53 protein-coding genes and 5 pseudogenes (1 of these 58 cut by a window edge) are annotated in these 55,349 nt (G+C 72.0%); 29 read left to right on the forward strand and 29 right to left on the reverse strand.

Translation table 11 applies throughout. The features are described from left to right. The first annotated feature begins 48 nt into the window (after positions 1-48). Positions 49-1,929 (forward strand): glycoside hydrolase family 15 protein, encoded by a 1,881-nt coding sequence (locus AB0D29_RS24885; protein WP_362857161.1) that lies wholly within the window; start codon positions 49-51, stop codon positions 1,927-1,929. A gap of 11 nt (positions 1,930-1,940) precedes the next feature. Here the strand turns inward: AB0D29_RS24885 and AB0D29_RS24890 are convergent. Both AB0D29_RS24890 and AB0D29_RS24895 read right to left on the reverse strand, forming a co-directional pair. Beyond that, positions 1,941-3,185 (reverse strand): annotated as a pseudogene (locus AB0D29_RS24890) (S1 RNA-binding domain-containing protein); the annotation flags it as partial. 111 nt (positions 3,186-3,296) lie between these two features. Then, on the reverse strand, positions 3,297-4,280 hold the full coding sequence (locus AB0D29_RS24895; RefSeq protein WP_362857244.1) for an aldo/keto reductase: 984 nt from the start codon (positions 4,278-4,280) through the stop codon (positions 3,297-3,299). A 111-nt stretch (positions 4,281-4,391) separates the two neighbouring features. Between AB0D29_RS24895 and AB0D29_RS24900 the strand changes: the two genes are divergently transcribed. The 5 genes and pseudogenes from AB0D29_RS24900 to AB0D29_RS24920 all read left to right on the forward strand — a co-directional run bounded on the left by AB0D29_RS24900 (position 4,392) and on the right by AB0D29_RS24920 (position 10,141). Continuing rightward, positions 4,392-5,039 (forward strand): TetR family transcriptional regulator, encoded by a 648-nt coding sequence (locus AB0D29_RS24900; protein ID WP_362857163.1) that lies wholly within the window; start codon positions 4,392-4,394, stop codon positions 5,037-5,039. A gap of 146 nt (positions 5,040-5,185) precedes the next feature. Further along, positions 5,186-5,677: a hypothetical protein gene (locus tag AB0D29_RS24905; RefSeq protein WP_362857164.1), complete on the forward strand. Its 492-nt coding sequence runs from the start codon at positions 5,186-5,188 to the stop codon at positions 5,675-5,677. After that, positions 5,664-8,360: a caspase family protein gene (locus AB0D29_RS24910; protein WP_362857165.1), complete on the forward strand. Its 2,697-nt coding sequence runs from the start codon at positions 5,664-5,666 to the stop codon at positions 8,358-8,360. Before AB0D29_RS24905 ends, AB0D29_RS24910 begins: the two co-directional genes overlap by 14 nt. Before the next feature lie 80 nt (positions 8,361-8,440). After that, entirely contained in the window at positions 8,441-8,674 is a 234-nt protein-coding gene (locus AB0D29_RS24915) for a hypothetical protein (protein WP_356799846.1), read from the forward strand. A 128-nt stretch (positions 8,675-8,802) separates the two neighbouring features. Further along, a pseudogene (locus tag AB0D29_RS24920) lies at positions 8,803-10,141 on the forward strand (transposase). Between the two features lie 196 nt (positions 10,142-10,337). Here the strand turns inward: AB0D29_RS24920 and AB0D29_RS24925 are convergent. From AB0D29_RS24925 to AB0D29_RS24935, 3 genes and pseudogenes are all read right to left on the reverse strand, one after another. Next, a pseudogene (locus tag AB0D29_RS24925) lies at positions 10,338-10,445 on the reverse strand (IS5/IS1182 family transposase); the annotation flags it as partial. A gap of 272 nt (positions 10,446-10,717) precedes the next feature. Next, positions 10,718-10,945, reverse strand: a complete 228-nt coding sequence (locus AB0D29_RS24930; protein ID WP_362857167.1) for a hypothetical protein — start codon at positions 10,943-10,945, stop codon at positions 10,718-10,720. Between the two features lie 522 nt (positions 10,946-11,467). After that, positions 11,468-12,265, reverse strand: a pseudogene (locus tag AB0D29_RS24935) (IS5 family transposase). A gap of 274 nt (positions 12,266-12,539) precedes the next feature. Between AB0D29_RS24935 and AB0D29_RS24940 the strand changes: the two are divergent. The 3 genes and pseudogenes from AB0D29_RS24940 to AB0D29_RS24950 all read left to right on the forward strand — a co-directional run bounded on the left by AB0D29_RS24940 (position 12,540) and on the right by AB0D29_RS24950 (position 15,328). After that, complete coding sequence (locus AB0D29_RS24940; protein WP_362857168.1) at positions 12,540-13,604, forward strand: hypothetical protein; 1,065 nt, start codon at positions 12,540-12,542, stop codon at positions 13,602-13,604. 398 nt (positions 13,605-14,002) lie between these two features. Then, positions 14,003-14,368 carry a hypothetical protein gene (locus tag AB0D29_RS24945; RefSeq protein WP_362857169.1) on the forward strand — a complete coding sequence of 122 codons (366 nt, stop codon included), beginning with the start codon at positions 14,003-14,005 and terminating at the stop codon, positions 14,366-14,368. Positions 14,369-14,576: 208 nt separating this feature from the next. Next, positions 14,577-15,328 (forward strand): annotated as a pseudogene (locus AB0D29_RS24950) (IS5 family transposase). Positions 15,329-15,349: 21 nt separating this feature from the next. Here the strand turns inward: AB0D29_RS24950 and AB0D29_RS24955 are convergent. Further along, a complete protein-coding gene (locus tag AB0D29_RS24955; protein WP_362857170.1) occupies positions 15,350-16,309 on the reverse strand; it encodes a helix-turn-helix domain-containing protein in 960 nt (319 codons plus the stop codon). Between the two features lie 96 nt (positions 16,310-16,405). Between AB0D29_RS24955 and AB0D29_RS24960 the strand changes: the two genes are divergently transcribed. Further along, complete coding sequence (locus AB0D29_RS24960) at positions 16,406-17,437, forward strand: saccharopine dehydrogenase NADP-binding domain-containing protein (RefSeq protein ID WP_362857171.1); 1,032 nt, start codon at positions 16,406-16,408, stop codon at positions 17,435-17,437. Between the two features lie 88 nt (positions 17,438-17,525). On the opposite strand, the gene AB0D29_RS24965 is transcribed toward AB0D29_RS24960, so the two are convergent. The 4 genes from AB0D29_RS24965 to AB0D29_RS24980 form a co-directional block, all read right to left on the reverse strand. After that, the gene (locus AB0D29_RS24965; RefSeq protein WP_362857173.1) at positions 17,526-18,788 is read right to left on the reverse strand and encodes a SpoIIE family protein phosphatase; all 1,263 of its coding nucleotides are present in this window, start codon (positions 18,786-18,788) and stop codon (positions 17,526-17,528) included. Positions 18,789-18,831: 43 nt separating this feature from the next. Then, positions 18,832-19,368, reverse strand: coding sequence for a DUF3291 domain-containing protein (locus AB0D29_RS24970; RefSeq protein WP_362857174.1), 537 nt, complete (start codon positions 19,366-19,368; stop codon positions 18,832-18,834). 32 nt (positions 19,369-19,400) lie between these two features. Beyond that, positions 19,401-20,114, reverse strand: a complete 714-nt coding sequence (locus AB0D29_RS24975) for a helix-turn-helix domain-containing protein (RefSeq protein ID WP_362857176.1) — start codon at positions 20,112-20,114, stop codon at positions 19,401-19,403. A gap of 84 nt (positions 20,115-20,198) precedes the next feature. Next, on the reverse strand, positions 20,199-20,597 hold the full coding sequence (locus AB0D29_RS24980) for a VOC family protein (protein WP_362857246.1): 399 nt from the start codon (positions 20,595-20,597) through the stop codon (positions 20,199-20,201). A 207-nt stretch (positions 20,598-20,804) separates the two neighbouring features. On the opposite strand from AB0D29_RS24980, the gene AB0D29_RS24985 reads away from it, so the two are divergent. Further along, positions 20,805-21,320 carry a pyridoxamine 5'-phosphate oxidase family protein gene (locus AB0D29_RS24985; RefSeq protein WP_362857177.1) on the forward strand — a complete coding sequence of 172 codons (516 nt, stop codon included), beginning with the start codon at positions 20,805-20,807 and terminating at the stop codon, positions 21,318-21,320. 58 nt (positions 21,321-21,378) lie between these two features. Here AB0D29_RS24985 and AB0D29_RS24990 read toward each other — a convergent pair whose 3' ends face one another. Both AB0D29_RS24990 and AB0D29_RS24995 read right to left on the reverse strand, forming a co-directional pair. Continuing rightward, positions 21,379-22,032 (reverse strand): DUF4232 domain-containing protein, encoded by a 654-nt coding sequence (locus tag AB0D29_RS24990; RefSeq protein WP_362857178.1) that lies wholly within the window; start codon positions 22,030-22,032, stop codon positions 21,379-21,381. A gap of 171 nt (positions 22,033-22,203) precedes the next feature. Then, on the reverse strand, positions 22,204-22,848 hold the full coding sequence (locus AB0D29_RS24995) for a CatB-related O-acetyltransferase (protein WP_362857180.1): 645 nt from the start codon (positions 22,846-22,848) through the stop codon (positions 22,204-22,206). 204 nt (positions 22,849-23,052) lie between these two features. On the opposite strand from AB0D29_RS24995, the gene AB0D29_RS25000 reads away from it, so the two are divergent. Further along, positions 23,053-23,925 carry a hypothetical protein gene (locus tag AB0D29_RS25000; protein ID WP_362857181.1) on the forward strand — a complete coding sequence of 291 codons (873 nt, stop codon included), beginning with the start codon at positions 23,053-23,055 and terminating at the stop codon, positions 23,923-23,925. A 5-nt stretch (positions 23,926-23,930) separates the two neighbouring features. Here AB0D29_RS25000 and AB0D29_RS25005 read toward each other — a convergent pair whose 3' ends face one another. The 4 genes from AB0D29_RS25005 to AB0D29_RS25020 form a co-directional block, all read right to left on the reverse strand. Further along, positions 23,931-25,001, reverse strand: a complete 1,071-nt coding sequence (locus AB0D29_RS25005) for a serine hydrolase domain-containing protein (protein WP_362857182.1) — start codon at positions 24,999-25,001, stop codon at positions 23,931-23,933. A gap of 280 nt (positions 25,002-25,281) precedes the next feature. Then, positions 25,282-25,683, reverse strand: a complete 402-nt coding sequence (locus AB0D29_RS25010) for a hypothetical protein (RefSeq protein WP_362857184.1) — start codon at positions 25,681-25,683, stop codon at positions 25,282-25,284. 214 nt (positions 25,684-25,897) lie between these two features. Continuing rightward, the gene (locus AB0D29_RS25015; protein ID WP_362857185.1) at positions 25,898-26,296 is read right to left on the reverse strand and encodes a hypothetical protein; all 399 of its coding nucleotides are present in this window, start codon (positions 26,294-26,296) and stop codon (positions 25,898-25,900) included. A 204-nt stretch (positions 26,297-26,500) separates the two neighbouring features. Further along, positions 26,501-27,274, reverse strand: a complete 774-nt coding sequence (locus AB0D29_RS25020) for a GNAT family N-acetyltransferase (protein ID WP_362857187.1) — start codon at positions 27,272-27,274, stop codon at positions 26,501-26,503. A 302-nt stretch (positions 27,275-27,576) separates the two neighbouring features. Between AB0D29_RS25020 and AB0D29_RS25025 the strand changes: the two genes are divergently transcribed. Together AB0D29_RS25025 and AB0D29_RS25030 are read left to right on the forward strand one after the other, a co-directional pair. Then, positions 27,577-27,915, forward strand: coding sequence for a hypothetical protein (locus AB0D29_RS25025; protein WP_362857188.1), 339 nt, complete (start codon positions 27,577-27,579; stop codon positions 27,913-27,915). A 437-nt stretch (positions 27,916-28,352) separates the two neighbouring features. Then, on the forward strand, positions 28,353-28,628 hold the full coding sequence (locus AB0D29_RS25030) for a hypothetical protein (protein ID WP_362857189.1): 276 nt from the start codon (positions 28,353-28,355) through the stop codon (positions 28,626-28,628). Between the two features lie 16 nt (positions 28,629-28,644). On the opposite strand, the gene AB0D29_RS25035 is transcribed toward AB0D29_RS25030, so the two are convergent. Both AB0D29_RS25035 and AB0D29_RS25040 read right to left on the reverse strand, forming a co-directional pair. Next, positions 28,645-29,880 (reverse strand): glycosyltransferase, encoded by a 1,236-nt coding sequence (locus AB0D29_RS25035; RefSeq protein ID WP_362857190.1) that lies wholly within the window; start codon positions 29,878-29,880, stop codon positions 28,645-28,647. Positions 29,881-30,035: 155 nt separating this feature from the next. Then, positions 30,036-30,428 (reverse strand): hypothetical protein, encoded by a 393-nt coding sequence (locus AB0D29_RS25040; RefSeq protein WP_362857192.1) that lies wholly within the window; start codon positions 30,426-30,428, stop codon positions 30,036-30,038. 111 nt (positions 30,429-30,539) lie between these two features. On the opposite strand from AB0D29_RS25040, the gene AB0D29_RS25045 reads away from it, so the two are divergent. Further along, complete coding sequence (locus AB0D29_RS25045) at positions 30,540-31,283, forward strand: hypothetical protein (protein WP_362857193.1); 744 nt, start codon at positions 30,540-30,542, stop codon at positions 31,281-31,283. 4 nt (positions 31,284-31,287) lie between these two features. On the opposite strand, the gene AB0D29_RS25050 is transcribed toward AB0D29_RS25045, so the two are convergent. Beyond that, positions 31,288-32,229: an EamA family transporter gene (locus AB0D29_RS25050; RefSeq protein ID WP_362857194.1), complete on the reverse strand. Its 942-nt coding sequence runs from the start codon at positions 32,227-32,229 to the stop codon at positions 31,288-31,290. A gap of 78 nt (positions 32,230-32,307) precedes the next feature. Here AB0D29_RS25050 and AB0D29_RS25055 point away from each other — a divergent pair, with 78 nt between their 5' ends. From AB0D29_RS25055 to AB0D29_RS25070, 4 genes are all read left to right on the forward strand, one after another. Continuing rightward, the gene (locus tag AB0D29_RS25055; protein WP_362857195.1) at positions 32,308-33,198 is read left to right on the forward strand and encodes a LysR family transcriptional regulator; all 891 of its coding nucleotides are present in this window, start codon (positions 32,308-32,310) and stop codon (positions 33,196-33,198) included. Positions 33,199-33,267: 69 nt separating this feature from the next. After that, the gene (locus AB0D29_RS25060) at positions 33,268-33,606 is read left to right on the forward strand and encodes a PadR family transcriptional regulator (protein ID WP_362857196.1); all 339 of its coding nucleotides are present in this window, start codon (positions 33,268-33,270) and stop codon (positions 33,604-33,606) included. Then, positions 33,603-33,782 (forward strand): hypothetical protein, encoded by a 180-nt coding sequence (locus AB0D29_RS25065; protein ID WP_362857197.1) that lies wholly within the window; start codon positions 33,603-33,605, stop codon positions 33,780-33,782. The genes AB0D29_RS25060 and AB0D29_RS25065 overlap by 4 nt, the downstream gene beginning before the upstream one ends. 81 nt (positions 33,783-33,863) lie before the next feature. Then, positions 33,864-34,145: a hypothetical protein gene (locus AB0D29_RS25070; protein WP_362857199.1), complete on the forward strand. Its 282-nt coding sequence runs from the start codon at positions 33,864-33,866 to the stop codon at positions 34,143-34,145. Positions 34,146-34,166: 21 nt separating this feature from the next. On the opposite strand, the gene AB0D29_RS25075 is transcribed toward AB0D29_RS25070, so the two are convergent. The 3 genes from AB0D29_RS25075 to AB0D29_RS25085 form a co-directional block, all read right to left on the reverse strand. Next, positions 34,167-34,955: a class I SAM-dependent methyltransferase gene (locus AB0D29_RS25075; RefSeq protein ID WP_362857200.1), complete on the reverse strand. Its 789-nt coding sequence runs from the start codon at positions 34,953-34,955 to the stop codon at positions 34,167-34,169. 137 nt (positions 34,956-35,092) lie between these two features. Next, the gene (locus AB0D29_RS25080) at positions 35,093-35,512 is read right to left on the reverse strand and encodes a hypothetical protein (RefSeq protein ID WP_362857202.1); all 420 of its coding nucleotides are present in this window, start codon (positions 35,510-35,512) and stop codon (positions 35,093-35,095) included. 192 nt (positions 35,513-35,704) lie between these two features. After that, a complete protein-coding gene (locus AB0D29_RS25085) occupies positions 35,705-36,544 on the reverse strand; it encodes a dienelactone hydrolase family protein (protein ID WP_362857203.1) in 840 nt (279 codons plus the stop codon). A gap of 72 nt (positions 36,545-36,616) precedes the next feature. Here AB0D29_RS25085 and AB0D29_RS25090 point away from each other — a divergent pair, with 72 nt between their 5' ends. From AB0D29_RS25090 to AB0D29_RS25100, 3 genes are all read left to right on the forward strand, one after another. Next, positions 36,617-37,078: a hypothetical protein gene (locus AB0D29_RS25090; RefSeq protein ID WP_362857204.1), complete on the forward strand. Its 462-nt coding sequence runs from the start codon at positions 36,617-36,619 to the stop codon at positions 37,076-37,078. A 465-nt stretch (positions 37,079-37,543) separates the two neighbouring features. After that, complete coding sequence (locus tag AB0D29_RS25095; RefSeq protein WP_362857205.1) at positions 37,544-37,783, forward strand: hypothetical protein; 240 nt, start codon at positions 37,544-37,546, stop codon at positions 37,781-37,783. Positions 37,784-37,787: 4 nt separating this feature from the next. Further along, a complete protein-coding gene (locus AB0D29_RS25100; protein WP_362857207.1) occupies positions 37,788-39,992 on the forward strand; it encodes a helix-turn-helix domain-containing protein in 2,205 nt (734 codons plus the stop codon). 45 nt (positions 39,993-40,037) lie between these two features. Here AB0D29_RS25100 and AB0D29_RS25105 read toward each other — a convergent pair whose 3' ends face one another. Beyond that, positions 40,038-40,817: an IclR family transcriptional regulator C-terminal domain-containing protein gene (locus tag AB0D29_RS25105; RefSeq protein ID WP_362857247.1), complete on the reverse strand. Its 780-nt coding sequence runs from the start codon at positions 40,815-40,817 to the stop codon at positions 40,038-40,040. Positions 40,818-41,737: 920 nt separating this feature from the next. Continuing rightward, complete coding sequence (locus tag AB0D29_RS25110; RefSeq protein ID WP_319732568.1) at positions 41,738-42,316, reverse strand: sigma-70 family RNA polymerase sigma factor; 579 nt, start codon at positions 42,314-42,316, stop codon at positions 41,738-41,740. Between the two features lie 560 nt (positions 42,317-42,876). Between AB0D29_RS25110 and AB0D29_RS25115 the strand changes: the two genes are divergently transcribed. Further along, on the forward strand, positions 42,877-44,790 hold the full coding sequence (locus tag AB0D29_RS25115; protein ID WP_362857208.1) for a hypothetical protein: 1,914 nt from the start codon (positions 42,877-42,879) through the stop codon (positions 44,788-44,790). A 107-nt stretch (positions 44,791-44,897) separates the two neighbouring features. Continuing rightward, positions 44,898-46,118, forward strand: a complete 1,221-nt coding sequence (locus AB0D29_RS25120; RefSeq protein ID WP_362857209.1) for an FAD-dependent monooxygenase — start codon at positions 44,898-44,900, stop codon at positions 46,116-46,118. 42 nt (positions 46,119-46,160) lie between these two features. Here AB0D29_RS25120 and AB0D29_RS25125 read toward each other — a convergent pair whose 3' ends face one another. Then, entirely contained in the window at positions 46,161-46,787 is a 627-nt protein-coding gene (locus AB0D29_RS25125) for a hypothetical protein (protein WP_362857211.1), read from the reverse strand. 135 nt (positions 46,788-46,922) lie between these two features. Between AB0D29_RS25125 and AB0D29_RS25130 the strand changes: the two genes are divergently transcribed. Further along, the gene (locus AB0D29_RS25130) at positions 46,923-47,600 is read left to right on the forward strand and encodes a response regulator transcription factor (protein WP_362857213.1); all 678 of its coding nucleotides are present in this window, start codon (positions 46,923-46,925) and stop codon (positions 47,598-47,600) included. A gap of 118 nt (positions 47,601-47,718) precedes the next feature. Beyond that, on the forward strand, positions 47,719-49,074 hold the full coding sequence (locus tag AB0D29_RS25135; RefSeq protein WP_362857249.1) for an ATP-binding protein: 1,356 nt from the start codon (positions 47,719-47,721) through the stop codon (positions 49,072-49,074). A gap of 92 nt (positions 49,075-49,166) precedes the next feature. Here AB0D29_RS25135 and AB0D29_RS25140 read toward each other — a convergent pair whose 3' ends face one another. After that, a complete protein-coding gene (locus AB0D29_RS25140; RefSeq protein WP_362857214.1) occupies positions 49,167-50,315 on the reverse strand; it encodes a DUF475 domain-containing protein in 1,149 nt (382 codons plus the stop codon). 391 nt (positions 50,316-50,706) lie between these two features. Here AB0D29_RS25140 and AB0D29_RS25145 point away from each other — a divergent pair, with 391 nt between their 5' ends. Continuing rightward, the gene (locus AB0D29_RS25145; RefSeq protein ID WP_362857215.1) at positions 50,707-51,144 is read left to right on the forward strand and encodes a DUF3592 domain-containing protein; all 438 of its coding nucleotides are present in this window, start codon (positions 50,707-50,709) and stop codon (positions 51,142-51,144) included. A gap of 60 nt (positions 51,145-51,204) precedes the next feature. On the opposite strand, the gene AB0D29_RS25150 is transcribed toward AB0D29_RS25145, so the two are convergent. Both AB0D29_RS25150 and AB0D29_RS25155 read right to left on the reverse strand, forming a co-directional pair. Then, positions 51,205-51,663, reverse strand: a complete 459-nt coding sequence (locus AB0D29_RS25150) for a hypothetical protein (RefSeq protein ID WP_362857217.1) — start codon at positions 51,661-51,663, stop codon at positions 51,205-51,207. Between the two features lie 53 nt (positions 51,664-51,716). Further along, positions 51,717-52,586: an MBL fold metallo-hydrolase gene (locus tag AB0D29_RS25155; RefSeq protein ID WP_362857218.1), complete on the reverse strand. Its 870-nt coding sequence runs from the start codon at positions 52,584-52,586 to the stop codon at positions 51,717-51,719. A 335-nt stretch (positions 52,587-52,921) separates the two neighbouring features. Between AB0D29_RS25155 and AB0D29_RS25160 the strand changes: the two genes are divergently transcribed. Together AB0D29_RS25160 and AB0D29_RS25165 are read left to right on the forward strand one after the other, a co-directional pair. Beyond that, complete coding sequence (locus AB0D29_RS25160; protein WP_362857220.1) at positions 52,922-53,083, forward strand: MerR family DNA-binding transcriptional regulator; 162 nt, start codon at positions 52,922-52,924, stop codon at positions 53,081-53,083. Positions 53,084-53,707: 624 nt separating this feature from the next. Continuing rightward, entirely contained in the window at positions 53,708-54,310 is a 603-nt protein-coding gene (locus AB0D29_RS25165; RefSeq protein WP_362857221.1) for a TIGR03086 family metal-binding protein, read from the forward strand. Between the two features lie 537 nt (positions 54,311-54,847). Here AB0D29_RS25165 and AB0D29_RS25170 read toward each other — a convergent pair. Next, a protein-coding gene (locus tag AB0D29_RS25170; RefSeq protein WP_362857222.1) for a hypothetical protein crosses the window boundary here: on the reverse strand, positions 54,848-55,349 show its 3' portion. The gene runs 506 nt beyond the window's last position; only the last 502 of its 1,008 coding nucleotides appear in the window; its start codon lies off the right edge, out of view; it ends in the stop codon at positions 54,848-54,850.

A 55,349-nucleotide genomic window follows, 5' to 3' on the forward strand; every position in this document is an offset into this window, starting at 1 on the left:
GCACCCGCCGCTGCCCGCCGGGCAGCTGCCGCACGACGTGGAGGGCTGATGCGTCCCTATCCGCCGATCGCCGAGCACGGGCTCATCGGAGACCTCCAGACGTGTGCGCTCGTCTCCTCCGAAGGCGTGCTGGACTGGTTCTGTTCGCCCCGCTTCGATTCGCCGAGCGTCTTCGCGGGACTGCTCGACCACGAGCACGGCGGCTACTTCGCCATTACCGCCGAGGCTGCTTCCGGTGTCGCGGGCGGCGAGCCCGCGGACGGGACGGGCGTCGTCACCCGGCAGCTCTACCTCGCCGACACGGCCGTACTCGTCACCCGCTTCCTCACGCGCGAGGGCGTCGGCGAGGTGGTCGACTTCATGCCCGTCCACGATCCGCACACCGTCACCGACCGCCACCAGGTGGTACGGGTGCTGCGGGCGGTACGGGGCTCCGTGCGCTTCGCCCTGGAGTGCCGGCCGCGCTTCGACTACGGCCGCGCGCCCCACGAACTCCACCTGGGCGGCGCCATCGCGCGCTTCGAGGGGCCGGGCATCACCGCACATCTACAGGCCCTCGGCCCCCTTCCGCTGGAGGCCGACGGGGACGACGTACGCGCCACGGCGACCTTGACGGCTGGTGAGCGCGCGGCCGTCGTCCTGACCGTGTGCGACGCCCGGAGCGCTCCCCCACCGCTCCTGAACGCGGACGACCTGGCCGAGGCCTTCAGCGCCGTACACCACTTCTGGCACGGCTGGACCTCGCGCTGCACCTACCGCGGCCGCTGGCAGCAGATGGTCAACCGCTCCGCCATCACCATCAAGCTCATGACGTACGCGCCGACCGGCGCACCGATCGCCGCCGCCACCATGGGCCTGCCCGAGCAGGAGGGCGGCGAGCGCAACTGGGACTACCGCTACACCTGGATCCGCGACGCCTCCCTCTCGGTCCGCGCCATGCGCGACCTCGGATTCACCGAAGAAGCCAACGCCTTCCGCAACTGGCTCCAGCAGCGGCTGCAGGACGGCGGAGCCCCCAACGGCGAGCCGCTGCAGATCATGTACCGCGTCGACGGGGACCCGTACCTGACCGAGGAGGTGCTCGGCCACCTGACGGGCTGGCGGGGCTCCGCCCCGGTGCGCGCGGGCAACGGCGCCGCCGGACAACTGCAGTTGGACATCTACGGGGAAGCCGTCTACGCCCTCGCCCAGACCGGCCAGGTCGGCAACTTCATGGGCTACGACGGCTGGCAGCGTTCCGCCGCCCTGCTGGACTGGCTGTGCGACAACTGGGACCGCCCCGACGAGGGCATCTGGGAAACCCGGGGCGGCCAGAAGGACTTCACCTACAGCCGCCTCATGTGCTGGGTCGCCCTCGACCACGGCATCCGCCAGGCCACCGCCATGGCCCGCGCGGCCGGCGTACCCCGGTGGACCGCCGCGCGCGACGCCATCCTGGAACAGATCATGACGCGCGGGTGGAGCGAAGAGCGCCGGGCGTTCGTCCAGCACTACGGCAGCAACGTACTGGACGCCTCCCTGCTGCTCATGCCGCTGGTCGACTTCATCACGCCGCAGGATCCGCGCTGGCTGTCCACCCTGGAGGCGATGGACACCGAACTCGTCTCGGACAGCCTCGTCTACCGATACGACCCCGCCGCCTCTCCCGACGGCCTGCGGGGCTCCGAGGGCACGTTCTCGCTGTGCTCCTTCCTCTACGTGTACGCCCTCGCGCGTGCCGGCCGGGTCGGGCAAGCCCGTTACGCCTTCGACAAGATGCTCACGTACGCGAACCACGTCGGGCTGTTCGCGGAGGAGATCGGACCGACGGGCGAGCAACTGGCCAACTTCCCCCAGGCCTTCACGCACCTGGCCCTCGTCGCAGCGGCTCTCGCCCTCGACACGGAACTCGACCGGGCCACGGGCCACACGGCCGACCCTCCCGGCTAGGCCGTCTCTTTCGGATCCGCCTGGAGGGCCTTGAGGGAGAGGGACACGCGTTCTCGGACCGGGTCGACGTCGAGGATCTTCGCGGTGATCTCCTGGCCGACGGAGACGACCTCGGAGGGGTAGTCGAAGGGGGCCCAAGACAGCTCGGGGATGTTGATCATCGCGATGAAGCCGCCGATGTCCACGAACGTGACGCCGAAGTCGGCGATGTGGGTCACGGTGCCGGTGACGACCTGGCCCCGCTGGAGGGCTCGGGTCGTGAGGAAGGCCCAGTTCCGGTCGCTCGGGGTGGGGTCGGTCCCCCAGCGGGCCCGTACCACTCCGTCGGCGTCCGGCATGACGGCGGTGATGAAGGGCACGCGTTCGTCGGCGTACATGGGCAGGAGCGCCGCCGCACCGGCACGGGACATCCGGGCGGCCAGCTCCGCGTAGTCGTCCTCGTCGACGATGGCGCTGTGGATGCGGCCGTCCTCGTCCTGCCAGACGCCCTCGACGAGGCCGTCGGCGGGGAACGAGCCGAGGACGGCGTCGACGTCCGAGGACAGGTCCGGCCACACGGCCAACCGGGCACGGGGAGCCAAGCCGGCGCGAACCGTGTCGAGGGTCTCGGCGGTGAGGCGGTACCAACGGGAGGCGCCTTCGATGGGCGTCTCCTCCAGGAGCCCCGCCAGGCCATGGGCGACGCCATACCCCAGGCGGGCCCAGAACGCGTCGTCGCCCGGCCGCTGGACCTGATCCTCGTCGGTCTCCATGTCGTACGGGGACGCGTCCACGCGTTCCGGGAACAGCCCGAGCGCGCGGGCCCGGGCCTGCGCCTCCTCGCAGGGAGAGCTGCTGCCGACGAAGAGGTACTGGTCCCAGCCCACGTGCACGGCGAACGCACCCTCCGCCTCCAGCCGGCACCAGGCGCCGCCGTCGCGCAGCATGACCCGCACCAGTGCGAGCGCGGTGTCGAGCGGAACCTCCGCACCGTCGTGAAAGCCCGTCGGGACGTCGCTGTCGCGCGGGAAGAGCCCGTCCAGCCCGAAACCGTCCATGGGCGGCTCGGCGCCGAAGTGCACGAAGGACGCGATCGCCGGCTCGCGTACACAGAGGCGGTCGACCCCGGACTCGACGGCGAACGCCTCGACCGCCCGGAGGTAAGCCTCCTCGACCACACCGTGATCGCTGACGCTGTCCTCGGCGCCGACGTAGGAGCCGCGTTCGTCACGGTCGGCGGGGTCGTACTTGGTGACGCGGTAAACGTAGGGGAGCACACCCCCATCCTCCCTGGCCCCACGGCCCGGCCACCGCCGGGGCCGGTTGTACGAAGCCGGGCCGGCCGTCGCCGTCGGAGCCGATCAGTACGGCGGGTCACATCCCGCCCGTCAGCCGTTCAGCGACCCCATCAGCTCCGGGGCGTAGCGGTCGCCCGAGGCCACGCCGTGGGGGGCCACGGCGTCGATGGCCGCCAGGTCCGCGTCGGTGATCGTCACGGCGGTGGCGGCGATGTTCTCCTCCAGGTAGCGGCGGCGCTTGGTGCCCGGGATGGGTACCGCGCCCTGGCGCAGGGTCCAGGCCAGCGCGAGCTGCGAGGGCGTGACGCCCTTCTCGGCGGCGAGACGGCGCACCTGGTCGACGACGGCCAGGTTGCGGGCGAAGTTCTCGCCCTGGAAGCGGGGGTCGGTGCGGCGGAAGTCGTCGGCGGCGAAGTCGTCCGGGCTGGTGATCGCGCCGGAGAGGAATCCCCGGCCGAGCGGGGAGTACGCGACGAGTCCGATGCCGAGCTCGCGCATGGTGTCGAGGACTCCGTCGTGCTCGATGCCGCGCTCGAAGAGGCTGTACTCGGTCTGCACGGCGGCCAGCGGGTGGACGGCGTGCGCGCGGGCGATGGTGGAGGGCGCGGCCTCGCACAGGCCGATGTGACGGACCTTGCCGGCGGCGACGAGCTCGGCCAGGGCGCCCACGCTCTCCTCGACCGGCACGTTCGGGTCGATGCGGTGCAGGTAGTAGAGGTCGATGTGGTCGGTTCCAAGATGGCGCAGGGAGCGGTCGGCCGAGCGGCGGATGTACTCGGGGGTCGCGTTGTGGCCGACGAAGGCGCCCTCGTCGGTGAACTCGACGCCGGTCTTCGTGGCGATCACGGCGGCTTCGCGGCGGCCGGCGAGGGCCTTGCCGAGGAGCTGCTCGTTGAGGAAGGGGCCGTAGCCTTCCGCGGTGTCGAGCAGGGTGACGCCGAGCTCGAGGGCGCGGTCGATCGTGGCCAGCGACTCGGTCTCGTCCGTGGCTCCGTAGTGGGCGCTCATACCCATCAGGCCGAGCCCCTCGGCGCCGACCTCCAGCCCCTGGCCGCCCAGCGCGCGCATCTCCATCACGGTCTCCATCGTGCTCTCCTCGGTAAGTAACTAACTGGATAGATAGAGCGTGCACCACACGCGCGCCAGATGTCAATAACCAGATAGTTACTTGCTACGCTGCGGGGCATGGCACGGGATTCCAGCGCGACCAAGGCACGCCTGCTCGACGCGGCCTTCTCCGAGTTCGCGACGCACGGCATCGCCGGCGCGCGGATCGACCGCATCGCCGAGAGCGCACAGGCGAACAAACGGCTCATCTACGTCTACTACGGCAACAAGGAGCAGCTCTTCGACGCCGTGCTCCAGCGGGCGCTGGAGACGGGTTCGGAGTCCGTCCCCTTCGACGTCGACGACCTGCCCGGCTACGCGGGCGCCGTCTTCGACCACCTCGTCGAGCGGCCGTCGCTGATGCGCCTGGTGCTGTGGAAGCAGCTGGAACGTCCGGGGAGCACGGACACCGAGGCGGCGTCCTACCAGGGCAAGATCGCGGCCGTGCGGCAGGCGCAGGAGGCGGGCCGGATCGACGCCGGGATGGACGCCGCCGACGTACTGACGCTGGTGGTGGCCCTGTCGCAGGCGTGGTTCGGCGCGATGGGCGGTCCGGCGGCGGGCGGTACGGCCGCGGTCGGCACGGCCCCCGGGAGCCCGGCTCCCGGGAACACGGCGGTCGGCGGGGCCGGTTCCGACTGGGCACCCGCCCAGCTCGCCCGCCACCGGGCGGCGGTCGTCGAGACCGTACGCCGGATCACCGCACCCCGCAGGGACGGGAGTTGAACCTCCGGCGGGTCAAGTGAACTCGGCCCCTGGGCGGATGGGGTCGCACGGGTGAGCCGGCCGGCTCCTCGATAATGTGAGGGCGGCCGGCCTGCGCCGGCGTTCGTGGGGTGATTGCTCGGCACGGGGAAGAGGGGGCGGCTGGGATGCGCGTGCGGATCGACAGTGGTGACGGGGGCGGCAAGGCCGGCGGGTCCCCCGGGAACGGCCGGGATGCGGCGGAGACCGCCGGGCTGACCGGGGAGTTCGCCGACTGGCTGACCCAGGACCGGGAGGTCTCCCGGCACGCGGTGGTCCGCCGCGTCCGCGCGCAGGCCCCTGAGGGTGCGATGTCGGGTGATCTGGTCGAGTGGATCGCTCTCGCCGTCTCCTCCGGGTTCTCGACCGCCGCGCTCGTGTACGCGCACCGGACCTTCCGCGCCTCCCTCCCGCCCCGTCTGCGCTCCGGCGCGCGGCTGGTGGTCGAGCACGACGGCGTCCGCGTGGTCATCGAGGACGGCACGGAGGAGGACGTGGCCCGCGTCGTACGCGCCCTGGCCGGGGCGGAGGCGGCCGGGAGCCCCGAGGGCGGTACGGGATCCGCCCCCGGCCTGTCCCGGGGCGCGGCGCCGGAGGATGCCAGCGGTGCCGGTTCCTGACCCGTTCGCGAGCCGGGCGGTGCTGGTCGGGATCGACGGCTACGCCCACCAGGACCTGGCGCCGCTGCCCGCGGCGGCCGCCGGGGCACACCGGCTCGCCGAATTGCTGCGCGATCCGTCGGTCTGGGGCCTGCCCGCCGCCCACGTCACGGTCCTGGGCGCGGACGCCTCCATGGCCCGCGTCCTGGGCGCGGTGCGTGACGCGGCCCTGGAGGCCACGGACACCCTCTTCGTGTACTTCGCCGGGCACGGGCTGCGCGACCGCGACGAGCGGCTGTACCTGGCGCTGGCCGAGGCGGACGCGGATCATCCGCAGATCGGGACGGTTCCGTACCGGGCGTTACGCGATGTGGTGCGGCAGGCCGGGTACCGGGCGCGCCACCGGGTGACGGTGCTGGACTGCTGCTACAGCGGCCTGGCCGGTGCCATGTCCGCCGGCGGTGTCCCCACGCGCACCGACCTCGCCCACGCGCTGGACGAGCCCGCGCACTCCGGTGGGAGCGGGCCGGCCCCGGGGCTGACGACGGGCGCGCACGCGGGCCGGAACCCGAACGGGTACGGGGACGGGCACGGCGACGCCGCCTGGGACGGGGGCGACCACGACGACTACGGGGACTGCGTGCTGACCTCGGCTCCGCCGACCCGACGCTCCTTCGTCCCCCGGGGCGCCCGGTTCCCGGAATTCACCGGCCTGCTGATCACCTTGCTGGAACACGGCGTCGCCGACGCGGGCGCGGAGCTCAGCCTGGAGGACGCCTGGCGCCGGATCCTGCGGCGCATGCGCGAGCGCGGCAGTCCCGAGCCGCAGCAGTTCGCCCAGAACTCCGTCGCCGCCCGGATCCGCCTGCGCAACCGGGCTGCCGCGCCCGGCCATACCGCGGTGCCGACCGGGCCGGCTGCAGCAGCGACCACACGGAGCGCAGCCTTCACACCGGCCGCACCGACCGTGGCCACCATGCCGGCGGCAGCCCTCGCGAGTGCCCGGCACCCCGACGACGTCCCGCCGGGGAAGAGCTTCGAGAACGGGCCACTGGCCGTCATCGACGCCGCCGAGGACGGCCGGGTGCGGGCCCACTGCGCGACCGGCGCGGTGCTGGACTGTCCCGCCCGGACGCTCGACTCGCTCCTGGAGTGGACGCTCACCCGGGCACGGCTCGGCGCGCCGAGACTGAACCGCAACGGCAAGGAAGCCGATCCGCTGCTCGTCCTCACCTCGGGCGCAGCGGTTCGGTTCGGTCTCCCCGCGCGCCCGGAGAGCGTGTGGCCCTCCGGCCTCCCGCGCCTGCCGGACGATCACGAGGTCCTCAAGCAGCTGCGGCAGGCGGACTGGCAGCCGACCGAGCACGGCTTCGGCCCCTGGGCGAGGCTGTACCGCCCGGTCCGCCACGGCCGGCGCCAGTGCGTGCAGTTGTGCCTCCTGCCCTGGGGTGCGCTGGACCCCCACCACTGGGGCCCGACCGCGCAGTTGCCACCGGCCGAGCTCGCCAGGCTGCTCGGCACGTACGCGGAACGCATCATCACCCCGCACGGGTCCGCCGCCGCCACGGGCCTGTCGCTCATGACCGCACTGCGGCCGCCGACCCGCGCCGTCAGGGACGAGCGGACGGGAGCCTGGGTGTCCGAGCCGAATCCCGGCGCCCTCACGTGGGCGGTGGACTGTGCGCCCTGTGAGGCCCCGGACGGGCACCCGATGCTCGCCGACCTGTACCCCCCTTCGCACCGGCGCACTCCTGACCAGGTCCTGCGGGAGGAGGCACACCGCTGGTCGCGACCGCTGACCGGTGCCGAACGCCTCAAGGCGTACGTGGTCGGCATCAGGGTGACCATGCCGCTCGCCGCGGCGGGGAACCGGCTTCGGGTGGGCCTGGACGCGCCCGTGCACGTCGAGCGGCCCGTCTTCGACAAGTCGGTGCCCGGCAGTTGGCTGGTGGACCTGTCTCCCGTCACCCTCGACGAGCGCCTGCCCTCCCCGTTCACACCCGACGGCCGGCCGCCGGCCGGCGCGGCCTGGTACACGACCCCGACCCTCGCCTACGCCGTGGAACTGGGCTTTCCCGTGCAGCCCGTCGAGGCGTACGTCCGTACCGCGGGCGGCGCCTACCTGGAGCCCTGGTACAAGCGGATTCGCGACGGCTACCTGGCCACCATGGCCGACCTCGGCGTGACCGCCGGTCTCGGCGGCCGGGAGCTCCTGGACGCCCTGGCCGTCCACCGGCAGGGCGATCCCGGGCGGGCCGGCGTACTCGACGCGATCGCGGCCACCGCCGAGGACGGCGTGGCCAAGCTCGGTGAAGGTCCGCCCGAGGCGGGCCGCAGGCCCGGACGGCCCTGGTCCGCCCCGCAGCGCGCGACGTGGCGACCCGACATCCGCGCCACCGTCGCCGCGGCCGCCCGGGTCAACACGCACCGCAAGATGCTCAGGCTCGCGCAGGAGACGGGCCTGTTCCCGGTGGCGGTCTCGGCCGACCGCGTCGTGTACGCGTCCGACGGCCCGTCACCGCTGGACCTCCTCCCCCACACGGCCGAGGGCAAGCCGCTCCCGGGGACCTTCCGGCTGGGCGTCTCGCCGGGGATGGCCACCCATGCCGGTACGCGGACGGTCGCATGGGCCGAGCGGATGCGCGAGGAACACGGTCCGGACGTCAACATCGCGGACCACATCGGCGCCCCGCACAGGGCCTAGCTCGATCTTTAACGTCTGGGCCGTTGGTCAGCCGCTGAATAGGGTCGAGGTGATCTCAGGCCGCGTGGGACCATCTCGGCATGCGCCTGGTAGCTGACGGAGCCACGCCGACCTCGCGGTTGGTACTGGTCAAGGACCTCGAAACCGACGACGGGTATGCCTTCGAGCTGGCAAGCCCGCTCTTCCTGGCTGCTGGTGATCGAATCGCTTTCGAAGACGGCAGACTTGTCGTCGTGCGGACCGGTGGAGTGCCGCTGTCGCCGGCCGGTGACTGGTCCACTCGTTGCGGGCCCGGATCTCTGCGCCGCCGGTAGAAGCCGCTCCTCGAACGGTGCGTCGTACTTGATCACTCGGTGCGGTAACCGCCGTACACGGAAGCGGCCTTCGTCTGAACATGTGCTCCGACCAAGGAACACACACATTCAGCACGAAGGCCGTGAGGATGAGTCTGCTGCACCGCGATGCCCGCCGAGAGGCGTTGGCCGAATTGTCGCGCTTCCGGGGCGAGTTCCACTCCTGTCTCACAGCTCGTTCGGACGCCCCCTTCGAGCTGGCGGACGCGGTTCTGTGCGGTGACGGGCCGGTGAGGTCGCCGGCCGAGCTGTCGCTGGTGGGCGAACACCTCCGCGGTCACGGAGGCCTCTACGCCGCGCTCGCCCAAGGCCGGATCGACACGGACCGGATGCGACGAGCCCTGGCCGCGGTGCCGCTGCCGCGGCCGCAGACGGCCGGCTGGTCCTGGCCGTCGACGTCACCTGCTGGCTGCGGCCGGACGCCCACACTTCACCGCAGCGGATCCTGTGTCACACCTACGGCCGGGGCAAGGACCAGCACATCCCGGTCCCCGGCTGGCCCTACTCGATCATCTGCGCGCTGGCACCCGGCCGCAGCTCGTGGACCGCGCCGCTGGACGCCCGGCGTATGGCACCCGGGGACGACACCGCCACTGTCACCGCCCGGCAGCTGCGTGACCTGGTCGAGCGCGGCCCGGAAGCGCTCGGACCGTGTCCTGCGCCGGCCGGCGCCGCCGCGGGAGCCTCACACCAGGGGCCGTCCGCCCCGGCACGGCGGCGAGTTCGTCTTTGGGCAACCCGATACCTGGGGCACCCCGGACACCGAAACCGTCACCGACACACGCCTCTATGGCACCGCCACCGCACGGTCCTGGGACAGGCTCCACCCCAAGCTCACCCACCGCTCATCCTGGTCCGCAGCCGACGGCACCCTCCCCATCATCGAGGGGACCGTGATACGCCTGGACATCGATCACCTGCCCGGCGGAGCCACCCCGAAGCCGGTCTGGCTGTGGTGGTCGGGCACCGACGCAGACGCAGCGGACACCAACCGGCTCTGGCAGGCATACCTGCGTCGCTTCGACATCGAGCACACCTTCCGCCTGTTCAAGCAGACCCTCGGCTGGACCTGCCCGAAGATCCGCACCCCCTAGGCGGCGACAGCTGGACCTGGCTGATCCTCGCCACCTACACCCAACTGCGACTGGCCCGGCCACTGGCGGCCGACCGGCGCCGTCCCTGGGAAAGGCTTGTTCCCGCGGACAGACTGACGCCCGCCCGTGTCCGCCGCGATTTTCGGCACATCCGCCCGACAGCCGCCTGCCCGGCTCGGGCACCGAAACCCACCCGCCCCGGACCCGGACGACCACCCGGCGGAAAAACACCCGACCCACCCCGCGCCGCGACGTCCACACACCCCGCAAGACGGGCACCGTCACGTCCCGGAACAAGAAGTCGACGACCCCTCGACCACGCCGCACAGGTTAAGGATCAAGCTAGCCGGAGCCGGTAGACGCCGTTGTACATGCTGCCGCTCAGCTCGACTGCCGATTCAACGGCCGATACGGGGTCGAACGCGGCCTGTGCCACCGCCTGGGCGTCACCGGCGCTCACGCCCTGCTGCCGCAAACACTTAGGGTCCTCGCCTGATAAGCCCTGGCGAGGACCCCGTTAAGAAGTCATCTCATTTGGCGATTCTGCGGTAGCAGATGAGGGTGCAGGCGATGCTGGTGAAGGCGAGGAAGTGCTCGGCCTTGCGTTCGTAGCGGCGGTGGAGCCGGCGGCAGCCAGCCCGAAGCCGCTCCCGCCGACCTCATCTGGCCCGTGTGCGATTGTCACGCCTCCCAGGTACGTTGAGCCGTCAGTCGAGGGAGAACGCTCGCGAGGGAGTCGCCCCGCAACGCGTGGCTGCGGGGCGACGATCCACTTTCTTGCGAGAGCTCGTGCCAGCCTGGAAGCGGCCCATTCGTCCGCTTTCCTGACCGCCGAACAGCCTGCCTGAATCGGTCCATAGCGGACCCGCTTAAGCGCCGTCAGGCCTTGTGAAACAACCTTTAGTGGGGTTTAGTCGACCGTCTGTCCGTCGTACATACCGCCCCTGCAGGTCGGGAGCACGGGCGTCGACCGATCGATCGTTCCGCCGTTGTCCGTGCACTCACCCGGGGTGACGCTGGCCGGGGTGACGCTGCCGGCGGTGGCGGTGGCGGCGGTGGCGGTGGCGGCGCCTGTGAGGCCGAGTCCGGCTAGGGCTGCCGTGGCGAAGACTGCGGCGAGGATTCGTCGAAAGCGCATTTGGTTCGCCTTTCACAGATTGCCTCGGTTGGGGCACTAGCCAGCTTGATCTTCACCCGTGTGGGTGGCACGTCGTGTTAGGCCATTCGGGTGACAGTGTTGTCGGGTGCGGGGTCGGTGACGCGACCCGTCAGAGCGGATGGAAGCCCGTGCCACATCCGTGCCAGGAAGAGCGGATCCCAGCGGTCAAGAGCAGTCAAGCCCGACGCCTCGCGATTAATCACCAGAGGCCGTTTGCGCTGGTCAGCGTCAACCCCCTCCGTGTCGGCCCGGTGATTCCCAAGCTCAGAGCGCGGGTTCGATTCCCGTCACCCGCTCCACGGCGAAGGCCCGGCGCATAGGCGAATCCCAAGGGTCGTTGCCGCACGTGATCACCGACGTGTGGTGGCGAGCAGTTTAGGCAGGCGCTCGGCTGGGGTTTCCCAGCCGAGCGTCTTGCGTGGGCGGCTGTTGAGTTCGGCAGCGACTGCGTCGAGGTGGTCCCGGGTGTGGCCGGACAGGCTGCTGCCCTCAGAAGTCATCTCATTTGGCGATTCTGCGGTAGCAGATGAGGGTGCAGGCGATGCTGGTGAAGGCGAGGAAGTGCTCGGCCTTGCGTTCGTAGCGCGGTGGAGCCGGCGGCAGCCAGCGAGCCAGGCCATGGTCCGTTCTATGGTCCAGCGGTGGCGTCCGAGCCGCTGCGAGGACTCGATTCCTCTGCGGGCGATGCGGTGCTTGATGCCGCGCTGACGTAACCATTTCCGCAGGTGGGCGTAGTCGTAGCCCCTGTCTGCATGAAGCTTGGCGGGCTTGCGCCGACGGCGTCCGCGGCGTGAACGGACGGGCGGGATGCCACGTACCAGGGGTTCGAGTGCCTGCCTGTCGAGCAGATTTGCCCCCGAGATTCCGACGGACAGGGGCAGACCTGTTCGCTCCGTGATCAAGGGATCTTCGATCCGAACTTGCCCCTGTCGACAGGATTCGGACCTGTCAGGTCCCCCTTTTCAGGGCTCGCATGTTCACCGAGTCGATCGCGCAGCGGGACCAGTCCAGCTCGCCGCGGGCGCCGAGCTCGTCGAGGACCAGGCGGTGGAGCTTGGCCCACACCCTGGCCTTCGTCCACTCGGAGAAGCGTCGGTGGGCTGTCGCCCCCGACGGCCCGAACGATGACGCGGGCAGCTGCTGCCAGGTACAACCCGAGGCGGCAACGAAGACGATCGCGGCCAGTACTTCACGGTCACCATGCCGACGCCGTCCACCACCCTGAGGCCTCGACGGCGCCTCCGGCACCACCCGCTGGAACAGCTCCCACAACTCATCCGGCACCAGCCGCTCAACAATCCCCGCCACGACCAACAGCCTACCCAACCATCCAAATGAGATGGCCTCTAGGTAGCTATCCAATGCCATGCTCAGCCGCCGTGCCGAAGCGCGAATGCCGCCGGAGCGGGCCGAGCCGCCGCTGGGCGAAGGTCGGGCGAGTAGCCGCGCCTCGGGTGAGGGACACCCGAACGCCTCGGGGCCAGGGCTGACTGGGCGGTAGGAATGCCCCGTGAAGGGGACCCAGACGGTGTCTCCCCGACCCCGATCAGGCGATATGCATATTTTGCTACCTATGTTCAAGGTCAAGCTCACCGCCCTCGCGGGCGCCGCGGGGTCCCTGGCGACGCTGGTCGCCTTGCCCACCCCCGCCCACGCTCACATCCCGCTGCCCGTCGCTTGCAGCGCGACAGCCCTGCGCACTGCCATCAACCGGGCCAACACCCTCCCCGGCCCGGACACCCTCTTCCTCGCCCTGGGCTGCACCTACACCCTCACGGCCGCAGACAACCCCGGAAACGGCCTCCCCAGGGTCACCAGCGAGATCAACGTCATCGGCAACGGCAGCACGATCCGCCGGCAGTCCGCCACGGCCTTCCGCATCCTCGACGTCGCAGGTCCCGGCGGCCGACTCACACTGAACAATCTCACTGTCAGCGAGGGCCAAGCAGTCAGCGACGCCGGCGGGGGTATCAACGCGGGCATCGGCACCACCCTCACCCTCAACTCCACCACCGTCACCAAGAGCAGGAGCGGCAGTGGTACCGACGGCGGAGGAATCTCCAGCGCAGGCACACTCACCGTCCGCAACAGCACCGTGAACTACAACTTCTCCTTGGAAAACGGCGGCGGCATCGCATCATTCGGCACGGCCACGATCTCTGGCTCCACCATCGCCGGCAACGCCGCCCGCTCGGACGGCGGCGGCATCGACGCCCGCGGAACCCTGACCGTGACCAACACCAACATCACCGACAACGCGGCCCGCCTGGACGCCGGCGGCATCAACGCCTTCAACGTCACCGGAACCGTCACCGACTCCCTCATCCGGGGCAACGTCTCCGCCGAGGACAACGCCGCCGGCGGCGGCGCCACGACCCGGGGCAGCACCAACCTCACCCTGCTGCGCACCACCGTCTTCGCCAACCGCTCCTTCGGTAACGACGGAGGCGGCGGCCTCGCCAACCGCGGCGCCACCCTGACCGTCCGCGACAGCCCCGTCACCCGCAACTCCGCCCGCATCGCCCCCGGCGGCATCCTCAACGACGGCGGCACCGTCAACCTCACCGGCACCACCACCGTCACCGAGAACATCTTCACCAACTGCGCCCCGACCCCGATCGGAACCTGCACCGGCTGACGCATCGACCCGCCACCTGCCGCCAAGTCACAGCGGCGAAGGCACACATCCGCCCGGCGACGCCCAGGACGGTAGGGGGAACTTCCCTCGTTCCCCTGAGCGCGCCGCCGCGGTGCGCCATGGTCAAGGCAGGGGCACGCCGTCGTGGCGGCCCGCCTCGCAGAGGCAGGGTGACACCATGGCAGACGACCGGGAGACCTGGACGACGGAGGAGCTCGGCCGCTCCCACGAGGGATCGGTCGGGGCCCTCCTGACCGATGGTCAGCGTCCCGCCGCCGGCTCTCTTCGACACCGGGTCGGGCCCGGATGCGCACCAGAGCTCCCACTGGTCCGTCTACGACGGGCCGCCTCTCCCACATCCGCCGCGCGGCCGCGCTGCGCGGGGTGTGCTCCTTCGGGTGGACCGGCCCGGAGCGCCCCCGGACTGGGAGGCGATCGGCGCGCAGGACCTGGAGGAAGCCGCTGAGGAGCAGGCTGATGCGTGCTGCCAGGACCGGGACGACCACACCTCCGCCGTCGAAGCCGCCACGATTCCGCTGCCCGAGGCGGTCACCCGCCTCCTGGGCCAGCTGGAAGCCGAGATCGACAAGCTCGCCGCGATTCGCGCGGTGCGCCGGACGGAGACGACCATCGGCGGAGTCGGGTACTGGGCGGCCCGCTACGCCCAGCAGGACTCGACCCCGGCGCAGGCCGCGGCCGCGCTCGGGCTGACCGAGGACGCCACCCGCCGCGAGCTCGCCCGCCTGCCCCGCGGGCACCCATAGACCGCATGCCGCTCGGCAGTCCGAATGCCGCGCAGGCCGAGTCGGAAGTGCGCGTCACGAAACAAGATCACGTCGGTGAGGAGACGGTGGCGGCTGGACCAGCGTGTGGAGCGCGAGGCAGGGGTGAACGATCCGTCCTTCGCCCGGTTCTGCCGCGCGGCTAGGGTCTGTCGCGAAAGTGGATCTTGTTCGTTCATGATCACGCCTTGTGGGACGTGGCGATCTGACGCATGGCCAGTGGGCCTGGCTTGAGCCGTTGCTGCCGAGGGGTATCAAGCCGGGCCGGCCGCAGGTGTGGACGCGAAGGCAGCTGATAGACGGCATACGGTGGCGGACCCGGACCGGTGCTCCGTGGCGGGACGTGCCCGAACGCTACGGGCCTTGGGACCGGGTCCATGACCTGTTCCGACGCTGGCAGCGGGACCTCCAGAATGAGCCGCCCGGCGGAGTCTTCGTTGAGCCGGCCGACCACGGACTCGGACGTTCCCGCGGCGGGCTGACCACCAAGATCCACCTCGCCGTCGAGCAAGGGCAGATAGCCGATGTCCGTGGTGATCACGGCCGGGCAGCGGGGTGACTCCCCGCAGTTCGTCCTCGGAGGGAGACAGTCCTGGAGGCGATCCGGGTGCCCCGGCTCGACCTGGGCAGACCGCGCAAGCGGCCGGACCGCGTGCGGGCCGACAGGCGTACGACTCCCCCAGCAACCGCTCCTACCTGCGCAGACGCGGCATCAAAGCCGCCATCCCAGTCCCGGCGGACCGTGTCCGCAACCGGCTGGGGCGAGGCTCGCGCGGCGGACGGCCGCCGAAGTCCGACAAGGACGACTACAAGCAGCGGCACGCGGTCGAGTGCGGGATCAACCGACTCAAGCGCCACCGAGCCGTCGCCACCCGGTACGACAAGCTCGCCGTCCGCTACGAAGCGACAGTGCTGGTCGCAGCCATCAACGAATGGCTGTGACCAGCACTTTCACAACAGGCCCTAGGCCCGGGCCGGGCCGGGAGACGCGTTGCGGAACGAGCGGCGGTAGCTGTCCGGTGGCACGCCGACGATGCGTTTGAACTGGCGCCGAAGTGTCGTGGCGGTCCCCATGCCGGTGGCGAGGGCCACGGCCTCGATGGTCTCGTCGGTGGCCTCCAGCAGTTCCTGGGCGCGGCGTACGCGCTGGATCAGGAGCCACTGGAGCGGCGTCTGGCCGATCACCGACCGGAACTGCCGTCCGAGATGGCGCGGGCTCGTGTTCGCCTTCCGCGCCATGTCGGTCACCGTCAGCGGCTGGTCCAGCCGCTGACGGACCCAGGCGAGCAGGTGGGCGAGTGCGTGGTCGCCCGCGGCCTGGACCGGCGTGGCCACGAACTGGGCCTGGCCGCCGGGCCGATGGGGCGCCATGACGAGGCGGCGGGCGACGGAGTTGGCGATGGTGGCGCCGTGGTCGAGGTGGATCAGGTGGAGGCAGAGGTCCACGGCGGCGGCCTTGCCCGCGGCCGTGAGGACGCTGCCGTTGTCCGTGTACAGCACGTCCGGGTCGACGACGGCCAGCGGATGACGTGCCCTCAACTCCTCCGCGTGCGCCCAGTGGGTGGTGGCCCGCCGCCCGTCCAGCAGGCCAGCGGCGCCGAGTACGAAGGCTCCGGTGCACAGGGAGGCGACCCGGGCGCCCGCCGCGTGGGCCGCGCGCACGGCCTCGACGAGCTCCGCCGGCGGCGGTTCGTCGATGTCGGCGCACGCGGGCACGATCACGGTGTCCGCTTCGGCCAGGCGCTCCAGCCCGTGGTCGGGCTCGACCGTGAACGGGCCGACCCGCACCGGCCCGGGCCCGCAGAGCAGGACGTCGTACCAGCCGTCCGTGGCCTCGCGCGGGGGATTGCCGAAGATCTCGTAGGCCACGGCCAGTTCGAAGTGCAGCAGGTGACCGGCGGCCGGCAGCGCGACAGTGGGCATGTCCGAAAGTGTACGCATGATGTCGTTCCGGACCATCACGATCGGGGGGTGCCCGCACCGAGACTGAATCCACCAGGACATCGAGAGCGGGGAACGATGAGCGCGACAGCAGCAGTGGTGGTTTTCGGGGCGACGGGGCACACGGGCCGGTTCGTCGTCGCCGAACTGCGGAGGCGTGGTTTCGCCACCGTCGTCTCCGGCCGTGACGCGGCCCGGTTGGAGGTTCTGGCCGCCGATTGGGGGGACGTGGAGGTGCGGCCGGCCACCGTGGACGACGCGGGCTCGCTGGACCGGGCCCTCGCCGGCGCGGCGGCCGTCATCAACTGCGCGGGACCGTTCGCGGTGACGGCCGGCCCGGTCGTGGAAGCGGCCCTGCGCGCGGGGATCCCGTACGTCGACGTCGCGGCGGAGATCGAGGCGAACGCCTCGATGTTCGCCGACCGTGCGCAGGCGGCGCGCGCGGCGGACACGCCCGTGGTGCCGGCGATGGCGTTCTACGGCGGGCTGGGCGACCTGTTGGTGACCGCGGCGATGGGCGAATGGACCGCCGCGGACACGGTGCACGTCGCGTACGGGCTCAACGGCTGGCATCCCACGCCGGGCACCCGGGTGGCGGGCCGGGTTTCCCACGAGCGTCGCGCGGGCCGTCGGGTGCGGTTCGCGGAGGGCGCGTTGCAGTACCACGACGACAAGCCGTGGGAGCAGGACTGGGTCTTCCCGGAGCCCGTGGGCCGGCGGGCGGTGATCGCGGAGTTCACGATGGCCGATGTGGTCACCGTTCCCAGCCATGTGGCGGTGCCCGAGGTCCGCACCTACATGACGGTCGAGGCCGCGCGGGACCTCGCCGAGGAGGACACCCCGGCCCCGGAGGCGGTCGACGCCCTGGGGCGGTCGGACCAGACCTTCGTCGTCGAGGTCGTGGTGAGCGCGGGTGGTGTCGAGCGCCGGGCCTCGGCTCGCGGCCGGGACATCTACGCGGTCACCGCACCGCTGGCGGTGGAGGCCGTCGAGCGCATCCTGACAGGGCGCGCGCGGACGACGGGTGTGGCCTCGGCGGGCGCGATGTTCGACGCGGCGGACTTCCTCCGGGCGTTGGCCCCGCACGTGTCGGTCGAGCTCCCGCACTGACGGGCGAGGGCCTCGCGCCACGGCGAGGGGCGGAGGGCCGGGATGGCGGGGGCGGCGAGGGCGGTTGGGGCGGCGGGGGCCGGCTCCGTCAGAGGCGGAGGATGACCAGGGCCGCGTCGTCGGTGACGCCGACGGGCGGGATGAGATCGGTCAGCAGGGCGTCCGCGAGGGCCTCGGGGTCGGCGGCGCGGTGCCGTGCGAGGGCGTCGGCGAGCCGTTGGAGGCCGATGTCGATGTCCTCGCGGCGGCGTTCGATCAGGCCGTCGGTGTAGAGGACGAGGACGGAGCCTTCGACGAAGGCGGTCTGGGCCTGGGGGCGGCGTGTGTGTTCGGGCCGGGCGCCGAGCGGGGGGTCGGTCGCCTGGTCGAGGAAGCTGACCGTGCCGTCGGGCCGGCAGAGCGCGGGCGGGGGGTGTCCGGCGCTGCTGTAGGTGAGGACGCGGTCGCTCCAATCGATGAAGACCGACACCACGGTGGTGGATTCGGCCCCTTCGATGGCGCGGGCGTACAGCCCGAGGACTTCCAGGGCCTGGGCGGGACCGCCGACGACGCGCGAGGCGGCGGACAGGGCGCTGCGGAGCTGCCCCATGACCCCGGCGGCCCCGAGCCCGTGGCCGACGACGTCCCCTACGGCGACCGCGGTGCGGCCGGGCATGTCGACGAGGTCGTACCAGTCGCCGCACACGTTCAAGGACGCGGTGGCGGGCCGGTAGCGGACGGCGGCCTCGTGGTGGCCGAGGGGCCGGGGGGCGGGCAGCATCGCCTCCTGGAGGTGGAGGGCCACCTCGCGCTCGCGGGCGTGGGCCTGCCGCAGGCGCGCGTTGACCTCCTGCAGCTCCCGGCCGCGGGTGTAGAGGTCGGACGCCAGCTCCTGGGCGCGGTCGGAACCGCTGCCGGCTCCGACGCGGGCCCGGATGAGTTCGGTGACCTCCTCCACCCGGTGGAGGAGCAGTGCCACGCTGCCGTCGGGGGCGAGGACCGGGACGTTGACGGGGCTCCAGTACCGCTCCTCCCACACCCCGGGCCGGCTCTGGTGCTCCACGTCGTAGCGCTGCAGGGCCATGGTGTCGCGCTCCCCGGTGGTCGCGACCCGCTCCAGGGAGGCGCGCAGGTTCCGCATGCCGGTGGCGTCCGGATCGCCGGGGTTGTCGGGGAAGACGTCGAAGAAGTAGCGGCCGATCATCTGCTCGCGGGTGCGGCCGGACATGACCAGGAAGGCGTCGTTGGCGTCCACGTACACGAGATCGGGGGTCAGCAGTGCGACCGCGCCCGGCAGGGCTTGGAAGACCGCCTCGTAATCGATCCCGGATCCGTTCACGATCCACCTGTCCGCGCGCGTCCGTACCCGCATGGGCCTGTTCCCACGATAGGTGCGAGCGGGGAGGGCGGGCCTGTCACAGCCCCCGGCCTTGGGCCGTTCGGACCCGGCCGGACTCGGCGTCCTGCCCGGCTTCGGCGGCCCGGCCGGCTTCGGCGGCTGTGTAGGAGGAGGCGAAGGTGAACGCTCGGGGGGACGGCCCGTGCGTCCGCAGGTCCGCCAGCCGATCCAGGGCCTCGCCGACGGTCGGGAGGTGCCCGGCGGGGATCCACCAGAGCACCAGGTGAGCCTCGACGTGCCGTGCGAACCAGTCGCGGCGCCGCCGCATCACCTCCAGGTGCCCGCTGCGATAGGCGAAGTCCCACAGGGCCTCCTGGGTCTCCCACACCGACAGGTTGACGATGACGTCCTCGCCCGCGGGGCGCAGGCCGGTGGCGTCTGCCGCCCCCTCCTCCACGAGCCGCCACACGAAGCCGGGCGCGCCGTCGGCGGCGGCGTTGACCGGATCGAGCATCTCGACGAACGACGCCACGCGCGGGTCGTCGAAGGGATGGAGGAGTGTGGCGACGTTGAGCTGGGCGAGGTGGGCGGCGGCAGGCCGGGATGCGGTCATGACCTCATCCCAGCACGGCCGCTCTTTCTATGTCAATCATCATTGTTTTTAGAATCCTCGACCACCACGCAGCACTCCCCCGGCCGGGCGTCCATACGGGCGCGGACGGGGCCGTCCGCGCCGAGCAGCCCCTCCAGCAGAGCGAGGTTCATGCCGCAGACGAGCGGCGGGAAGCGTTCGGCGACGGCATGGAAGGGGCAGTTGCGCATACGGACGACAGGCGCGGCCTCTCCGGCCTCCCCGGCCGCCGCGTCGGCGGCCTCGCCCCCCGCACTCCCCACGCCTTCCAGGTGGGGTTCGTAGCCGCGGGCGGCCAGCACCTCCATGGCCTCCTCCAGGCCGCCGCACGGCGGCGCCGATCCGCGCAGGGCCTCGCCCCGGCGGCGCGCGGCCGCGCAGAGCCCGGCGTCCAGCCCGGCCTGCTCGGCGGCCTCGGCGAGCAGCTCGGCGGCGGTGCGGTAGTCACGGGCGGGCAGCGACACCGACCACTCGGCCCGCGCCCGCGTGTACACCTTGGCGGGGCGGCCCGCCCCCGGCCCCGAGCGGCCCGTCAGGCGCCGGCTCCCGCTCTCCAGCAGCCCGGCCTCGGTGAGCTTGTCCAGATGGTGCGCGGCGAGCGTGCGCGCCACTCCGGCCGCCTCGGCGGCCTCGTTGCGGCCGACCTCACGCCCCTGCGCCACCACGTACTCGTACAGGCGGCGGCGCACCGGATCCTGCAGCACCGCGATCGCGTCGATGTCCTCCATCCACCCATTCTAGGAACAACGCATGTTGGAGATAGAAACCCCCGGCGAGCGGGATGAGGCGGGCGGCGCGACGCCGGCCGCTCCTCAGCCGCGTTCCGGTGCCCCGATCGCGACGAGTTCGACCTCGAAGCCGTCCTCGTTCTCCAGGTAGGCGGCATGGTGCTGCGCACCGCCCGCGTGCGGATGCCGGTCGGGGAACATCAGCCGCCAGCCGTGCCGGGTCGCTTCCCGGGCCAGCCGCTCGACCTCCGTGTCGTCCTCGACGTGAAAGGCCAGATGGTTCAGTCCCGGCCGGCACCGGTCGTGCTCGGCGGCGGTGAGGGCCGGAGACTGCTCGATGACCAGGTAGGTCGGCCCGAGCCGCCAGCTGCGTCCGTTGCTCCAGTGCTGGTAGGGCGTGTGCCCCAGCGCCTCAAGGAGCCAGCCGAACGAGGCGACCGCGCGGTCGAGGTCCGGGACCCACAGCTCGACGTGGTGCAGCATGCCGTGGGCGGGCGGGACGGGAGCGGCGTGGTGGGATGCGTTCACAGGCCGATCATGGTCCGGGGCGACTCCTCGGGGCCATCCCTGCGAGCCGATTCCGCGGCGGCCACCACCTGTCGGCACCCCGGGCAACCGATCGAGTGACGTCCGGCGGCGCGGGCATGTCGGCCGTGCGCTCCCGGCGCCGACGGTCGAGGCTGGAGACCCATGAACACGTCACCCATGCCCTACACCCAGTTGGACGAGCGTTACAGCGACGAGGAGGCGGCCGCCGTCCCGTGGCCGACGGCCGTGGCGGAGCTGACCGGGGCGGAGCTGTACTGGCTCACGACCGTACGTCCCGACGCGCGCCCGCACGTCACGCCGCTCATCGGCGTCTGGGCGGACGGCGCGCTGCACTTCTGCACGGGTCCGCACGAACGCAAGGCCGAGAACCTCCGCGGCAATCCGAACGTCGTGCTCACCACCGGCAGCAACTCCCTCCACGGGGGCCTCGACCTGGTCGTCGAGGGCGAGGCGGTCCGGGTGACCGACTCGGGGCGGTTGCGCGCGCTCGCCGAGGCGTGGGAGGCGAAGTACGGCTCGGAATGGCACTTCGACGTCGGCGACGGCGTCTTCGTCAACCCCGAAGCCGGGGAGGCGGTGGTCTTCGCGGTCGCCCCGCGCACGGTCTTCGGCTTCGGCAAGGCCCCGTACAGCCAGACCCGCTGGCGCTTCGCCTGAGGTCCGGCGTCGCCGGGCGGGCTGCAACGGGGCGCGTGCGCCCGGACAGGGACAGGGCCTAGAGGCTGAGGGCGTCCTCCGCGTTGTCCATCCAGGCCGTCACGGAGTTCTTGTCGGGCGAGACGTAGAGGCCGGGAGTCGACGCCTTCAGCGGGGTCTGTTCCAGATCCGACTCCGTGTTCATGGTCAGCTCGATCGAGTTGACGGTCTTCCCCTTGCCGTCGTTCGCGCCGCCCATCAGTCCGGCGTACGCCGACTCCCCCGGGTCGAGCCTGATCGCGTCCTCGATACCGGGAGCCGTGCCGCGCTCCGTGGCCTGACCGTCCAGGTCCCCGAAGGTGACGATCGGATGCCCCAGAGCCCTGCACGCCTTGGTGCCCTTGTTGGTGATCTTCAGCAGGTAGCTGCTCGTCGTGGGCTCCGCCAGGGTCGCGGTGAACTTCACGTCGAACGTGCTGCACGGGAAGACGTCGAAGTCGGGGTCGGTGGACGGCTTCGGCAGCTTGGCCGGCTTCGAAGTCGTCGACGGCTTGGCCGATGCGGTCGGCTTGGACGGCGTCGACGGTGCGGCCGGCGTCGCGGACTTCGCCGGGCTCGCGGTCGACCCGCCGGCCCCGCCCCCCGCACCGTCCTCGGTGGGCCCACAGGCAGTCAGGGCGGCCAGCGCGGATACGGCGGCGAGGACGACTGCGGTTCTGCGTACGGTGCTCATGGTGTGGTTCCCCCCGATGAGGAGCGCGAAGTGCGCCGGACTGGGCTGGACTGAGCCGGACTGACTGAGCCCAGCGTCCCGCAGAACCTTCACAGCTTGGTGACGGTGTCTTGCCGAGTCCACCACGATCGGCTCGGCCCGGTCCTCGTGTGATGTTCGTGAGGGGTCGGCTCAGGTTCGGGGGGCGATCTCTTCGAGGTCGTCGATGGTGCCGGACATGATGACCCGGACGTGTTCGGTGAGGTGCTCTGCGGGCCAGTCCCACCAGGCGAGGTCGAGGAGACGGGCGATGTCCTCGTCGTCGTAGCGGGTGCGGATGAGTCTGGCCGGGTTGCCGCCGACGATCCCGTAATCGGGGACGTCGTCCACGACGACGGCCCCCGAGGCGACGACCGCGCCGTGCCCGATGCGTACTCCGGGCATGACCATCGTGTTGTAGCCGAACCAGACGTCGTTTCCGACGACGGTGTCGCCCCTGCCCGGCAGGCCGGTGATCAGGTCGACGTGCTCGGCCCAGGAGCCGCCCATGATGGGGAACGGAAAGGTCGAGGGGCCGTCCATGCGGTGGTTGGCGCCGTTCATGATGAACCGCACTCCGGTACCCAGCGCGCAGAACTTGCCGATGACCAGCTTCTCGGGCCCGTAGTGGTAGAGGACGTTGCGGGTCTCGAACGCGGTCGGATCGTCGGGGTCGTCGTAGTAGGAGTACTCCCCGACCTCGATCAGCGGCGAGGTCACCAGCGGCTTCAGCAGGACCACCCGTGGCTGGTCGGGAAACGGGTGGAGCACCGTCGGGTCCGCGGGAAGGCGGTTCATGGCAGTCGCTTTCGGTCGGCAGCAGCTGGCGGATGCCCCCATTCTGCGCATGACGCACGGTCACTCCGCCGATGTACCACCGAGACCCTGCCCCGGGGCCCGTGCCCAGAGCGTCCTGTGGGTCGCGACCACGCCGACGACCGGCACCCACGCCCCGTCATCGGCAGGCGAATGTCGCCTGCTGCGGCGCTAGCATCTGCGTCCATGGTGAGACCCGAGGAGAACGGCCGTACCCCAGGGACGGCTTCCGGCGCCTGGCGCGCCACGGTGCTGAAGCAGGAGCGGCGCAAGGCCGGCCCGCCGGCGTACGAGCCGTCGCACCGCCAGGGGCAACCGCTCGCCCGTCGGGACGACCTCCGCGTCCACGGCACCGCCGGGAAGATCAGCTGCATCGACGCCTCGGGCCGCACCCGCTGGACCACGCCCTGTTCCGGCATTCCCAACGCCGCCCACATATCCCGCGGCCGTGTCCTGGTCACCACGGACTCCCTCGCGTACACCGCCTGGGGCAACCTCGGCCCCGCCCTGCTGCTCGACCTCGCGGACGGCACCCTCATCACCGAACTGCGCGGAGAACGCGGCGCGGCCTTGGGCGGCGGCCGTTTCCTCCTCGGCCTGGAGGGCTACGACGCCTTCGACACCTGGGAGTACGACCGCGACGGCACCCTGGTCGACTCCTGGCGCAGCTACGGCCACTACGTCATCGGTACGGGCATCCGCGTCGTCGAGACCGACCGCCACCTGCCCACCCGCAGCCGGGTGGTCCGGCTCCTGCCGGGCGGCACCGTCGAACGCGGACCGCTGCTCTCAGACCCGCTGACCCCGCGGCCGCTCGTCCTGTCGGACGGCACCATCCTGATCCTCGACTCCGGGGTGCTACGGGCCGTCAGCCGCCGGCTGGAGGACACCGTCCTCGCCGAGCTGCTCCCCGTAGCCCCCGAAGAGACGTGGCGCTACCACGGCCGGCTCGACCGGGCCGGTGACAAGCTCACGGTGTCCCTCACCGAACGACACCCCGACCGCCCCGGCAAGCAGACCGTCCACAGCTGGACCCTGGTCCTCCACCCGCCTCGATGAGCCGTTCAGCGGCAGAGGGCCGTGTCCACGACGCTCTCGAGATGCTTGGTGGCCGCCCCGTCGGTCGGGATCGCGGTCACCGCGATGCTGACGGCGCGGCCGTCCTCGGTGACTCCGCCCCGGGACTCGTACCCGGGGATGTCGCCGCCGTGGCCCCAGTAGACACCGCCGCATGACAGCGGCCTGCTCATGAGCCCCAGTCCGTAGCCGGCGCCGGTGTCCCCGATGGGGACGGTGGTACGCATCTGGGCGAGCTGGGCCTCCGGAAGGAGGCGGCCTTCGAGGAGCGCGGCGTAGAACCGGTTGAGGTCGGAGTTGGTGGAGATCATCTGGCCTGCCGCCCAGGCCACGGAGGGGTCGATTTCCGTGACGTCGCGCAGCGGGGCGCCTGCCGAATCCCGGTGGTAGCCCTTGGGATGGGCTTCTCGGATGGACATGTCACCGGAGGCGGGGAAGTAGGTGTGGCGCAGCCCGATGGGCTTGATGACGCGCTGGTCGATCACCTCGGCGAGGGGTCGGCCGGTGACCTTCTGGATGATCAGGCCGGCCACCACGTAGTTCGTGTTGCTGTACGCCCACTTCGTCCCGGGGTCGAAGGCGGCCTTCTGCCGGAAGGCGATGTCGAGGAGGTCGCGGGGTTCGAAGTACCGGTGCCGGAGGATGTCTTCGTTGACGAGGTGTTCGTAGTCGGGAAGTCCACTGGTGTGCTGGAGGAGTTCGCGGACCTTGATGCGGCCTCCGTCGATGCCTTCTCCGCGGACGACCCCCGGCAGGTACGTGTCGACCTTGGCATCGAGGTCGATCTTCCCTTCGCCGACCAGTTGCAGGGCGACCACCGCGGTGAACGTCTTCGTGCTGCTGCCGATCCGCACCTGACCGTCCCGGGGCACGTTCGCACCGGTGGCGAGATCGCCCACCCCTGCCGTGTAGGTACGGGTGCGGCCGTCACTGCCCCTGACGCTCGCCAGGGCGGCGGGCAGGCCGTCGGAGTGCACCAGCGCGTTCAGACCCTGCTGGACGTTGTCCGGCCTGGTGGCGGCGGACGCCACGGGCGGCGCCAGGACACCGATCGTCATGACACCGACGACCATCGCGGCCGCGACGGCTCTGCGCCGGCCGCTCCCCTGCCGGTTGGAAGAACCGAACCTTCGCCCTGATGCCTCGCGCACGAGTCAACTCCTACGGAATCGTTGGGAAACCAGCGGTACGTGTACCGGTCCCAGCTTGTCCGGGTACGGCCGACCGCGACGATCCCGCTACCCGCCCAGACCTTGGTGGGGCTAACCCCCGGTGCGCCGGAAGTCGGGAGTTACGAGTCGGGAGTTGCGCGTTGCGAGTCGGGAGTGGGGATTGGGGTCACCCGGCCGGGGTTTGGAACTCCCGAATCTTTTCGGCGGCGGAGAATACCTGTTGCCCGCCGGCGTCAAAAGCCGTCAGGTCTTCCGCGGTCCCCGGCTTCAGCGCGTAGGCGAAGAAGTACTTTCCCTCGTGCGCGGTGATATCGATGGCCTGAGATTCACCGGACGTGGATCGTGCCACAAGGCGGGCGACACTGGGATCGGCCGCTCCATAAACCAGGAGCATGCTGGAATCCAGCCCGTCCAGGGCGATGTTGACCGGAACCTCCTTGGAAACCGGAGGTTCGCAGCCGCTGCCGGCCGGGTTTTCGCCGACGGTGGCCTGCGTGCAGAGCTTCCCGTCCGCGGAGACGAGGTCCACCCGCCAGCTGATGCCCTCCATCGCGCCCTGGCCGATCACGGCGACGTGCCTCTGGCCCAGGACCGTACTGGAAGGGGGCCGCCCGGAGGCCGGACCCGCGTCCGTGCACCCCGCGAGAGCCGTCACGAGACAGAGCGAACCGGCGAGGCGGCGCCACCGCGGAGTCACTGCATTCCCTCCCGTATCCGTGGAGCCCGGCCGGCCCGGGTGATGACCGGGGCCGGCCGGCCGGTTTGCAGACGACGTGCCTGGTCTAGGCGGTGTGGGCCGATGCGCAGGGGGCCGAGGCGTCGCCGCCGCTGTTGTTCTTCCCGTACCAGCGCAGGTAGTAGGCCGTGCTGGTGCTCACTCCGATGCCGCGGGGGTCGGTCTGGTACTGCCCGTCCGCCCCGTAGCTGTAGCTGGAGAAGACCTTCGAGCTTCCGTTGGTCTTGACGAGCTGGGTGTAGAAGCTGCGGGCGGCGCCGCCCGCGCAGCCGCTGCCACCGATCCGGATGGTGCCGGAGGAGGGCACGAAATCCGCGCTGGCGTGATAGGAGCCCGAGCCCCACGACTGCGAGAAGGCACTCGCGGGTGATGCCGCGAAGACGAACATGCCGGCGGCCGCTGCGGCAACAGCGGCGACACGTGTAGTGCTACGCAGAATTGTCATGCAAAGGATTCTCGAGGTGCTGCGTGGCACCGCCAAGCGGTTCCCTCACCAATGGCCCGATCACGCCTTGTTGACACCGGCCCCACCCTGCCGGAAAAGGGAAGTCGGAATCAGCGGCGCAATCGATGGCGCATTCCGGATGGCCGCTTCCCGGACGGGGCCCGACCCTTCCGGCCATGCGTCGGGGGCCGGGCCGTTTCGCGCTCAGTCGCGTTCGAATCCGTGCGAGTGGCCGATCACGGAGAAGCCCCGGCGTTCGTACCAGTGGCGCGGCCAGTCCGTCGCATCGGCGGTCAGGAAGCGGGTGTCGCAGCCCCGGTCGGCGGCGAGGCGCAGGGCGGTGCCGAGGACGGCGTCGGCATAACCGTGCCTGAGGTGGTCCTCCGAGGTCATCAGATCCTCGATCTGGGCCGTGCCGGTCGCCGGGTCGAGGTAGAGGTCGGCCCATGAGGCGACCTCGCCGTCCGCTGCGCGGGCGCCGATGAAGTGGACCGCGTCGGCACCGCGGCGGCGGACCTCGCGTCGGTCGACGAGGTGGAGCAGGACCTCGTCCTCGACGGTCGGGAGGAAACCCCGCCAGCGCCGGGTGAGGGGGATGCGCAGGGCGTCGAGGTCCACCTCCTCCGCGGGCCCGCCGACGGGCGGCACCGGGCCGGTGTGCAGCATGACCAGGTAGGTGGAGTGTGTGTACCCGGCCCGGATCAGCGGCTCGGCACACGCCCTTCCGGCTTCGTCGTCCAGTACGGAGACCAACCGGTGCGGCAGGTGCCCCAGTGCCTCCTCCGCGAGGGCGGGCAGCGCCTCGGGGTCGATCTCGTCGACGGGCCCGTCGATGACGACCTGGTTGTTCGCACGGGAGTGTGCGAGGGCGTCGTCGTACACGGCGAACCCGCCGGGCAGCTCGACGGAGCGCGCGGCCTGGCGGCGGGTGAAGGCCGACACGAAGGCGTTGATCTGCTGAAGTTCTGGTCCGGGCATGGGGGGAGCCTACGCATCCGCAGGCCGGGCCCGCCTTCGAATACTCCGGGGCCGGGCGTGGACGCATGAACCGGACGTGTGAGACTCCTGCGAGCGCTGCCGGGACGGACCTCGTCCGGCGGCTCGGCAAGGGGTGGGGCGCACGTGAACAACAAGGTCAAGGGGTTGGCGGTCGTCACCGCCGGGCTCGGCGTACTGGTGGCCGGGGGCCTGCTGGCGCCGGACGGCGAAGGCTCCGCCGACCTCGGGGCTGGAAGGCGGAGCCGGCTTCGGGCGGGCCGCCGTACACGGGGCCGGAACCGGTGCAGGAGGAGGTGCTCCAGGACCTCGGGTCCGCGACCGGGTCGGCAGGCGTGGGTGCCGCCATGGCCGGTGACGGCGTGGTGAACGCGTCCGAGTGCGTCGCCGCCCGAAATCACTCCGCCGAGACGACCGGCACACAGATGACCGTGATCGTGGACCGGCTGGCCGCCCGCGGTTGGCGCGTCACCGAGCGCCGAGCCACCCCGGCGGCGGTGGCCCTGTCCAAGGGCGCCTGGAAGCTGGTCGTCGCCTCCAAGCCCCCGAGCGGCACGCCCGTCCTCTCCCTCATCGCGATCCACGACACCCCCGCCTGCGAGGAACAGCTCGCCGCGCCGTAACCCGTCTCTCACCGGTCATCGGACCACCGGCCACCCTCGAGGTCTCCCAGGGGCCCTGGACCACGGCGTCCCGGACGTCCGGGCAGCTGGCGCGGGGCATCACCGACGACCTGCCCTGCCTCACGGCCACCCACGAGGGGCTGACCGCGGGGACGGTCGGCCTCTCCGCCGTGACGGCCCTGAGCAGCGTGCGGTTCTCCTGGGAGGAGCTCCTGAAGACCATCCGGCAGGAGTGCGCCGACCTGACGGAATCTCCCGATGACCGTGCAACAGGCCGCCGAGCGCGCCGACGCGATCCTCGACGCCACCTTCGCCGCCGTCCGTCCCCCGGTGTGCTGGACCCACCGGGACAGTCAGGCGGGGACGCACACCACCGACCGGCGCAGGGCGATCACCACGATCACCGCCGAGGAACGCTCGGCGGCCGCCTCGGCCTGGTGGAGCGGCACTGGACGGGCCTGGGCTACACGCTGCGCGCGACCAGCCGTGACGGGCGGGCCGCCTATTTCGTGACCCCGGACGGATTCCAGCTGAGCGTCGTCGTCGGGTGGAAGGACCAGCCCCATTTCCGGGTCACCACCCCGCCCGCCGAACCGTCCGAGGTGGCCCTGCCGACGACCCCGCCGCACGGCCCCGACTACCGCCACAAGGAGGTTCCGGAACCGGACCAGTTCCACCCGTTCTGGTCGCTGCGGGAGGCGCCTCCGACCTAGTCGCCCCTGGTCCCGTTCACCCGGCCGCGGGCGGCTTCCGCCGGCCGGCCGCGTCGAGGAGCAGTTCCGCGGCCGCCTTCGCCCCGTCGGGACGGATCGTGTCGGCCACGGCGCTCGCGCGCGCCGCCGTTTCCGGGCGCAGGGCCGTGGTGAGCGCCGCGGACACGGAGTCGAAGGTCGGCGTCGGGCCGTAGTGCGCCGCGCCGATGCCCAGTTCGGCCACGCGGGCGGCCCAGTAGGGCTGGTCCGCGATCCGGGGGATCACCACCTGGGGCGCGCCGGCCCGGGCCGCCGTCGTCGTGGTGCCCGCGCCGCCGTGGTGCACCACGGCGGCCACCCGGGGGAACAGTGCCTGCTGGTTGACCTCGCCGACGACGAAGCAGTCGGCGTCGTCGTCGATCGGGGACAGGCCCGCCCAGCCGCGTGCGAGGAGTACGCGGCGCCCTTGCGCGCGGCTCGCTTCGATGGCCACCCTGGCGATGTCCTTCGGGGCGTGTGCGGCCATGCTGCCGAAGCCCACGTACACCGGTGGTGTGCCCGCGTTCAGGAACGCCTCCAACGCGTCCGGGAGCGGGCGGTCGTCGGGCAGGATCCACGCCCCGGTCTGCACCAGGTCGAGATCCGTCATGCCCTGCGAGGGACACAGCGTCTCGTCGGCCGCCAGCCACGGCTGGTCGGTGAAGACGTGGTCGCGGACTCCGTCCACCGGCGGCAGTCCGATCGCCGCCCGGTGGTCGGCCAGCGCCTCCCCGTACAACGCGTCCACCCTCCGGGCGTCCTGCTCCCACAGCACCCGGTTGTCGGTCTCGCCCTGCGGGGACGGCTCGCCCGGCCGCGCCCCCGGCGGGAAGTGCCGCGACGGCAGTCCGAAGACGTGGAAGCACGCGAAGACGTACGGGATGCCCAGTTTCTCGGCCACGTCCCGTGCACCGGCCGGCATCAGACCGGTCGCCAGCAGCACGTCACATCCCTCGGCCGCCGCGGTGAGCGTCTCGAACCGGGCGGCGACCAGCTCGGGGGCGAGCCGGAACGCGTCCTGCGCCGTGGGCGGCTTCGTACCGGCGACCACCGAGTGCACCGTCGGGCCGAGCGGCACCAGCGGTACGCCGACACGCGCCAGCAGCGTCGCGAACTCCTCGTCCGGCGGCGCGCACACCACCGCCTCCGCGCCGAGTTCCCGCACTGCCACCGCCAGTCCCGCCAGCGGTTCCACATCCCCGCGCGACCCCCAGGTCGACAACAACACACGCACTTCGCACTCCCCGTTTCCGCAGGTTCCGGCTGTGAGCCGCTGATTTTGCGGTACGACCCGGGTCTTGCCGCAAGCCCCCCAGTGCGCTATAAGTTGAGAGTGGCGAGGAGAGGTTTCTCCTCGCCTTTGTGTTTTTCCGTCCCCGCGCAGGGTGCCTACTCGGGCTGCGCCGCGCCGTCGCGCTTGTCCTCCACGTGGACGACGTGGAGTTCGGTCCCGTCCCGATGGCGCTTGGCACGTCCGTGGAGACCGACGGCGAGGTCGGACCCGTCGTCCGGTTCGTCGGGGCCCACGTAGGTGAGTACGTCGTGGTGGTGGCCGGTGACGACCCACCCTTCGGCGTGCTTGAGGTCGAGCACCGCGAAGTCCGCGGCCGCGGAGCCGACGCCCACGGGGCCGAATTCCCTCAGGATCCCGGTGGCCTGCTCGGCAAGCTCTCCCTCCGGAGCGGTCAGCACGACGCAAGTGCCCTGTTCGAACAGCACCCACGAGTTGCGGGGGTCGATGAGGATCCGCCGCCAGACGTCTATGAGCATCTCGGTGTTCATGGCGGTCATCCTGCCGCAGAGTGCCGGCGCGGGGCCGCCGGTCCGCCGACAGCGCTGCCGCCCGGCCGTGTGATCATGTCCGTCCGCACATACGCACCTCATGGGGGGACCATGCGCACCCGCACCACCACGGCCACGACCGGCCTCGTCGCCGCGCTCGCGGCGCTGCTCGTCCTGGCCGGCTGCACCGCGCCGAAGGAGAACCGGGGCACAGCGGCGAGCTCGGCGGCTCCCGTCCCCGCCCAGAGCAGCGGGCCCGGGTCCTCGACCAGTGCGGGCACGGGGTCGGGGGCCGGGTTCGAGGGGCCCCGGCCGCAGGATCAGAACCTCTTGGCGTGGACCGGCGACCCCAACGACGCGGGGCACGTCACCGCCCAGTCGGCCGCCGGGGTCGGCGGGCGGATCACCCTGGTACGGATCGTCCTGCGCGAGCAGATCACCTGGTCGAACATCTGGCTCGGCCTGGCGGGCATCGACCCGAACGCCCAGCTGTCCAACTGCTACCTCGGCGTGTACGACGCCACCGGCAAGCTCGTCGCGGCCACCCCGAACATCTCTCCCCAGCTGATGACCGACGCGATCGCCAAGCCGCTGGCCCTCGGCAAGCCGTTCACCGCCGCGCCCGGGACCTACTTCATCGCCCTGCTCCTCAACGGGAACTGGGCGACCAACGGCCTCACCCTGAAGTCCACGGGCGCCGGCATCTCGGTCAATGCCGGTCTGACGCCGCCCAGCCTCCGGTACAGCACCCTCCTGACCGGTCAGACCTCACTGCCGGCCGCCGTGAACCTGGCCGAGCAGTCCACGAGCACCATCAACACCGGCTGGGCCAGCCAGTGGTACGCCATCTCCTGAACCCTCAGCGCGGCGTAGTGAGGCGGGGCCGACCGCGAGCCGGGCGCGGCGGAAGCTGCGTCGCGGCGATCGCGGCGAGCGCGAGGCCGAAGCCGACGAGCTGGATCGGGCCGAGCGTCTGGCCGAGCAGGACCACGCCGAGGACGGCGGCGACCAGCGGCGAGAGCAGGACGAGAACGGCGACGGAGCCGACGGGCAGGGCGGCGACACCGCGGAACCAGAGCCCGTAGGCGACCAGACCGCCGGCCAGGCCCAGCCAGAGGTAGCCGAGGGCGGCGGGCGCGTCGATCGCGGGAGGCGTCCCCTCGACGAGGAGCGTGACGGGCACCAGAAACACCCCTCCCGCCGTGAGTTGCCACCCGGCGAACGCGGTGGGACCGACCTCGGCGGGCCGTCCCCAGCGTTTGGTCAGGGTCAGCCCGAGCGCCATCGAGGCCGCGCCTGCCAGGCCCGCCGCGATCCCGATGGCGTCGAGTGCCGCGTGCGGCCCGATCACCACCAGGCCGACGCCGCCGACGCCCACCACGCCCCAGGTGAGGCGCCAGGCGGACGGGCTCTCGTGGAGGACGGTCACGGCCAGGACGGCGACCATGAGCGGCTGGGCCGCCGCGACGGTCGCGGCGACGCCGCCCGGCAGGCGTTCGGCCGCGATGAACAGCAGCGGGAAGAGCAGCCCGATGTTCAGCACGCCGAGGACGGCGGCCTTCCCCCACCACGTGCCGCGCGGCAGTGTCCGGGTGAGGGCGAGCGCGACGAGGCCGGCGGGCAGCGCACGCAAGAGGCCCGCGAACAGCGGGTGTCCCTGCGGGAGAAGCTCGGTGGTGACCACGTACGTCGTGCCCCAGGCCAGAGGTGCGAGCGCCGTCAGGGCGGTACGGGACAGGTTTCCGTGGGGAGCGGCCGTGCCGGCTCCGCGGCTGCCGGTCAATGCGCTGGGACGTGTCATGTACGCAGTCTCAGTCGACGCGATCAATGAGTCCAACACATGTTTGTCAGCTCATCGATCTCGATACAAGATGGATCCATGGAGCTCCAGCAGATGCGTTACGTCGTCGCGGTCGCCGAGACCAACAGCTTCACCCGGGCCGCCGAACGCTGTCTGGTCGTCCAGTCCGCGCTCAGTCACCAAATCGCCCGCCTGGAGGGGGAACTGGGCGCGCGGCTCTTCGAGCGCACCAGCCGCCGGGTGCGGCTGACGCCGGCCGGTGAAGCGTTCCTCCCGGCCGCCCGTCAGTGTCTGGACGCCGCCGAGCGGGCGGCCGCCGAGGTCGCCGCGGCTGTCGGGGAGGTACGCGGACGACTCGCCGTGGGCCTGATCCCCACGGTCGCCGCGGTCGACGTCCCGGCCGCGCTGCGCGAGTTCCGCCGGCAGTACCCGCACGTACGCATCAGCCTGCGCGTGGGCGCGAGCGAGGACCTCGTCGAGCAGGTCAAGCAGGGAGCGGTCGACGTGGCCTTCCTCGGGCTGCCGACCACGGCGCGACCCCAGGGGGTCGCCGCCCGCGAGCTCGCCCGCGACCGGCTCGTCGCCGTGGTCGCGCCGGACCATCCGCTGGCCGACGAACCGGTGGTGGACCTGCGCAGGCTCTCCGCCGAGGTGTTCGTCGACCTTCCGGCGGGGACGGCCGGAAGGGTCCAGTCCGACCTGGCCTTCTCGGCCGCCGGCCTCGGCCGTGACGTCGCCTTCGAAGTGACCACCGCGGACTTCATCGCCCGACTCGTCGGGCAGGGCCTCTGCGTGGCCATGCTCCCCGCCGCCTACGCGCCCCAGCTCGCCGGGGTCGTCACCATCGAGGTCTCCGACGCGCCGGCCCGCGTCGAGTACGTCATCTGGAGCGGCTCCAGCCGCACGCCCGCGGCGACCGCCTTCCTCGACGTACTCGACATCGCGGCGCAGGACGGCCTGCCGGCCTGACGGCCTGACCATCACGGTGGCCGTGCAGCTGTGGGCGATATATGCCGGTGGCTGACCTACGATGCTGGCATGAGTGATCGCGCGATGCAGGAACCGACCCTCCTCCTCCTGACCGCGCTCGCGGACGAGCCCCGCCACGGGTACGCGATCGCGCGTGAGGTGGAGTTGATCTCGGGCGGCCGCGTCAAGATGCGGACGGGCACGCTGTACGGGGCCCTGGAGCGGCTCCTCGGCCAGGGACTGATCGAAGTCCGCGAGGAGCAGATCGTCGACAGCCGGCTCCGCCGCACCTACGGCCTCACCGCCACGGGGCGGGAGAGTCTGGCCGCCGAGGCGGAGCGGATCGCCGCCACCGCGCGCGAGGCCGCCCGCCGCCTGGGCGTCTCCGGCGAGACGGCCACGGCGTGAGCCGTCACCTGCTGCGCCTGCGGGTGGGGTCAGCGCACCGCGGCGGACGCCCCTTCGCGGCCGCGGCGCCCTTCGCGCCGGCCGCGACGGGCGCGCACGCCGCCTTCCGGCTCGCCTCGACCCTCAACAGCGCCTACGTCACCGGGCGCCCCGACTTCCGGGACCCGATCGGGTAAGCGGTCAACGGCTGTTACCTGCTGACCCTCGTCGGCGCCGTCGTCGCGCTGAGCGGCCGGTTCGCGGCCGGGACGCGGTGGATGTTCGCCGGAGCGGCCGCAACCGCGGGCTGCCTGCTGGTCTCGGTGCTGCCGGGCGCCCTGGACATGCCGCTGGAGCACGCGGCGTACCTGGCGCCGCCCTTGGCGGTCGCCGCCCTCCCGCTCCACCGCCCTCCGGACCTGCGCCCGACCCGTCGCATCAGGAGCACCGCGGGCCTCATCGCCCTGCTGGATGCGTCCTGGCTCGCCCTGCTCTCCGTGGCCGCCCTGGCCGTGCACCCGTGGCGTCGTGGCGGGCCGGGCACGGCCGGCCCCGCCTGAGCCGTGCCGGGTCGGTGGCCGTCAGGCGTCGATCGTGCTCACGCTGACGCGGATCTTGGACTGGCCGTGGCCGAGTTCCTCCCAGTCGTCCATGAAGCGTGCCGCCAGCCCGTGCCGGGCGGCGAGGTCGACGAGGGTCTGGGTGCGGTAGTAGAAGTCCTCGCGCAGCACCTGGTGTTCGGCGCCGGTGGTGCGGTCGAAGGTGAAGTCGAAGTGACCCCCGGGCGCCAGGACGCGGCCCACGTGGGCGAGGCATTCGTCGATGACGTCGATCGGTGAGTGCGAGAACACGCTGTGGGCGTGGACGACGTCGAAGTACCCCTCGGGGAGGAAGTCCAGCGTCAGGTTCTTGGTGATCGTCAGGTGCGGGACCTTGGCCTGGAGCCCGCGTTCGGTCAGAGTGCGCTTCGCCGCGATGAGGGTGTCCGGCGAGATGTCGATGCCGTAGTAGTGGCCCTCGTCGAGGTAGTCGATGAAGCGCCAGCCGGCGCGGAGGTTTCCGCAGCCGATGTCCAGCATGCGCGATCCGGGCTTCAGGCCGTGCCCGAGCAGGTAGTCGAACTGCATCTGCCCGAGTGCGAGCCAGCGTTCGTGGGTCTGGCTGCCGACGGCCGCCTCCGGGTTGCGGCGGGTGTCCGAGGCCATCACGGCCCGGTAGTAGCTCACGTGGTCGGGGTGCTTGAAGGCCAGCCAGCGGTCACGGGCGGCCCGCTTCAGGTACGGCGCGATGCGGTGCGGACGGCTCGCGGCGTAGCGGACCTTGTGGACGAGGGACTCCCGGTTGGCTGTGAGGTTCTTCCTGGTGGCCATGGGTACTCCGTATCCGTCGCGGGACGAGCTTCCGGCGTTGGGCAGGCGCCGCCCCGCCGCCGGAAGGATCTTCGGGTTCAGGTCTCCACCATACGTCGGTGACCGACATATATAAATCATCTGACTGTGGTGTGCGGTCAGGGAGCGAGGATCGCCGAGGCCGTGGTCCGCCACCCGGCGACCGTCCTGGCCACGAGGTAGAGCACGCGCACGCGCTGGAACTCGCGCCCGCCGCTGTCATTGCGCGCCCAGGTCACCTCGATGAGGGCCGACCGCTCGTTCAAGGCCCGGACTTGGGGATCGAGTGCCGTACTGCCGCCGTAGTCGGCGTCCCGCAGGGTCTGCAGCTCGTTGGCGAGCGCGGCCGCGAGCGCGCCGTCGGAGGCGAGCACCACGTGGACGGCGTCGGTGGTCATGGTGATCGGTACGGAGAAGTAGTCGAGCAGCGGCGCCGGGTCGGTACGGCCGGCGGAGGCCAGGCCGATGAAGGTGCTCACGTACTGGTCGAACCAGGCCCTGACGTCCGCCTCGACTGCGGAGAGATCCGTGTGCGGCATGAGCTTCCTCGCTCTCGTGCAGGGCCGGGTGCGGAGGGTCCGAAAATGTGTGGATTTCGGCGATATCACCCAGATTGCCACTGGATGCTCCGTCGGCCTACGCGCCGCGCCCACCGGCCGCAGGCCCCCACCCTTCGCGGAGGCGACCCGGTTCATCGATCCCGAGCGCTCGTGGGGGCCTGGCCGCGGGCGTCACTTCGTGACAGCGGGCTCCTCACCGAGCAGCCGGGTGCGGAACAGGTCGAGGACCGTGTCGAGCGCCTGCCGCGTGGGCTGTCCCGGCTCGTCGACGAGATGCCCCGTCAGGACGGCGTGCGGCGGCAGGGGACTGGCGGGGTTCGCGGCGCTGTCTTCGAGTTCGATGGCCACGAAGGCGTCGCCGAGCTCGCGCCGCAGGTACGCGAAGCGGTCGCCGGGGACCAGCCGGTCCCCGCGGAAGCGCAGGCCGAGCACCTGGAGCCCGTCGCGCTCGCAGCGTCCGCGGACGACCGCGAGCTCCTCGGGGCTGATGTCGATGGCGCCCGCACGGCTCGCGGTACACGCCAGCGGGAGCGACGGCTGGGACAGCACCGGGGCGACCAGTCGCTCGTCCGTGGCCATGGCCAGGGCGAATCCGCCGGTCAGGCACATGCCGACGGCGCCGACCCCCGGGCCGCCACAGCGCTCGTGCTCCGCGGCGGCAAGGGCGCGCAGCCACCGCACGACGCGCGAACTGCGTCCCGTGGCCAGCACGGTGAACTCACGGCTCACGCACACCTGCCACAGGGACGATGCCATGGCGCGGCCCACGGTCGGCCAGCCGGCGGCGCCGGGGCTCGCCTCGCGGCCGGGCACGCCGAAGAGGACGGGGAGTACGGCCGTGCAGCCGGTCGCCGCCACGCGTTCGGCGAACTCGATGACCTTGGGGGTGATGCCCGGGATCTCCGCCATGATGATCACGGCAGGGCCCGTGCCCCTGCGCAGCACCCGGCGGGTGGCGCCGTCGTGGGTGAACGTGGACGATGTGAAACCGGTCAGGTCGTGGTCTGACACGCGCCTGCTCCTTTGGTCGACTCTCCTGGGCCACCCTGAAGTTACCGATAAGTAGAGGCTGGTGGTCAACGGATGGAGCCGAGGCGCGAACCGAGCACGGGCACGCCGGCGCGAGAGCTGGCGCCGGCCGGGCTGGCGACGGCGGCCGGGTACGCCGCCGAGGGCGCGCCCTCGTACGCGCGGGCCTTCCAGGTCGTCGTGAACGTCGAGGTCGAACCGCGGGCCACCGTGCCGCGCAGGGCGCCGGAAGCATCCGCGCGGGCGGACCGCCTGTGGCTGGAGCACGCGCGGGCCGCTGCCGTCATCGACGAGGAGGGCTGCTTCCTGGTGCGCGGGGCCGATCAGGACTGGGTCCGCGTGCGCCTCACCGCGCGCACCGCGCTCTCGGCCGCGCTGCCCCCGAACGGTGGCGGCATGATCATCGCGATGTCCCCGGACGGCCGGCGACTGTGCGCGCTCACGGAGGAGGACGAGGACTACTGGATCGTCGTCCACGACTTCCACGCGCATCGCGCTTCGCCGGCGGACGGTTGACCTCGGCCGAAGTCGATCCCCTGCGTTCGTGTCAGGGGCGGGGGTCGCGCCAACGGCCCCCGCCTGCGCGTTTTCCGGACCGTGGCGCCCGCGCGAGCGGTGGCGAATCTTCAGGGATCCGCCGCAGGAGCAGTATGCGCCGCGCGGTGGTTGTTCAGGGCGGCGGGTTCTTCGTGAACGACTCCGGCCGCCCGGGGTGGCCTTGAGCTGGGAGGATCCGCGGGCCGGCGAATTGTTCACGGCCGTGGGGCCGGGCCCGGGAAATGTTCGGCAGGGCGGGCATCACGGAAATGGCGGGCATGTCCGCTTATCCACAAGTGGTGTTGCCGGATGCCGCGCTCGGGCATGGTTGAGGAGCGCCCGCGGCCTCATGGGCCGTGAGCGGACAGCCCGTAGCGCCAACTGCGGGCCCGCGCAGGCGCGATGCACTCCCTCCGGACCGTTGCTTTCGAAGGAGTTCTCCTCGTGGTCATTTCACCGGTTTCCCTCCCGCGCCCCTGCGGGCGCCCCTCCGTATTCGGTGTGAAGATCGTCGTGGTTGTGGTGGTGGCCGTGGTGACGGCCGTCATGGGCGGGCTCGGGTACTCCCCCGGCACGGCGCTCGGCGTGATCGTCATGGTGACGACCACCGCCCTGGAGCTGGGCCGCCGGATCACCGCCGACGGTGGCGACAACGGCGACCGGCCCGACCGGATCGGCCGGTAGGGCCGTGGGCACGGGGCGGCGGGGGCGGCCACAGCGGCCGCTCGACACCACCGTCCCGGCCCTGGCGGAGCTCGCGCAGGAACTGCGCGAGCTCCGTGCCGCGGCCGGGCTGACCCTGGACAACCTCTACACCCTCACCCACTGGAGCAAGGGCGCGCTCAGCGCGGCCACCACCGGGCGGGACCTGCCTCGCTGGGAACTCGTCAAGGCGTGGGTGACCGCATGCGATCCGGACGCCAACCTGGACCTGTGGCAGGCCCGGCACCGTCGTGCCCGCGCGCAGTACGAGCGGACCCGCCTCGTCCTGCCCGCGGGCGCCCCGCCGGCCGGCCGTACCGAGCCCGCGCGGCCCGCGCCGGACACCCCGGCCGGGCCGCGGCCCAGCTCGCTCGAACGGGACGCCTGGCGGACCCTCGCCCCCGACCGGCGGCCTTGGGGGGTCGCCGCCCATCCGGCCCCGATCCCGCTGCGCTTCACCACCGTCGGACCCGACTTCACCGACACCGGATCCGACGCCGTCGATCTCACCGGCCGCTACGACCAGATCGGGGAGGTCTTCGCCCTCACCGGTACGCGGCGCCTGCTGGTCCTCGGTGACCGCGGCAGCGGCAAGACCCAGCTCGCCCGCCATCTGGGCACCCGGCTGCTGACGTCGGACGGCAGCGGGAGCAGCGGTGGGGGCGGCTCCGTGCCCGTGGTGCCCGTCCTGGTGTCCCTGCGCGGATGGCGACCCGAGCGCGGCCCGGACAGCCTGCTCGCCTGGATCGCCGACGCGCTCACCGGCTGTACCACCGAGGACGTCCGGACCCTCCTCGGGCGGCACCGGCTGCTGCCCATCCTCGACGACTTCGACAGTCTGACCCTGCGTCAACGCGGCCGGGCGCTGCACGCCTTCAACCAGTTGCCGCAGCAGGCTCCTTTCGTCCTCGTCAGCGGGTGGACGGAGTTCACCCGGACCGTGGAGCAGACCGACACCGTCATCGCCGGGAGCGCCGGCGTCCGGCTGCTCCCCGTGGGCGTCGACGACCTCGACGGCTGGATCCAGCGCAGCTCGCGCTCCCGTACGAAGGAGCAGGAGTGGGCGCCGGTCCTGGCGGCGCTCGCCGCCCGCCCGGACCTGCCGGCCGCCACCGTCCTCGCGGACCCGACGCTGGCGGGCGCGGCCAGGCTGCTGTACACCGACGGCCGGGCCGTCCCGGCCGAGCTGGTGGCCGAGGACGCCACCGTCGAGGCCCTCGAAATCCGGCTGGTCCAGCACCTCTTCGGCTCGTTCCCGCCGTACCGCCAGCACGGTGGCATCGGCGGGCACCAGCTCCAGGAACAGCACCGCCACCAGGCGCTGCACCTGCTGGCCCGCCGGGAGCGGGAGGAGGAAGGGCCCGTCGGTGACCTGCGGGTGCTCTACCGGGGGCGCCGTCCCTCCCGCCTCCGGGCCGGTGTCCAGGCGGTCCTGCTGTGTCTGCTGTCGTGGGTCTTCCTCAGCCTCGTGCAGGCGGGCGACGACTCGAACGCGTACGCCGCGTCCCCTTCCTCCTCGCCGGTCGAGGCGCTCGTCCCGGGGGTGATCGTCGGGGTCGGCTGGTACGTGTACCTGCGGCACCGGCTGGACCGCAGGGCCGCGCGGGCGGATCCCATCGGCCGGGTGCGGTCGTGGCTGCTGCGGGCCGTCCCCGCCGGGGTGGCCCTGGTCCTCGCGACGGCGGTCGGTCCCGATGCGGACGCCGAACGGGTCGCCCTGGTCGCGGCCGCGGCGCTGCTGGCCATCGCGGTGTGGCTGGCCGAGGAAGGCTCGCGCCGGCCGGCGCCGCACTGGTTCCTGGCCGAGCTGGCCGGCGTGCCCCTGCTGATGTTCGTGGTGCTGCCGGGGTTCACCATCGGGGCCCTGCCGGTGCTGCTGCCGGTGCTGCTGGGCGTCACGGTGACCGGGCACTGGCTGCGGGCGGTGCTGACGTCGCGCTTCGCGCTGTGGGGCCTGTACCCGGGGGTCGTGCTCGGCCTGCTCGCCGATGCGACGGACCCGGACGTCCTGCGGGCCGGGCGCAACGGCTGGTCCTTCACGCACCCCGCCGTGGCGCGGTGGTACCGGAAGGCCGCGGTCGGCTCGCACGACGCCGAGAACACTCCGGAGCCGGTCCCCGGTCCGGGTCCGGGTCCGGGTCCGGGTCCGGGTCCGGCCCGCCGTGGAGGGTGGCCGGGCCCGGCGGGATGAGGGGGCCCGCCGCCCGACACCGGCGGCGGGCCCGCCCCCGTACTGCTAGGCGGTCGGTGAGAGGACGGTGTCCTCCGGTTTGCGCGCCGTGGGCTGGGTGCTGCCGGCGACGATGAGGGCGAGTAAGACCGCGGCCGCCTCGCTCTGCAGGATCCGGGCGGCCTGCTTCAGCCGGCCGGAGTCGGGGACCGGGATGGACAGGGCCACGCACTCCGCGTTCGGGCCCGCCGTGATCGGTACGGCCGCGCACACCGTGCCGAGCGCGTACTCCTGGAGGTCGAGGAGGGGGGCGTTGGGCGGGCGGGCGTCGAGCTGGTGGAAGAGGGCCTGTTGGCAGGTGAGGGTGTGGGCGGTGAACCGGGTGAGCCGGTGGCGGGCCAGGTGGTCCTTCCTGTCGTCGTAGTCGAGCTGGGTCAGCAGTGCCTTGCCCACCGCGGAGGCGTGGGCGGCGGCACGGAAGTCGACCCACTCCTCGACCACGGGGGTGGCGGGGCCGTCGGCGTACTGGGTGATGGAGACCTCCCCGTCGGTGTAGCGGGCGACGTAGACGGCGGCGCCGACGGCGTCCCGCACCCATGCGAGGGTCTCGCGCAGATGCCCGAGGTCCTCTCCGCCCCCCGAGTCGGTCAGGAGGAGGGCGTGGCCGGCGAGGTAGGCGTCCGGTCCGATGGGTGTGGCCAGGTTGGCTCGGATCAGCTGTTCCACGGCGCGGGCGAGGACCAATTGTGGCAGCTTCGTCTCACGGGCGATCTGGGTCAGGTTCACCCCGCCCGAGTAGCGGTTGATGACTTCCAGGACGCGCAGCGCCTGGTGGACGGATTCCAGTGCGGCGGGCGCCGGGCGCCCTTCGGGGGTCCCACGGGCCGCGTGGGTCAGGTGTGGTTGTTTGAGTGCTTCGAGGGCCCATGCGTTCGCCTCCTCCGTCAGGTGGAGGGGGTTGAGCCGGGCGTTCTGCGCGACGGCGACCGCGACCTGCGGGCCGGGGGTGAAGACCTCCCCCAGGTCGGGGTGTTCCTCGTACGGGTGGGCCATGAGGGCTTGGCGCAGCCGCGCGGGCAGCCGCAGCGGAGGGCGCCCGGCCCGACCCGGGCCGGCGGCGAGGGCGGTGAGGTCCTGGGTGGTGATGGGCGGAGAGGTCCAGATGACCGAGGCTTCGAGGGCTTCTTCGAGGTGTTCCGGGGCCGGCGGAAGGGTCGGCAGGTGTTCGTCGGGGGGCAGGGTCTGGGCCTGGTGGTTCCAGTAGCGGGCGGTCGCGACCTCGGCGCGGGCGAGGTGGTGGAGGTAGAGGCAGCGGGCGGCGGTCTGCGAGCCCGCCCCGGCCGCGTACTGGAACCAGAACTGCGCGGCGTCCGTCCGGTCGGCCAGGTGCAGCAGGCAGCCGAAGAGCAGGGCCGAGTCCGGGCCGTGCGGCCAGGAGTCGGCGTCCAGGGCGAGTTCGGCGAAGTCCCGGCTCTCCACGAGGGACCACGTGAGGTCGTCCAGGCCGCGGGCGGCCCGCACGTGGCAGGCGGCGTCGAGGACGAGGTCGTCGGTGGCGGCCCAGGCCGGCTGCCCCCGGGCGGGCAGGGCTCCGCCGGTGGCGGTTCCGCTCGCCGAGCGGGCGCGGTCGGCGACGATCCGGCGGGCGATGCGGCGCCGGGCCGCCCCCTCGTCGTATCCGGCGTACTCCTCCGCGAGTACCGCCGCGTCCTCCAGGGCCGCGTCCAGGTCGCACAGCGGCATGTCACGGTTGCAGGGCATGTCGCTCACTGGTCCTTCTCCTCTCCGGGGATCCAGTCCACCCCGAGCTTGCGGGACAGGGTTCGGCGTGCGCCGCGGATGTGCGAGCGGACCGTCGCGGGGGTGATCCCCATCATCCGGGCGACGGTGTCGGAGTCGTTTCCGAGGAGGAAGGCCAACAGCACCACGTCGTACTGTCGTTCGGACAGGCCCGCGATCGCCGCGTACAGTCCGAGCTTCGACTCCAGCAGTTCCAGCCGCTCTCTCGAGGACCGGCGCAGCGCGGCGAACCAGGCCGTCTCCACCATGGCCACCTGGCGGCCCAGGACCGCGAGCCGCCGTTCGACGTGCTCGCGCAGCACGGCCCACGCGAAGCCGTGGAGTGACGCCTCCTTCAGCGCCTGGCGCCACACCTTCAGCAGGAAGGTGAACACGTCGTCGACGACTTCTTCGGCGTCCTTGGGGTTCCCGAGCTGCAGGTGGGCGTAGCGCAGATAGGCGCGGTGCTGTTGGGAGTGGAACGCGGTGAACTCCACCGGGAGCACTCCGGCCAGCTCGCTGGAGACCGCCTGGTCCCCCGATGGATCGAATTCGCCTTCGCTCATACGCTCCCCCACGGCTGTTCATCGCTCCCCGCCGGGGCGGCGGGGGCGGCCACATCGGCCGCGGCGACTACGGGAAAATCGACTACGGGAAACACACGACAACGGACCGCGATGGCGGCTAACTGCGCGAGGGCGACCGTCTCGGGAACATTCACTTCGGCGCGAAACCTTCCAAATGGACCATGCTTAACCGGCGTGCCTGCCCCCGGACCAGCAGCCGCGGAGCGCCGAACGCGCTCCCACTCACCACCCCATCGGAAATCGAGCCGGATCGTGCAAGCCGGTCCCGGAAAATCTTCGGAAGGAAGCGCATCCGCCTTCGCGCACGCCCCGGTCCGCCCGCGCACGCCCCCGGCACACCCGGCCGCGCCGCCTTCGCCGATGTGCGCCCGCACGGGCTCCACCGCTGTTTCTTTCACACGATCGGATGTCGCTACGGCCCAATCCGGTGGGACACGACCGGACTCCCGCGTCGCCGGGGCCGGATGCCTGCATGGTGAGGCTCTCGGCGCGCCGGTACTCCCCGCGCGCGCCAGTCGAAGAGGAAGGGCCTGTATCCGATGGCGTTCGCGAGGAGTCTGCTGCCCACCGTGCTCTCCCTGGCGCTGACCGGTCTGCCGGCCGCGCTCCCGGACACCGCGAAAGCCGCGGCCGCCGCGCTGTACGACGGCCAGGTCCGCCACGAGACCGCGCTGTTCAGTGTGAAGGCCACGAACAACGCGGCCGCGCAGGAGTTCACGGTGACCGGCACCCGGCTCTCCCGGGTGAGCGTGTGGCTGGGCAGCGGGGCGGCGACGGGCACGGTGACCGCCCAGATCCGCCGGGTGCGCTCGGACGCGGGGTCGGTGATCGCCTCGCGGACCCTGAACCTCTCCGCCCTGGGCGGCGCCGGGGCCGGCTGGGTCGAGTTCCCGGTCGACGCGGCCGTCACCCCGGGCACCACGTACTACCTGTTCCTCCAGGCGAGCACCGCGGAGAACAAGCCGATCGCCTGGTACGGCACCACGCGTTCCGTGCCCGGCTCGCTGACCAGCTGGAACTACGACAGGGCGTACTGGGGCGGCTGGCACGCCTACGCCTCCCGGCTGGCCTTCCACGTCAACCCCACCGGCAGCGAGCGCTGTGGGGAGACCGAGCCCTGCTACGTACCGACCTCCGCGCTCGCGGCCCGTACCTCGGGCCTGCTGACCAACCGGGTGGACACCGAGGCCGTCCTCCCCTCCTTCGCCGTGGGCGCCTCGTACGTCGACGGGAGCAACGTGCTGCGCCTGCCCTCCGGCCGGTGGCGGTACCTGCCCGACGGGGCCTCGGCGTCGGCCGTCGTGGAGGCCGACGACCCGGGCGCCGTCGCCCAGGTCAACGAGAGCCGTGCGTGGCTGGCCGCGGGCAGGGTGCCGGGGACCACCGCCGCGCAACGGGCCGCGGCGCAGCGCGCCTTGCTGTCGATGCGGGCGCTGCTGAAGCCCAACGGCGCGTTCGCGGCGGGCTGGTCGCCGCCGTGGGAGTACTCCTGGCCGCGCGACGGAGCCTTCGCCGCGGCCGCGTTCGCCGCCACCGGGCACGACGAGGAGGCGTACCGGATCCTGGACTACGACGCGCTCACCCAGCGGGCCGACGGTACCTGGGAGGCCCGTACCAAGCTGGACGGCAGCGGGCCGCCGGACGCGCGGAAGTGGCAGCTGGACGGCAACGGCTGGGTGCCGTGGGCGACGTGGCAGTGGTACCAGGCGGCGCCGGCCGGCAGCAGGGACGAACGGCTGAGCCGGCTCTACCCGATGGTGCGCAAGGCGGCCGACTACGCGGCGGGGTCCCTGGGGCCGGACGGGCTGCCTCCGGCGTCCCCGGACTACTGGGAGCTGGACACGACGACCGCCAACATCGGTACGGCCGCGCCCCTGCTGGCCGGTCTCAACGCCGCGGCCGACCTGGCCGCCCGGCTGGGCACGGCCGAGGACGCGGCGCGCTGGGGGGACGCGGCGCGGCGGCTCTCCGCCGGGATCGCCGCGCGCTTCGCCCCGCTGGGGTACCAGCGGACCGTGGACGGCAGGCACGGCCGGGACAGCGCGGTGGCCTTCATGGCGCCCCCGTTCAACGCCGCCCCGCCCGGTCTCGGCGCGGCCCTCGACTCGACCTACCGGGCGCTGCTGCTGCCCAACGGCGGCGTCTCGCCCGGCAACGACCCCTCCTTCAGCTGGGGGTCGTACGCGTGGACGGCCAGCACCTCCTTCTTCGCCCTCGCCTGGTCCGGTACGGGCGAGCAGGCGAGGGCCGGACGGGTGCTCGACTGGGTGCTGTCCAAGCGCAACGGGCTGGGCGAGCTCCCCGAAACGGTGAACGGGGCCGGGCTGCCGTCCTCGGTCGCACCGCTGGGCTGGACGGACTCGCTGGTGGTGCTCACCGCGCTGGCGCTGCAGGGTTCTCCGCAGCCGACCCCGCCGGCCGCGGCGGCGCGGGCGGTCACGGGCGGCCGCTGACTTGGCGGGAATCCGACGTGCGGACCCGGTGGTGGGGCCGGGGATTCAGTAACGTGATGCGCCTGTGAACGCGGTTCACGCGCAGGGTGCTTCGTCGGGAGGCGGACATGCGGGGCGGAACGGTTGCGGTGGTCGGCGGGAGCATCGCAGGCTGCGCGGTCGCCACGGCGGTGGCGCGGGCGGGTGCCGGCGAGGTCGTGGTGCTGGAGCGCACGCGCGGGCGGCTCGAGGACCGGGGCGTGGGCCTGTGCATCCACAACGAGCGGGCCGTGGAGCTCGGTGCGAGCGGGGCGCTGCCCGCGGGGATCGCGGCGCACCGGCTGGAGCGGCGCCGCTGGGTGGTGCGGGACGACACCTCGGGGCCGGGCGGGAGGGTGGTGTGGGAGCAGCCGTTCCCCTTCCACTCCTACCACTGGGGTCTGCTGTGGCGCGGGCTCCGGGAGTCGGTCCCGGACTCGGTGGTTTACCGGCAGGGGGTGGCGGTGACGGGCGTCGGCGCGGCCGGGACGGCAGGCGCCGAGGTGCGGCTCGCGGGCGGCTCCGTCGAGCGGTACGACCTGGTCGTCGGCGCCGACGGGTACCGGTCGGTGGTGCGCGAGGCGCTCTGCCCGCGGTCCCGGCCGCACTACGCCGGGTACGTGTGCTGGCGCGGGAACGTCGACGCGGCGCGGCTGACCGGCCTCGGCAGCGATGCCGACTCGCTGCCGGAGGCGGTGACCACGGTCTGTTTCGCGGGCGGCACCTGCGTGATCTACCGCATCCCGGGACCGGACGGGCCGCGGGTGAACTGGGTGCTCTACGCCCCTCCGCCGCAGGACGGCCGGCTGCGCTTCGACGATCCGACGAGCTTCCCGCCGGGCGCGCTGACGCCCGAACTCGTGGAGCACCTGGGCGCGTTGCTCGACCGGGAGTTCCCGCCGTACTGGGGTCGGGCGCTCGCGCTGACTCCCCCGGCGGACACCTTCGTGCAGCCCATCTACGACCTGGAGACCTCCCCCACCGCCGCGGGCCGGCTGCTGCTCGCGGGCGACGCGGCCACCGTCGTACGCCCGCACAACACGAGCGGCGCCGCCAAGGCCCTGCAGGACGCCACTGCCCTCGCCGACGGGTGGCGCCGCGCCGGGTCCTTCGAGGAGCTGCTGCACGGCTACGAGGAGTCCCGCGGCGCCGCCGGACGGGAACTGGTCGCGCTGGCCCGCCGGCTGGGCCGGGCCCAGGTCGAGGAGACCCCGGCCTGGGCGGCCATGGACGGCGGCGGGATGGCGGCGTGGTGGCAGGGCCAGCTGGCCGGGGCCCCGGGCATCGGGGGCCAGGCGCTGGCTCCGTAGACCCGGCCCGCCACCACCCACCGGCCGGTCGGCGCTACCCGGCTACCGGCCGTTGATCACGGTGTTACTGGTGATCGTGCCGTCCGCGCCGGCGACGGTGACCGCGTGGCGGACGCCGTCCGGTCCGAGGACCACGGCCAGCCAGGCGCTGCCGCCGCCGTCCTGCGCGATCACGCGCAGGCTCTCCACCTTCCCGCCCGTCACGGCCGCGGCGGCCTTGTCGGCCGCATCGCCGATGGCCAGCGAGGGCAGGGGCGCCGGGGCGGCCTTGTGCGGTCCCCCCTTCCCACCGGGGGCACCGGGAACTCCGGGTGCGTCCGGTGCGCCGGGGCCGAAGGGCTCCGCGCGCCGCTCGGACACCTCCGGACCGCCGCGGCCGCCCTTGCGCTCGTGGGGCGGTTCGACGCCCTGCGGGCCGTGCTTGAACCCGCCCTTCCCGCCGGGCTCGGCCCACACGAGTCGCGGCCCCCGGTCTCCGGGCCCGTCGTGGCGTTCGGCCACGGCGACCGCCGCCACTCCCCCGCCGACGACCACCACGGCCGCGCCCGCCGCCACCCAGCGGGCGGTCTTGGTACGCGGCACCAGGCGGCCCAGAGCCGCTCGCTTGCGGGCTCCGGCCTCCGGCGCGGTCTCGGGCTGCTCGGACGGCGGCGGGACAGAATCAGACATACAGGCACTCCTCAGAACAACCGGGCACCGCGCCCGGCTCGTTCCCGAGCATGCTGAGCGCATGCTGAAGCCCCGCTGAAGCCACCTGAAGACCTCTTCAGCGTGCGGTGGGCCGGGCCTGAGATCCTGTCCGGCATGCGCGTACTGGTGGTGGAGGACGAACGACGGCTGGCCGTGGCCCTGCAGCGGGGGCTCCAGTCGGAAGGGTTCTCGGTGGACGTGGCCCACGACGGGCCCCAGGGCCTGTGGATGGCCACCGAGCACGATTACGACCTGATCGTGCTCGACATCATGCTGCCCGGGCTCAACGGCTACCGGGTCTGCTCGAAGCTGCGCGCCGCCGGCAACGAGTCGGGGATCCTGATGCTCACGGCGAAGGACGGCGAGTACGACGAGGCGGAGGCCCTGGACACCGGCGCCGACGACTTCCTGTCCAAGCCGTTCTCCTACCTCGTCCTGGTCGCCCGGCTGCGCGCGCTCGGGCGGCGTACGGGCCGCCGGCGCCCGCAGGTGATGCGCTTCGGCGACCTGGCGCTCGACCCGGCCCGGCACTCCTGTTCCCGTGGCGCCACGGAGATCCGGCTGACCGCACGGGAGTTCGCGGTGCTGGAGTACCTGGCCCGGCGCTCCGGCGAGGTGGTGCCCAAACGGGACATATTGGAGCAGGTGTGGGACAGCGCCTTCGACGGCGATCCCAACGTCGTCGAGGTCCACGTCAGCGCCGTGCGCCGCAAGATCGACGCCCCGTTCGGGCGGGCCGCGCTGGAGACCGTACGCGGAGCCGGGTACCGGCTGGCGGTCGACGGTGGCTGAGCGTCCCGGCGCGGGCGCTCGCCCGCTTCCCCGCCCCCGTACGCTTCCCCGTCTCCGGCACCGGGCGGGCGGCGCCCTGCGGGCGGTGCCGGGCGCGGCCCTGAGGCGTTGGCCGGCGCTGCGACGGCTGTGGCCCACCACCGTACGGGCCCGGGCCACCGTGGGCGCCAGTGTGGTGGTGGCCGCGGCGCTGTCGCTCGCCTCGTTCGCCCTGCTCGGGCTGCTCGAAACCAACCTGCTGCGCAACGCGGAGAACGACGCCCGGCGGCAGGCGGACACGGTGGCCCAGCTCGCCGCCGCCGGAAAGCTGGGGCGCGTCCGCGCGCCCGCCCGAGGCGTCGAGTTCGTCCAGGTGGTGAGCGCCGACGGGCGGGTGCTGTTCGCCAGCCCGAACCTGCTCGACGTGCCCCCGCTCCCGCCGGCCGTCCCCGGGCTGCCGGGGGCCCGCGTCCACACCTGGAAGGTCCGACCGTTCGGCGGCGAACACCGTCAGCGGGTCGTCCAGGTCATCACGGACACCCCGGACGGGCCGGCCACCGTCTACGCCGGCGCTTCGCTGCGGGAGGCGGACGCGGCCGACGACACCACGACCGCCGCCCTCGTCATCGGCATGCCCCTGCTGCTGGCCATGGTCGCCCTGGTGACGTGGAGGGTCACCGGTCATGCGCTGAGGCCGGTGGAGGAGATCCGCGCCGAGGTCGCCGCGATCTCCGACCGCGACCTGCACCGCAGGGTGCCGGTCCCGGCCACCCACGACGAGGTCGCCCGGCTGGCGGAGACCATGAACGCCACCCTGGACCGGCTGGAGGCATCCGGCATCCGCCAGCGGCAGTTCATCGCCGACGCCTCCCACGAACTGCGCAGCCCCATCACCGTCCTGCGCACGCAGCTGGAAGTGGCCCTGGCCGTCCGGGACCCCGAGCTGTGGCCCGAGCTGATCGGCGGCGCCCTGGAGGACATCGAACGGCTCCAGCACCTCGCGGCCGATCTGCTGCTGCTCGCGCGCATCGACGCGGCGCAGCCGGTGGCGGCCGTCCCGCTGGACCTGACCGCCTTGGTGCGCGAGGTGGTGGACGGCCGCCTCGGCGACCGGGTTCCCGTACGGACGGACCTCGAAGCTGACGTCGAGGTCACCGCGAGCGCGCTGTGGCTCGGCCGGGTGGTCACCAATCTCGTCGACAACGCGCAGCGCTACGCCGACCGCAGCGTGCACGTCACCCTGCGCACCACCGCACGCGGCGCGGTGCTGGAGGTCGTCGACGACGGCCCCGGCATCCCCGCGGCGGACCGGGAGCGGGTCTTCGAGCGCTTCACCCGGCTCGACGACTCGCGCAGCCGCGACCACGGCGGGGCGGGGCTGGGGCTGGCGATCGCGCGTGACCTGAGTGCCCACCACGGCGGAACCCTGACGGCCGAGGACTCCGCGCGGGGGGCACGGCTGGTGCTGCGGCTGCCGGTGACCCGTCAGCTCTGACGCACCCGCTGTCGGGGTGGCCAGAACCCGGCGGGTGGCCCCCCTGCGGCGGACGTCCTCCCACTGGGCGTTCCGTTCACCAGCGGCCCGGCTCAGACTCCGGAGGAGACCTCGGCCCGCTCGTCGGACCCCGCGCCCTTCGCCTCGGCCGCCGCCAGCCTGCGGTTGCGCCGGACCGAGGAGAAGAAGGACGAGGCGATCAGGACGACGCCGACGAGGCCCGTGATGACCTCGTGGATCTCGTACTGGATGGTGACGAGCAGGATCACGGCGAGGGCGCCGATCGCGTAGTGCGCGCCGTGCTCCAGGTAGACGTAGTCGTCGAGGGTGCCCTGGCGGACCAGGTAGACCGTCAGCGAACGGACGTACATCGCGCCGATGCCGAGGCCGAGCGACATCAGGACGATGTCGTTGGTGATCGCGAAGGCGGCGATGACGCCGTCGAAGGAGAAGGACGCGTCCAGGACCTCAAGGTAGAGGAACAGGAAGAACGCGGCCTTGCCGGCCATCACGATCGCCGGGACCTTCGTGCCGCTCGTCCTGGCCGCTTCCTCGGCCTCGTGCTCGCGCTCCTCCTCTTCCTCGAGCTTGTTCTCGAAGTAACCGGAGAGACCGCCGACGACCAGGTAGGTGATCAAGCCGGCGATGCCGGCGATCAGGACGGTCTGCGCCTTGTCCGCGTGGACGCCGCCGTACTGGTGAGCGTGAGTGGCGAAGGTCATCGCGGAAACGAGCAGCACGATGAGCGCGATGCAGACGGAGAGCATGTCGATCTTGCCGAGCTTGGCGAGCGGGCGCTCCAGCCACGCGAGCCACTTGAAGTCGCGGTCCTCGAAGACGAAGTCAAGGAAGATCATCAGGAGGAACATGCCTCCGAAGGCAGCGATCGACGGGTGGGCGTCGGTCACCAGTTGCTGGTACTTGTCCTTGTCGTCCAGCGCGAGCTGTACCGCCTCGATCGGACCGATCTTGGCACTGACGGCGACGATCACGACGGGGAAGACCAGGCGCATCCCGAAGACCGCGATCAGGACACCGACGGTGAGGAAGATCTTCTGCCAGAAGGCATTCATCTTCTTCAGGATCCCGGCGTTGACCACGGCGTTGTCGAAGGACACCGAGATTTCGAGGATGGACAGGATCGCCACGATCCCGAAGCCTGCCCACCCCCCGTATAACACCGCCGCTATCAGGCCGAGCGCGGTGACCGCGAACGACCAGCCGAACGTTTTCAGAAGCACTGGCTACCCAATCGTCGTGTACGGGGCTCCCCCGCGCCGCACATGGCTTTACTAAACATTGACCTGAAGTCTAGATCGGCGCCCCGCAGCCCGGACACATCTCCCCGAGCCAGTCGTTCCCCGCACGCCACCCCACCCCCGATCCACACATCCTCAACGGCACCGGCACCGCCACCTGGTGGACCGCAGACGTCGAACCCGTCGGCGCCAGCCACTGCCGCGGCCACGTCGTCCGGGTCACCCCGGTAAATCAGCTGCCAGGCCGGGGCAGCCGCGACCAGTACGGTCGCCGGTGGCGCTGCCCGGGGTTTGCGGCAGACAGAGCCAGTAGGATTTCGTCCGGCAGCGCCACGGACAGTGGCCCGGCGGTAGGTCGACGTGGAAGGGCGCAATGGAATTCTTGCGCGAGAACGGCCACCGGCTGCTGCTGAGTTCTGTCGGGCTCCTCGCCATGGCGCTATCCGTCGCGCTCGCGGTGCGGACTTACAGGCGGTGGCTGTTCGTCCGCAAGACGTTCAACGAAGGGCTACCTGCCGAGGGCAGGGTGTTGGACGCCTACGTGCTACCGGGAGACCAGGGCCGGGCAGGCCTCCAGCACGCCATCGTGGGCTTCCGTGCGGCCGACGGGCGCGAGTACCGCCTCGACATCGACACCGACCGGCGACGGCCACTGGGCGCGCAGATGCGACTCCGCTATCTCCCGTCCAACCCGGAACGAGCAGTCCTCGTCGAAGCGGGCCGGGGCACCGCGCGCACGGTGATCACCCTCTTGTTCCTGGTGGGCCTCGGGCTGGTCGGCGTCTTCCTCACGGTGCTGACCACACTCTGACGGCGAGCCATTTCTTGCTTCGCAAGCACGCAACCAGCAGAGGAGAGGTTCCGGCTGGCGCTACCCGTATGACTCCCTGCCAGGGTTCCCGAGAGCGGCGGCCAGGAGGAGCAGAGCCGACGGCCAGAACGCGGCCATCCCTGAGAAGAGGGCGCAGAACCCCCACGCGAGGAGGGTGATACCGATGACCGTGCAGGCAAGGGAGAAGGCCCGCTGATGGTGCTGGAGGAGCAGGGGGACGGCAGTTGCCACGGCGGCCATGACGGTCGGCCGGAGGAAGTCGTTGGCGAGCGGCACGCGTACGGCGGCCAGCAACGCCACTGCAGCGAGGACCCGTTGAATCCAGTGGGCTCTTTCCATGCCGCTATTGAACACGTTCGATTGAACGTGTTCAATAGCGGCGTGTTCCTGGGGGTGCCACAAGGGTCGGCCGAGCGGTGCCTCGAGCTGTCCCGGCTTCCAGGGCTGGTTCCTCACCTCGCCGCCGTTGCCGCTGGAAACGGCCGCCGAGCCGGCCATCAGCGGCGACTACACCCGGGCGGTGCCGGAGAGGGCCGTGTCGGGCGGCCCCTTCACCAGCGAACGGCGGCGAAGTCGACCGGGCGAGGCTGCAGCTGCCGAGTGCGCTCTGCCAGTCCTCGCACCCGCCGGGACATCTCGTCCGCGGGCAGGCAGCGGCGATCGCCGTGGCCCGGCAGCACCCATTCGAACCGGAGCCGTCCGGCCGTCCTCGCCAGTGAGTTGGCCAGTTCCTCAATGGAGTACCAGGTCACACTGTCCGCGACTTCCAAATCGCCGGTGGTGCGTGACCAGTAGAAGCTGTCCCCGCTGAAGCAGTACCGGTCATCTGCGAGGTAGAGCACGCTGCCCTGAGTGTGGCCGGGCAGCGGGTGTGCGGTGACCCCCTCACTGATCTCCAGGGGTTCGAGACCCCGGATCACCTGGTCCGCGTCTGGCGCCGCATCGAGGTCGCCCTCGTGGATCCACAGCCGGGCGCCGAAATGGTCCGCGTAGCGGCGGCCGTGTGCAGCGTGGTCGCGGTGGGTGAGCAGCACATCGGTGATCGGGCCCACTGCTGCGTAGCGTTCGGCGAGTTCCCGACTCCAGCGCGGTGTGTCGATCATCATGACCGTGCGGGATGGCCGCAGAAGCAAGTAGGAATTGGCCCCGGCAGTGTGCTTCGAGTTGTGCCCGCACAGGAGTACGCCGCTGTCCAAAGCCATCGGAAAGGGGTCGAGTCGCTGGTCCGGTTGACCGGAGAAGGGGCGGATCGAGCGGGTGGGGCAGGCGAAGACGGCTGCGTGTAAGTCCCGCGTTTCCTTTTCATCGCGCGGCGGGCGCAGGATCTTGGACCTGCCTTCAGCCTCGCCGATCAGGTCGGGCGCGAGCTGTCGTGCGACATCGCAGTTGAAGCAGCGCTCATCCACGTACCAGCCGTCCACGGCAAGTGTCCTTCCCAGGGGGCAACGACCCCGATCGGGGCCGCCTTTCAGGGATACCCCACCCCCGACCGGAACCGGTAGGCCCTGCCTACCTTGTGGTTCCGGTCCCGACGCGTTCTCCCGACCCGGTCGATTTGAGGGTCATGTCGGCCGTGCGACGAGGACCTGCAAAGACGCTCCGCACCCACATGCGCCACGCGCGCAGCACGCTGCTGCGTCACCTTCGACGTCACCCCGGCCGAGGGCCGGGTCCGGCTGGAGCTCGCCGTGGACCAGGCGCACGAGACGGTCCTGAACGCTCTCGCCGCCCGCACCGCTGCCGCCAGAAGGGCGCGGTGAGTACGGGCCTGCGCAGCGGGCAGGTCGCGGAGGCGGCCGGGGCGAACGCGCAGACGCTGCCCTACTACGAGCGGCGCGGCCTGCTGGCCGCGCCGGCACGTAGCAACGCCGCCCACCGCCTGTACGGCGAGGACACGGTGACCGCACTGCGGATGTAGTGGGCCGGCTGCCCGCCCTTGCCGCCTTCTGGCCGTGCTCGCCGCCGGTTCCTGGCGGCTCGGCCGGGCGCCGCCACTCAGGCCCCTGCTCGTGCGCCTCGGGCCGGTCCACGCCCTGCCAGAGCCTCGCCTGCAAAGTCCCAGCGGCCGGTCCGGGGTGCAAGGGGCGTCCCGGACCGGCCGCGACGGTACGGGCAGACGGTGTCTGGTCGTCCAAGGCGCTGATGGCGGTGGTCGGGATGGGTGCCGACCGTTTCGGACGCGCCGGCTGCGTTGACGTCGTCGTACCAACCCTGGCAGTAGGCCACCAAGTCTCCGCTGGGCGCGGTCACCAAGGTGGTTTGGGGCGGCCCGGTGGTACTGCTGCGCCCAGAGCGCTCTGGGCACCGGGCCTCACCCGTGCAGGCCATTTCGATGCGGGCTACCCGCACCCCGGCCGGCATCCGGCCGGAGCGGCGAGCCTTCGCCGAGCCGGGCCTTGACCACGATCCCCTCGACACGGGAGACGTCGGTCCGGCAAACGTGCGAGCCAATCTGCCGGGTTGACGTCCGGCCCGCGTTGCGATGAGTGCGGGCTCCGCCGCCGGTCTACCCTTCAGACCCATCGCCCCGAAGGAGCGGCAGATGACCCATGCGATGACTCTCGACCTCGGACCACAAACCCGGATCGTGGCTCGTCTCGCGGCCGGCGTCCCGGACGCCCGGCTCGACGATCCGACGCCCTGCCCCGAGTACGCGGTCAGCCACATGCTGAACCACCTCACAGGCCTCGCGGTCGCTTTCCGCGACGCCGCCCGCAAGGATCTCGGCCCCACGACCGACACGGCCCCCGACCCCACCGCGTCCGCCCTGCCCTCCGGATGGCGCGAGGAACTGCCCCGGGTCCTCGGCGAGCTGGCCGAGGCCTGGAGGGATCCTGCCGCCTGGACCGGCATGACCCGCGCAGGTGGCGTGGACCTGCCCGGCGAAATCGCTGGTGCGGTCGCTGTCGACGAACTGGTGATCCACGGCTGGGACCTGGCCCGGGCCACCGGCCAGGAGTACACACCCGATCAAGCCGCGCTAGGCGCCTCGCACGCGTTCCTCCTGGCGGCCGCCGAGGACGAGAGCCGCGGCGGCGGCATCTTCGGCGCCGTCGTGCCCGTACCGGACGACGCCCCGCTGCTGGCCCGGGCAGTCGGGCTGAGCGGGCGCGATCCGGATTGGACACCTCCGACGTCCGCGTGATGCAGGCCGTCGGCTGTCCATCGAGGGTGGGCAGGCCGGCCGAGGTGGCCCGCACGCTCCGGCCGCGGGGATCGGCGCGGCCGTCCTTGAGGATCCCGCGGTCCCTCACTCACCAGACCTGCGCCTATCGCCACGCCCGGCATCACGGTGCACCGCGCCCACGCTCAGCAGGGCGGCGGCGCGGGCCCGGGTCACCAGGATCTTCGCGGCGGGGACCACCGGGGCGGCAGGCGGAAGTATCCCTGACCCGGCGGCAGATGGGCCCGTGGCCGCCGGAGATCCGCCTGTCACCAGCAGAACGGGACCCCACCGGTGCGATGCACCGGCCGGCACCTGGGCGCGCGAGGAAAACGGCGCGGACAGCGATAGCAGGCGCGTCCGCGCCGGCTGGTCCGGATGCCGCGACGGTGACAACCTGCTTGCCCTGCGCCTTGCCGTCTTGGAGGGAAGAGTGTGGACACCGCTACGTACGGGGCCGTGGCCGGCGCGAGCGTCTGAGGACGTCGGGGCAAACGTGGGTCTCGGGCGGAAGGCGGGCTATTGGACGCTCCACCGGGGCGGGTGGGCAGGGTCGGCCGGGCAGCCGAAGACGTTCAGTTCGCCCCAGCGCCCGACGATGACCTTCGTCGGCATGCCCTCCTTGCGTTCCCTGGCCGACGGCCCGTCCTCAACCGGGATCCAGCTGTACGTGCCGCCGTCCCACTCAGAGCTGTCGACGGTGAGGACGAGCGCCATCGCCTGTCCGCAGGAGGCGCAGTCCATCGGGTACGGGTCGGTCACGTGCCAGGACGCAAAGCCTCCGATCCTCCAGCCCGGAGGGATCGAGAGGTCGTACTGGTAGCAGGGGCGGGCACCGCGCTGCAGCCCTGGCGGGCTCTCCCAGTCCGTGATGGCAGTGTTCAGTTCTGTCGGAAGCAGACCCACGTACTGGTACGTGGTCACTTGCTCGGGGTGGAGTACGCAGGGCTCGGGCACGTATTCGTCGTACCCGACCACCTCGGGCTCGGGCTGCCGGGTGATCGGATCCGTCACCTCGTGC

The sequence above is a fragment of the Streptomyces sp. NPDC048424 genome (genome assembly GCF_040651555.1).
Taxonomy (GTDB): Bacteria; Actinomycetota; Actinomycetes; order Streptomycetales; family Streptomycetaceae; genus Streptomyces.

Coding starts and splice junctions, on each gene's coding strand:
- AB0D29_RS25120 (WP_362857209.1), top strand. CDS start 44,898: ATGCGGGGCGGAACGGTTGCGGTGGTCGGCGGGAGCATCGCAGGCTGC.
- AB0D29_RS25060 (WP_362857196.1), top strand. CDS start 33,268: ATGAGTGATCGCGCGATGCAGGAACCGACCCTCCTCCTCCTGACCGCG.
- AB0D29_RS24900 (WP_362857163.1), top strand. CDS start 4,392: ATGGCACGGGATTCCAGCGCGACCAAGGCACGCCTGCTCGACGCGGCC.
- AB0D29_RS24930 (WP_362857167.1), bottom strand. CDS start 10,945: ATGCGCTTTCGACGAATCCTCGCCGCAGTCTTCGCCACGGCAGCCCTA.
- AB0D29_RS24990 (WP_362857178.1), bottom strand. CDS start 22,032: ATGAGCACCGTACGCAGAACCGCAGTCGTCCTCGCCGCCGTATCCGCG.
- AB0D29_RS25075 (WP_362857200.1), bottom strand. CDS start 34,955: ATGGCCACCAGGAAGAACCTCACAGCCAACCGGGAGTCCCTCGTCCAC.
- AB0D29_RS25080 (WP_362857202.1), bottom strand. CDS start 35,512: ATGCCGCACACGGATCTCTCCGCAGTCGAGGCGGACGTCAGGGCCTGG.
- AB0D29_RS25045 (WP_362857193.1), top strand. CDS start 30,540: ATGCGCACCCGCACCACCACGGCCACGACCGGCCTCGTCGCCGCGCTC.
- AB0D29_RS25145 (WP_362857215.1), top strand. CDS start 50,707: ATGGAATTCTTGCGCGAGAACGGCCACCGGCTGCTGCTGAGTTCTGTC.
- AB0D29_RS24960 (WP_362857171.1), top strand. CDS start 16,406: ATGAGCGCGACAGCAGCAGTGGTGGTTTTCGGGGCGACGGGGCACACG.
- AB0D29_RS25090 (WP_362857204.1), top strand. CDS start 36,617: ATGGAGCCGAGGCGCGAACCGAGCACGGGCACGCCGGCGCGAGAGCTG.
- AB0D29_RS24905 (WP_362857164.1), top strand. CDS start 5,186: ATGCGCGTGCGGATCGACAGTGGTGACGGGGGCGGCAAGGCCGGCGGG.
- AB0D29_RS25165 (WP_362857221.1), top strand. CDS start 53,708: ATGACCCATGCGATGACTCTCGACCTCGGACCACAAACCCGGATCGTG.
- AB0D29_RS24985 (WP_362857177.1), top strand. CDS start 20,805: ATGAACACGTCACCCATGCCCTACACCCAGTTGGACGAGCGTTACAGC.
- AB0D29_RS24995 (WP_362857180.1), bottom strand. CDS start 22,848: ATGAACCGCCTTCCCGCGGACCCGACGGTGCTCCACCCGTTTCCCGAC.
- AB0D29_RS25070 (WP_362857199.1), top strand. CDS start 33,864: ATGTTCGCCGGAGCGGCCGCAACCGCGGGCTGCCTGCTGGTCTCGGTG.
- AB0D29_RS24940 (WP_362857168.1), top strand. CDS start 12,540: ATGTTCAAGGTCAAGCTCACCGCCCTCGCGGGCGCCGCGGGGTCCCTG.
- AB0D29_RS25055 (WP_362857195.1), top strand. CDS start 32,308: ATGGAGCTCCAGCAGATGCGTTACGTCGTCGCGGTCGCCGAGACCAAC.
- AB0D29_RS25125 (WP_362857211.1), bottom strand. CDS start 46,787: ATGTCTGATTCTGTCCCGCCGCCGTCCGAGCAGCCCGAGACCGCGCCG.
- AB0D29_RS24895 (WP_362857244.1), bottom strand. CDS start 4,280: ATGGAGATGCGCGCGCTGGGCGGCCAGGGGCTGGAGGTCGGCGCCGAG.
- AB0D29_RS24965 (WP_362857173.1), bottom strand. CDS start 18,788: ATGCGGGTACGGACGCGCGCGGACAGGTGGATCGTGAACGGATCCGGG.
- AB0D29_RS24970 (WP_362857174.1), bottom strand. CDS start 19,368: ATGACCGCATCCCGGCCTGCCGCCGCCCACCTCGCCCAGCTCAACGTC.
- AB0D29_RS25130 (WP_362857213.1), top strand. CDS start 46,923: ATGCGCGTACTGGTGGTGGAGGACGAACGACGGCTGGCCGTGGCCCTG.
- AB0D29_RS24955 (WP_362857170.1), bottom strand. CDS start 16,309: ATGCCCACTGTCGCGCTGCCGGCCGCCGGTCACCTGCTGCACTTCGAA.
- AB0D29_RS25150 (WP_362857217.1), bottom strand. CDS start 51,663: ATGGCCGGCTCGGCGGCCGTTTCCAGCGGCAACGGCGGCGAGGTGAGG.
- AB0D29_RS24975 (WP_362857176.1), bottom strand. CDS start 20,114: ATGGAGGACATCGACGCGATCGCGGTGCTGCAGGATCCGGTGCGCCGC.
- AB0D29_RS25015 (WP_362857185.1), bottom strand. CDS start 26,296: ATGACAATTCTGCGTAGCACTACACGTGTCGCCGCTGTTGCCGCAGCG.
- AB0D29_RS24885 (WP_362857161.1), top strand. CDS start 49: ATGCGTCCCTATCCGCCGATCGCCGAGCACGGGCTCATCGGAGACCTC.
- AB0D29_RS25050 (WP_362857194.1), bottom strand. CDS start 32,229: ATGACACGTCCCAGCGCATTGACCGGCAGCCGCGGAGCCGGCACGGCC.
- AB0D29_RS25005 (WP_362857182.1), bottom strand. CDS start 25,001: ATGACGATCGGTGTCCTGGCGCCGCCCGTGGCGTCCGCCGCCACCAGG.
- AB0D29_RS25040 (WP_362857192.1), bottom strand. CDS start 30,428: ATGAACACCGAGATGCTCATAGACGTCTGGCGGCGGATCCTCATCGAC.
- AB0D29_RS25020 (WP_362857187.1), bottom strand. CDS start 27,274: ATGCCCGGACCAGAACTTCAGCAGATCAACGCCTTCGTGTCGGCCTTC.
- AB0D29_RS24980 (WP_362857246.1), bottom strand. CDS start 20,597: ATGCTGCACCACGTCGAGCTGTGGGTCCCGGACCTCGACCGCGCGGTC.
- AB0D29_RS25000 (WP_362857181.1), top strand. CDS start 23,053: ATGGTGAGACCCGAGGAGAACGGCCGTACCCCAGGGACGGCTTCCGGC.
- AB0D29_RS25110 (WP_319732568.1), bottom strand. CDS start 42,316: ATGAGCGAAGGCGAATTCGATCCATCGGGGGACCAGGCGGTCTCCAGC.
- AB0D29_RS24915 (WP_356799846.1), top strand. CDS start 8,441: ATGCGCCTGGTAGCTGACGGAGCCACGCCGACCTCGCGGTTGGTACTG.
- AB0D29_RS25115 (WP_362857208.1), top strand. CDS start 42,877: ATGGCGTTCGCGAGGAGTCTGCTGCCCACCGTGCTCTCCCTGGCGCTG.